The sequence below is a fragment of the Pseudomonas sp. Pseusp15 genome (assembly GCF_059492165.1).
Genome location: NZ_CP168523.1, coordinates 624,439 through 682,109 on the forward strand (window position 1 = coordinate 624,439; position 57,671 = coordinate 682,109).

Here is a 57,671-nt window from a genome sequence, read left to right on the forward strand (position 1 = left end):
AACTGATCCTGATACGCCGCCCGTACTCGGGTGGTGGTTTCGGCGTATTCACGGGCGGTCGGGGTTTGTTTCTTGGCGTTTTGCATGGCGTTCCAGGCCAGGTGGATGTTCTCGTTGAGCTGGCGCAATGCGTTGTTGCGGATGTCCATCGCCTGGTTGATCTGATGCGCATCGGAGGCCAGCCGGGCCTTGTCGCTGCCGCCACGGAACAGGTTGTAGTTCATCACCACGCCCACTCGCCATTCGTTGTCGTGGCCTTGATCGCCCTGCACATTGTTGTTGGCGCCCACTGCCGCTTCGGCGTCGAAGCGTGGGTAGAACGGCGACTTGGCGACTTCGTACTGGCTCTCGGCCGATTGCACGTCAGCCTGGGCGGATTTCAGGTACGGGTTGTTTTCCACCATGCTCTGCTGGGCTTCGGGCAGGGTGGCGGGCAGTTCGCCACGGGTCGACGGCGGCGCTTCGAGTTCATCGGGCATGCGCCCCACGACGCTGTAGAAATTCGCTTCGGCATCGGCCAGATCGACTTCGGCGGTGTCGAGGTTGTTTTGCGCCAGTGCCCGGCGAGCGGTGGACTGGTCGGCGTCGGCGTTGCTGCCGATCCCACGCTGGGTACGCAGGCCGATCTGATCGTTGACCCGCATGTGCGCTTGCAGATTGTTCTTGGCCAGGGTCACCAGTTCGCGGCGCTTGAGCACTTCGAGGTACACCTCAATGGTGCGCAGGGCCAGGTCCTGGGCGGTGCCTTGAGCGTAATAGGCCCGCGAGTTGGACACGCCTTTGGTGCGCGCGACCTCGTTGGCGGTGTTGAAACCATCAAACAGCATTTGCCGCAGGCGCAGTTCCGACTGGGTGTAGGTGAGGATTTCGGTGTTGTGATTGCCTCGCGACCGGGTGGTGGTGTTATCGCTGTAGCCGCGACCATAGGCGGCGTTCAAATCCACCGATGGATAAAAGCCCCCTTTAGCGACTTTAATCTGCTCGTCGGCCGAGAGCCGGGCATCGACCCGAGACGCCAGTTCCGGGTGGGTCGCAATGGTGCTCTGGATCGCCTCGGTCAATGACATCGCCTGAGCCTGAGAAGCGCAGGCCATGGCCAGCAGAATCGCACTGCAAAGGGGGGTTAAAACGCGCATGGGTGCATCTCCCTGATTCCTGATGGTGCTTAGCGGTCGCCATTTTTTTGACGATATTTTTAGATGAAACCGTTTCATGCCTGTAACAACAGAGCTAAGAACATCCTGAAGCGTAGCTAAGAAAAATTTTTCATAAGGGCTATGCCAAAAAAAACTTATGCGGCCTGAAAAATCCAGCACATTGTTCAATGCGAAAGCCTTTGTTTTATTGGCTTTCTGGAGCATCAACAGGGTTTTGGAAAGTTCCATTCACTTTTCGACACAGGGCGAAGAAGTGCTGGAGGGGAGGAGAGCGAGACGGTTTAGAGGCGACATTTTTTTGTCACTCGAGTGATTCAGAACCGTTACGCATGCGTTTGCAGGCCGGTCGTTTTGGAAGTGGGTCCCGATGCCATTGATTGCAGAGGGTTTTATCCCGATCCCAAGACACCCCCCTCGCGAACGACACGCCTGGCGAGAGTGTCGGGAGGCAGCGGTTTACTTCAGGTAAACGCTTTCCGGCACGCGGGTCTCGGGCAACCTGCTTGAACCATGAGCACGTTTCTTCGCGCAAACAGGATGCCGACAGCAGTTGGCAGCGGAGGAATGCACATGGCAACGCTCATCGGTATCGTCAGTAAGGTCATCGGTCAGGTGTATGCAGTGGCGGGTGATGGCACTCGACGGGCACTGATCGAGGGCGATCGGCTGTTTGCCGGCGAGCAGCTGGTCACCGGGGCCGAAGGGGCGGTGGCGGTGCATATGCAAAATGGCCAGGAGCTGACGCTGGGGCGTGACAGCAGCCTGCAAATGAATGCCCAGTTACTGGCGCACCAGGTGCCGCACGTGGAGACCACTGATGCGGTAACGCCGAGCCAGGCGCAACTGACCGATGTCGAGCAACTGCAAAAAGCCATTGCCGCCGGTGCCGACCCGACCCAGACCGCTGAGGCCACCGCCGCCGGACCGGGCGCAACGGGCGCGCCCGGTGGTGCGCTGGGTGGTGGCCACAGTTTTGTGCTGTTGGAGGAAGTGGGCGGGCGGGTCGATCCCACGATTGGTTTCCCCACCGCCGGCTTCAACGGTATTCCCGAATTCCCCCTGGAGCGCCGGGACGCTGCGCCGGACAACGGCGATAAAGGCATCGTTACGCCGTTTGCCGCGAACGTGCCGAATCACCCGGTCATCCTCACCGGCCTGTCGGTGGCGGGCGGTGAACTGACCCTCAATGAAGCCAACCTGGCGGACGGGTCTGCCAGCAACCCGGGGGCACTGACTCAGCACAGCACGTTCACCGTGTCTGCGCCCGACGGGCTGAGCAGCCTGAGCATCGGCGGGATCAGCGTGATCAGTGGCGGGGTGCCCATCGGTTTTCCGCAGTCGATCACCACTCAACTGGGCAACACCCTGACGATCACCGGCTACAACCCGGCCACCGGCGTGGTCAGTTACAGCTACACCCTGGTCGGCAACGAAACCCATTCCGCCGGTGATGGCACCAACAATCTCAGTGAACAATTCACTGTGGTTGCGAACGACAGCAACGGCGATACCGCCACCGGTTCGCTGGATGTCAATATCACCGACGATGTGCCCAAGGCCATCGACGACAGCAACGCCCATACCGCGTCGGAAACCCTGCTGACCCTGACCGGCAGCGTGCTGCCCAACGACGTCCAGGGCGCCGACCGCATTGCCACCGGCCCCGACAGCGGGCCGATCATCGGCGGTACTTTCACCGGGACGTTCGGTACCCTGGTGTTGAACGCCAACGGCACGTACACCTACACCCTGAACACCAGCGACGCCGATTTCAAAGCCCTGCACGGCGGTGGCAACGGCACCGAAAATTTCGTCTACACCCTTACCGATTCCGATGGCGATACCAGCACCGCGACGCTGGTGCTGAACATCCATAACAACGACGACCTGGTGACGCTCAATGGCCTGAATGCCGAAGGTGGCGAGCTGACCGTCAACGAGAAAAACCTCAGCGACGGCAGCAACCCTGATGCATTGGCGCTGACCCAGAGCGGCACCTTCACCATTACTGCGCTGGACGGTGTGCAAACCCTGACGGTGGGCGGCATCGTGGTGGTTTCCGGTGACCTGATCACAGGCTTCCCGCATGCCATCGTCACGCCACTCGGCAACACGCTGACCATCACCGGTTACGACAATGCGACCGGCGTGGTCAGCTACAGCTACACCCTCGTCGACAACGAAATGCATCCGAATGCCAACGGCGCCAACAGTCTCTCCGAGCAGTTTGCGGTCACCGTAGTGGACGACAACGGCACCACCGCGACTGGCAGTCTTGATGTGAATATCGTCGATGACCTGCCTCATGCCGTAGATGACAGCAACGCCAATACGGCATCGGAAACCCTGCTGACCCTGACCGGCAGCGTGCTGCCCAACGACGTCCAGGGCGCCGACCGCATTGCCACCGGCCCCGATAGCGGGCCGATCATCGGCGGCACCTTCACCGGGACGTTCGGCACCCTGGTGTTGAACGCCAACGGCACCTACACCTACACCCTGAACACCAACGATGCCGATTTCAAAGCCTTGCACGGCGGCGGCAACGGCACCGAAAATTTCGTCTACACCCTTACCGATTCCGATGGCGATACCAGCACCGCGACGCTGGTGCTGAACATCCATAACAACGACGACCTGGTGACGCTCGATGGCCTGAACGTCAACGGCGGCGAACTGACCGTCTACGAAAAAAACCTCAGCGACGGCAGCAGCCCCAACACACCGGCGCTGACCCAGAGCGGCACCTTCACCGTCACCGCGCTCGACGGTTTGCAAACCCTGACGGTGGGCGGCATCGCGGTGGTCACCGGTGGCGTGGCCGCAGGCGTCCCGCAGTCGATCGTCACTCCGCTTGGCAGCACGCTGACCGTCACCGGTTACGACAGCGCGACCGGCGTGGTCAGCTACAGCTATACCCTGGTGGATAACGAAACCCACCCGAACGCCAACGGCACCAACAGCATCACCGAGAACCTCAACGTCGTCGCCACTGACGTCGACGGCAGCACGGCGTTGGGCCAGATCAACGTCAACATCGTCGATGACTTGCCCAACGCCAACCCTGATCACGCCTCAGTGGCCGAAGGCGCGACGGTCTCGGGCAACGTGCTGGGCAACGACATCGGCGGCGCCGACGGACCGGCCCTCGGCGGCGCGGTGGTCGGCGTGCGCGCCGGCAGCGACACCTCGACTTCAGCCATCGGTGGCTTGAACAGTCAAATCAACGGCACCTATGGCTACCTGACCCTGGATGCCAACGGCGATGCGGTCTATCACAGCAATCCAAATGCCGTGAACGGCCCTGGCGCGACCGATGTGTTCACTTACACCGTGCGCGATGCCGACGGTGATGAAAGCACCACCACCATTACCATTGACGTGGCCAACTGCACCCTCGTGGCTGCCACCGACACCGATGTGACGGTTAATGAAAAAGCGCTGGACCTGACCAAGGACGGGCAGGACCTGGCGGCGGGCACGGTCATCGGCAGCGAGCCTGGCAACACCGGCGAAACCGCCTCCGGCACGCTGGTGGGTTCAGTCACCGGCACCAGCGACACCATCACGTACAGCCTGGTCGGCAGCGCCAACGGAACCTACGGGCAAATCCTGCTCAATCCGGACGGCAGCTACACCTACACTCTGACCTCGCCTCCCGCGACTACACCTCACGCCAACGACGGGCCGAACACCCTGAGCGAAAGCTTCACCTATCAGGCCACCGATTCTCTGGGCAACAGCGTCACCGGCAGCATCGTGATCAACATCGTCGATGACGTGCCAACCGCTCATGCCGATGTCGTCTCAGTGGCGGAAGGCGGCACGGTTAGTGGCAATGTGTTGGGCAATGATGTGCTCGGTGCTGACGGCCCGGCCTTGGGTGGCGCGGTGGTTGGCGTGCGCGCCGGCGGCGATACCTCGACTTCGGCTATCGGTGGTTTGAATACGCACGTCAACGGCACCTACGGCTATCTCACCCTGGATGCCAACGGCAACGCCGTGTACCACAGCAATCCGAACTCGGTCGGTGAACCGGGCGCCACGGACGTGTTCACCTACACCGTGCGCGATGGCGACGGCGATGAAAGCACCACGACCATCACCATCGACATCTCCAACTGTTCCCTCGTGGTGGCCCCCGATAACGACGTGACCGTTTACGAAAAGGCGTTGGATCTGACCAAGGACGGCCAGGACCTGGCGGCGGGCACTGTCATCGGCAGCGAGCCTGACAACACCGGTGAAACCGCCTCCGGCACATTAGTCGGTTCAATCACTGGCGCCACGGGTGCAATCACTTACGCCCTGGTCGGCAGCGCCACCGGCACCTATGGGCAAATCCTGCTCAACCCGGACGGCTCCTACACCTACACCCTGACCTCGGCACCCACCTCCACGCCGCACGCCAACGACGGACCGAACACCCTGAGCGAGAGCTTCACCTACCAGGCCACCGACTCTGTGGGCAACAGCGTCACCAGTACCATCGTGATCAACATCGTCGATGACGTGCCGACGGCCCATTGCGATTCGGTTTCGGTGGTGGAGGGCGGCACGGTCAGCGGCAATGTGCTGGACAACGATGTGCTCGGCGCTGATGGCCCGGCCTTGGGTGGGGCAGTGGTCGGCGTGCGTGCCGGCAGCGACACCTCGACTTCGGCCATCGGCGGCTTGAACACGCAAATCAACGGCACTTACGGCTACTTGACCCTGGATGCCAGCGGCAATGCGGTGTACCACAGCAACCCGAATTCGGTCGGCGAAGCGGGCGCCACGGACACCTTCACCTACACCGTGCGCGATGCCGACGGCGATGAAAGCACTGCCACGATCACTGTTGACGTCTCCAACAACTGCCTCGTAGCCGCCACCGATACCGATGTGACCGTCTACGAAAAAGCGTTGGATCTGACCAAGGACGGCCAGGACCTGGCGGCGGGCAGCGTCACCGGCAGCGAGCCCGGCAACACCGGTGAAACCGGCTCAGGTACGTTGGCAGGCTCGGTCTCTGGCGCCACGGGTGCGATCACCTACACCCTGGTCGGCAGCGCCACCGGCACCTACGGGCAGATCCTGCTCAATCCCGACGGTTCCTACACGTACACTTTGACCTCGGCGCCGAAAACTTCGCCCAACGCCAACGACGGCGCGAACACCCTGAACGAAAGCTTCACCTACCAAGCCACCGATGCCATCGGCAACAGCACCACCGGCACCCTTGTGGTCAGCATCGTCGATGACGTGCCTCACGCCGTCGCCTCGGACCGTTCGGTGCCGGCGGTGCAGATCGACTCCAACCTGATGCTGGTGATCGATGTATCCGGGAGCATGGACGACCCCTCCGGCGTATCGGGCCTGTCGCGGCTGGACCTGGCCAAGCAGGCGATCAGCGCGCTGCTCGACAAGTACGACAATCTGGGTGACGTGAAGGTACAGATCGTCACCTTCAGCAGCAGCGCCACCGACCAGACGTCGATCTGGGTCGATGTGGCGACGGCCAAGTCGATCATCGCTACGCTGACGGCAGGTGGCGGCACCAACTACGACGCGGCCGTGGCAACCATGGAAACCGCATTCGACACCTCGGGCAAACTCATCGGGGCGCAGAACGTCGGCTACTTCTTCTCCGATGGCAAACCCAACGAAGGCGACATCGGCACTGCGGACGAGATCGCGCTCAAAGCCTTCCTCGACGCCAATGGCATCAAGAACTACGCCATCGGCCTGGGCAGCGGCGTCAATAACGCCAGCCTCGATCCGGTGGCCTATGACGGCAGCACGCACACCGACACCAACGCTGTGGTGGTGACCGACCTCAACCAACTCAACTCGGTACTTTCGGGCACCGTGCAAGGTGCGCCGGTCACCGGTTCGTTGCTGGGCGAGGGTGGTACATTTGGCGCCGATGGCGGTTTCATCAAAACCCTCACGGTCGACGGCACCACCTATACCTACGACCCGAAAGCCAACAGCAATCAGGGTTCGCTGAACTTCAGCGGCGGCGCCAACCACGGCACCTTCAACACCGTCGACAACACCCTGAGCATCGCCACCAACAACAGCGGCACGCTGCTGGTGAACCTCGACACCGGCGAGTACACCTACACCTCGCAGAAAACCACGGCCGTGCAGATCACCGAAAACATCGGCTTCACCGCCAGCGACAACGACGGCGACCTCACCAGTTCGACCCTGACAGTCAACGTGATTCCGAATTCGCCACCGGTGGCAGTCGATGATCACATCATCACCAACGTGCTGTCGGGCAGTATCGTGGTGCCGGGCGAGCTGCTATTGGCCAACGACACCGACCCCAACGGTGATGCGCTCACGGCATCGCCGACTACCTTCAACACGGGTTGGACGGCCAAGGGGGCGGACTTTACCGGCACCAACTCGAGCTTCAGTTTCACCGGCAATAACGTCCAGGCCGTGACTATCGCCCGCAGTGCATTCGTCGCCAACGCTGCCGCCATGACCGCCATGCTGGTGGTCAGCGGGGCCTTGGGGGCGGTCAGCACCAACAATACCAACGATGAGGACCGCATCACCGTCAACCTCAAACAGGGCGAGACCCTCAACCTGGACCACAACCTGGCGGCCGGCCACATCACCATGGAGTACTCGGTCAATGGCGGCGCTTACATGGCTCTCGCCGATGGCCAGACCATCACCGCCACGGCGGACGGCACGTACCAGATCCACATCACCAACATCGACGACGGGGGACCTGGCAACAGCGGGAAGGGGGCGGAAAACTATCAACTGACCATGACCGTCAACTACGCCGGAGCCCAGGACTCCACGCCAGACTTCCACGGCACCTACACCGCCAGCGACAACCACGGCGGCAGCGACAGCGCGGCAGTCGACATCACCTATCAGGCCGGCCATACACTGACCGGCACCTCGGGCGATGACGTGTTGATCGCGGGCACCGGCAACAACATTATCAATGCGGGTGACGGCAACGATGTGCTCACCGCAGGCTCAGGCAATAACGAGATGCATGGCGGCGCCGGCAACGATCTGCTGTTCAGCGGGCCGGGCAACGATTGGCTCGACGGCGGCACCGGTAACGACACCGTGAACTACGCCCATGCCACCGCCGGCGTGACTGTCGACCTCAGCCTGCTCACTGCGCAAAACACCGTTGGCGCAGGCACCGACACCCTGACCGGCATCGAAAACCTCACGGGCTCGAACTTCAACGACAGCCTCACGGGCGACAACAACGGCAACATCATCAACGGCGGTCTGGGTAACGATGTGCTCAACGGCGGAGGCGGCGACGACTTCCTGATCGGCGGCCTGGGCGACAACACCCTCACCGGCGGCAGCGGTGCCGACACCTTCCAGTGGCTCAAAGGCAACAGCGGCCACGACGTCATCACCGACTTCACCCCGGGCACCGACAAACTCGACCTGTCGCAACTGCTGCAAGGCGAGAACGGCACTGCGGCATCGCTGGATGACTACCTGCACTTCAAAGTCACCGGCAGCGGCGCGACCCTGGTCACCAGCATCGACATCAGCGCCATGGCCGGCGCCACGCCGAGCCAGACCATCGACCTGGCCGGTGTGAACCTGGCCAGTCACTACGGCGTCACCCCCGGAGCGAATGGTGTGATTGCCGGCGGTCACGATACCGCGACCATTATCAACGGCATGTTGAACGACCATTCGTTGAAGGTGGATACCGTGTGATCTGAAACGACAAAACCCGCCATTCCCGGTGAAAGGGGATGGCGGGTTTTTTGTTGGTTGAGGATTTATCTACCGGCCCTGTGCCCGGATACACCTCATGTGGCGAGGGGGCTTGGGGTCGGACGGTTTGAGGTAGTAATCGAGGGCGCTCGGCGGCTTCGTTGAGTTTTTTGGAGTCCGGGGTTTCGTAAGGGGAAACGTCGTCGGTTTCGGGTGGGTTGGGTGTGATTTTGAACATGGTGAAACTCCTACAGGAAATGGAGCCACCAAGACCTGTCGCTAAACAGGTAAGGGTGGCGGCTGCACGCAGGTTAGCGAACCGGGTGTAGGCGCCCGGCAGACCCGAAGGTCTCCCGCGCACAGCCGCCATGACATCAATCGCAGACATGAACAATCTGCAAGAGAGTTTGGAGCGCTGTTGCGCCTACAAAGGTTCGGGTCGCTAAACCCGATCGCTGATTTGTCAGCGACCGGGAAACAATAGAACCCGACCCTTAGGCGCACAAGCCGGCGGATTCTGGCGCAGTCGTAGGCAACGACGCAAGGATGTGTAGCCTGAGTGAGTGTCTGGAGATGTCTTTTAAACATCGTTGTTTATTTCTCATTCAGGCTTAGGAGAGGCAGGGCTGATAAATAATGGCGTGCCCTTTCTCCGAGTCCCTCATTTTTCGTCCTCTGTTTATATTGTGCGTACCAGTGGTCGCGAGTTTTTGATATTTATTTGCGACCCATGGTGAAGTGATCAAAGGTAATTAAATCCCAGACGCTTGTAATGATCTCTACATACCAAATGTCATTGTCTGAAGTAGAGAAGAATACACGGTGGGGGCCGGGACTATTGGCAAGGTACTGATAAGATAGTCTTGTTTTGTCCTTTCTTAAGAAATTAACCAGTATTCCGTTGCTTTGGACGAATCTGTAGTAAAACTCGACAGAGGAGTAGCCCCAGTTAAACTCGAGTTGCATGTATTGGCTCGTGCCACTGGCGTTTGTATGCATCTCTAGAACTTGCGCAGCGCTTTGGTTATGCACGGGAGGGTAAGGGCCAGTGAGAATGGTGTTTATTGAGTTTATACCCATAATGCCATTTCCTCCGAGAAAGCGAATGGTCATGCTAGGCAGTGATATGGTCTGGCCAAGTGATATAAAGCGTGAGTAGTGGCTATCGAAATTTTCCGACAAAATAGGCTGGATGTTCTTGACTGTATAGATTAAAGAACGCGGGAAGATAATCGTTATGGGCTTTTGCCCCTTGAAGTTGGCTTTGACTTCTACATGGAGGGTTGAACCATCCTGCAGCAGTAACAGTTGCGCACGTGACAGTGTTCTGGTGAATCCATTTGTCTCTTCCTCAGGTGTCAAGGAACCTCCTGTCACTACGGGAATAACAAGGGGGGTTCCATTGTTTTCGGTTCCGATGACCGTTATGTCAATAAGATAATTTCCACCCTGAAGCGGCCATGGAGTTTTAGTGATGGTGGCATCACCGTCGAATTCATTGATATCCAAGGCCCGTGCACTATCAGCCTGATCGATGATGGGAGCTCCCAATCGAACATCACCGTCGACGATCCGTTCAATCGTCAGTGCCAACGGCGACGATGTCCCTACCGGCTTCCCATCGCGAATCAACTCCCAATACAATTCGACATCGCGCCCCATCCACTCCAATAGAAGCTCGAAAGTTAATCTGAAGTTTGCCCTTTTGTTTTGATTGAATAGCTGCGCAGGAAACGTTTTGTCGCCTGCGATCGGATTCTTGATCATTAGACGCGCTCGATCATTCAACCCCGCTGTCAGGAATTCAATTCGAACCGTTGCTCCATTTGAGTGAGTCAACACATCAATGGGGCTCTTCGCCGGGGCTACCAAAGTTGGTGGGTTCAGATCGAGACGGCCGAGATGTATGTCCAGGCGCTTCTCCGGGGATTTGACCCGGTTGCCCAACTGGTCGACGACATAGAACTCGGCCACAGTACTCGGGTTGTCGCCCGCCTTCTGGAACATGTCGGTGAACAGTGTATGGGTGATCGGCGCCGTGCCGTCGGGGACGTCGAACCGGTCCTGGGTGTCGCCCAACAGAAATTCGATGCGGTCATAGTTGCGCCGATTGGCATAGGTGAACCCGAACTCCACCCCTTGCGCTGCCCGTGCGGCGCTGACGCCGTCCTTGAGCACGTCGGCCGGGATCACCAGATTCAGGTTGTCCGCAGACCGCAGGTGGTACAGCACCAGCAGATCCCGAGAGGGTTCACTGTTCCCGCTGACACGGGTGACCACGTAATGCAACCGATTGACGCCCTGGATCAGGTACCCGTGCGGCAGGTAAAGACGCTGGCGCAGTTGTTCCTCTCCGGGTTTGACGGTCTGGCCTGCTCCTGGGACGAGATTGCCGTTGCAATACAAATCCACGCGATCATCGACCGCCATGATCCAGGAGCGCAGCTGCAACTCCTCCCAGTAATCAACCAGGCATTCAAGGCCTTGGGCCTGGCCGTCATAAAGGGCTTTGGGAATACCGCCGTCAGCGATGCCGGCGGGTCTTATCGGGGATACCCAGCCCGGGATGATTATGGGAAACAGCGTAAACAGCTTCGTTAGCTCGGCGGACTGGATATCCATCAAATTCTCCGGGGGAGGCGACAAGTTTCAAGTCCACTCGGGACGAGTACTCATCACACCGCAGGGAAAACAGATTGGCTACTATCAGATCTGACAGGTATATGTGGATTTAAGACGAACGGTCATATCAGTTACATCGGCATCGGCTGCCTGACCAACCGTTTACGGGCGGGTGGTTGTGGGGGGCCACGATACAGCGACCATCATCAACGGCATGCGTGAGCTGAAACGACAAAACCTGCCATCCCTGTTGAAGGAATGGCAGTTTTTTTTGCCGGTGAGATCGTTTTCGCGAGCAAGCTCGCTCTCATACATTCGATCTTCAGTGAACACAAAACAGGCGAACAACCCGGATCGACTGTGGGAACGAGTCTGCTTGCGAAGAGGCCCGAAAGACCACCATAAAACTTGCAGCCTGAAGGGCTTTTGTGGCGAGGGAGCTTGCTCCCGCTGGGCTGCGAAGCGGCCCCAAAACCATTCGGCCCAATTGCATCAGGTAGACCGCATGTACAGGGTTTACGACTGCTGCGCAGCCGAGCGGGAGCAAGCTCCCTCGCCACAGGGGTCAGCGTTTGACCTCAGGTTACAGGGCCGGGTCAGCCTTCAGTTCCAGACTGTCCAGCGCCCGACTCACCGCCAGTTCACCAAACATGATGAGCTGCGCGACGCCCAATATCGTATTGCGCTGCGGCCCCTCCAGAAAACCGGCACAGTCACTGGCGATCACCTTGGCCGAGGCAAAGGACTCGCAGGCATTGGCCAGTAGCTCTTCGATGTCGATGTCCGGGGCAACGGTGTAAATCGTGCTCGGCTTGCGTGGGGGCTTGGGGGCGGACGGTTTGAGGTAGTAATCGAGGGCGCGCTCGGCGGCTTCGTTGAGTTTTTTGGAGTCCGGGGTTTCGTAGGGGGAAACGTCGTCGGTTTCGGGTGGGTTGGGTGTGATTTTGAACATGTTGAAGCTCCTTGATTAATGGAGCTGTCACTGCTCGCTGCGAAACGAGGGAGGTGGCAGCTGTACGCAGGTTCGCAGACCGGGAATCAAGGAACCCGGCAGACCCGAAGATCTCCCGCGCACAGCCGCCATAACGCAATCCAGTTGACGAAAAGAAGCGCCAACTGAAAGGGAACGGTGGCGCAGTGCGCCTTGATTGACCCGGGCTGCGAAACCCGATCGCTGATTCGTCAGCGACCGCGAAACGATAGAACCCGCCCCCAAAGCGCACAAGCCGGCGGATTCTGGCGCAGTCGTAGGCAACGGCGCAAGGATGTGTAGCCTGAGTGAGTGTCTGGAGATGTCTTTTAAACATCGCTGTTTATTTCTCACTCAGGTGTTGGAGTAGAGGCAGGGCAGATGAACAAATGTCCCCTTTTCCTCGTTTCTCTCTCAATAAGGTCTGGCGCACCACGGGTTCCAGACCACATGCGGGGGCGCATTCCCGGGAACTATTCCGGGACCGTTGCCATTGCCATGTTGGTAGATGAGCGAATAGCCCGGGGGGCACCCTCTGGAGTCGAGCATCCAGTTAACTGAATTGCCCAGAATCCAGGTGTGTGAAGGTCCATAGACCAGCACTATAAGTGACCACAGATCAGACAGTGGCATGGAGCCCGGAACAGAGATCATCCAGTTGACAGAGTTGGTCAACGTCATGGCCACTCCAGCGGATGCCGCGACAAAAACGTTCTTCACGTCCACATAGTAGGTAAGGGTGCTAAATCGATCCTGTGCGGTGATGTACGCGCCGCCGTTACGAAGACCGGTGACCTTTCCATTTGCATCGACCGAGACCTGAGCCGGATTGCTGGAGGTGTAGCGGATCGGGGGGACTCCATAGGATGCGGGACGATTTTCGGTATTGCCCGGGAAATCAGGCCCCACTTTCTGCCACCCCATCTCAATCCTGAGTCCGTGCAGGTTCATAGTGGTTTGGTTAACTTGCAGCGGTCGGCGCTGGGTGAAAGATCGTTCGTGTGATGTCAGGTTATCGCCGTACTTCGCTCGTAACCGGATTGTGTTCAGCGCGTCATACTTGGCAACCTTCACGGGCTCCGAACAATCGCCGTTAGCGTCTGTCGTTACCGTCGCCTCCACCACGCCATTCACCAGAATCTCGACTTGCTCCTGGATGCTTGCATGCCCGTGTACGGTGATAGTGGTGGCAATCGTAGTGTCGCCTTGTGGAATATCACGACCCTGCGGGTCTTTCAGCGCATCGATATGCGGCTGTAGTTCAATCAGCGAATCGACGATATACGCTTGCCCGGGAAATGCTACGGCCGTTTCCCTGTCAGGCTCTCGGTTCACATTCACCTGGAAGAAGATGTGTAAGGTGGTTTCATCTTTCAGATTGCGAAGCCAGTCGAGCGGCAATGCCAGTCTCAGGCCCCTCTCGGTACCCGTCAGTTCGCCTTTAAGGGCTTCATGCCGAACCACTTCACCTTGGGTGTTGGTTCCTTCAAACATCAGGTATTGAGGTTGTCCTGAACGTTGCCCCGGCCACTCATCCACTACCAGTTCATTGGCAGCCGTCAGTTTTTTTACTTCCACAATCCCGGATACTCCGCTGATCCGGGGCGTCGGAAGCCGACTGTCTTCGGGGGCGATCGGGGCGATCACAATTTCCACAGCCGGGGATGAAGCGGCTTTTTTCCCGTTGCGCCTCAAGTTCCAGCGCAGTTGTATCGTCTTTCCCTGGTTGGCAACAAGAAACCGAGGGTCGAGCACCCAGTTGGCGCGTTTGTTTTGGTTCAAAGGAATAAGCGAGAACAGTGGCGAGTCGTTTGGCGCCTTGATGTGTATCAGTCTCGCCCGGTCTTCCTTTATCGCCGCGAGGAATTCGGCCCTTATCGTCCGCTCCCCGTCCAAGGGGTGAATCGGCTGGGGGACTCCTACCAGAAACGGCAGCTCGAGGACGATGTCTTTCTCATCCCCAATCTTTAAACCCAGCAGATCGGAAACCACCTCGACTTTACCCGGGTTGGTGATTTTGCATTGCAGCGTCAATGGGGCACCGGCGTAAGGGGCTATGTATTTGGTTGGCACCTGGAAGATGAGCGGCAGCGTCGGGTCGGTGACGATCAGTTGGAAAATAAACAGGATCGCAATACCGTCCGAGTCAATGGTTTGCCAACATAATTCGGCCTTCGCGCCCGCTTTCATGGGCCAATACGTGGCGAACTCCACCTTCGCCAAGGTCGTATCCGCTGGCAGGGTATCGTTGCTCTCCAGCGGCTCGACCATCGGCAGGCCCAATGGCAGGGACGTACCGGTGATGGTGATACCCGCGTGTTTCGATGGTTGAGGGTTGCCTGTTCTGACCACTTGATAGAACGCTTGCGCCGAGCCTCGGATCAGGTTGCGAACCCACTCATTGGGAACCTCGAAGACCACGGTTCTGGTCGCGGCAGTCAGCGTCCTGCTGAAGGTGTGGGTGGCCAGGTCGCCACCATTCGTGATCCCTTCAAATGTCAGTTCGAGCAGTTCATCTTTTGCAAACACACCGGTGACCAGTATCCGCAGGGTACCGCCCACGAGCCAATCGTGATGAACCACATCGTCGGGATCGGCCTGTTCGAAAATCGGTGCGGTCAGCAGCACTATCCCTGGCTTGAAAACCAGGATCAGCGAGTCCGACCAGCCGCTCGAATTCTCCACGACATCGAACACCTCCCAGCGTACGATCACCGTAGAGGTGAGCGGCAGTTTGGCGAGCATTTCAGGTGTCAATTCAAAGACCACGTCACCCAACGCAGTGACGGTGGACTCGAGGAGCAGCGTTCCAAAGGCAAGGACGACCACATCACCGATTTTCTGGTTGTAATACGCCAGAACGGTCACGAACATACCTTCATTGACCACGGTTTTATCAATGACGGATTCCGAAGCGACGGGCAGCTTGAGGCCCTGGTTGAAGGGTTTTCCGCCGTCTGTGTCCGGTTCACCCGGCGCCGGGTGTTTATAAAACAGTGGCACAGGTGTCGATTGTTCGAGGCCGTTTCCGCTCACGCGCTCAACGTCGAACCAGAATTGCTTGTTCTCCGATAGCAGCGGCGCAAACCTGGCTTCCATGTCTTTGGCGGAAATATAGAAAGGAATGTTTTTCGCGTTGCCTTCGGCATCGAAGTGGGCTTCGGTGACGGAAAATTCAGCGACGGACGCGTTTTTTGTTTCGATGTAAACCTTGATGTAGTCGCCGATGGCCATGTTCAGATAGGCCAGGATGTAAACCAGCAAACCGTCTCGGTCGCCGTGCACCATGTTGATGTTGATCCCCAACGCACCGTCGCTCTGCGGTTTGTAGCCCGGCGGGTAGGGCGGGTCTACGGCCAGCACGCCGATGCCGCGATCGGGCGGGAATACAACGACTTGTCCATTGGAGGCGAGGTCAGCGTTTGTCAGGGGGCTGTTCATGAATGCGTACCTTCCTTAGAGGCGCCCGGCTTCCCGATTGGGCGGCACCGATACGGAAGGATTAGATAATCGGCGTGAGTGTTTGCCTACTGTCAGATCTGACAGGTGCGCACAGGTTTTAGACGAGTGGTCATACCGCTCACATCGGCTCCGGCGGCCCGATCAACCGCCCCATCACCCCAAATAGCCCCAACTCCCGGATCACCTCCAGCTCCCCTTTGGTCTCGACCATTTCCGCAATCAACGGCAGATCAATGCTGTTGGTCGCCCGGTATATCGCATCGATAAACAACCGCTTGTCACTCTGCTGATCGATACCCCGAATGTACGCCCCATCGATTTTCAAGTACGCCAACCCCAGCTGCGTCAGGTTGCCGATCTGGCTGAAGCTGCCGCCGAAATGCTGCAAACCGATGCGGTAACCGGTGTTGAGCAGGCTGTGGCTCAGGCGTTGCAGTTCTTCGGGGGGCGGCAGTTGGCGTTCGTCGATTTCCAGGGTCAGCAGAGGCGCCAGTTCCGGCAATGATTCGAGTATGTCGCAGATCAGTTTCAGCTGGGTCTGGTCGCGCAGGGTGCTGCCGGACAGGCTCAACGCGAGCGGCCAGCGGTTGGCGGCGAGGTATTCGAGGGTGGTTTCGAGCATCGCCAGATCGAACCGCGCCGACCAGCCGAGGCGTTCGATCCACGGCAGGAAATGCCCGGCGGCAACGGCCTCGCCTTGCGGGTCGAGCAAGCGCGCGAGGACTTTGTGGTGCAGAACCTGACTGGTGTCGGCGCATTGCACCACCGGTTGGAAATACAACTGCATCTTGCCTTCGGTCAGCGCATCGTCGATCCAGTTGCGCCAATCGTGCTGAGAATGATTCGGCGCAGTATCGACCTGGGCCTGGTATATCCATGGCCGCTCTGGATGTTGCCGGGCCTGGGTCAGCGCTTGGTCGAGGCGCAGCAGCACATCATTTGCCGGTTCGCCCGGGTGGTAGGCGACGATGCCCAGGTGCGCCACGGGCATGCAGTCGCTGGCGCCGGTCAGGCGCAGGTTTTCCAGGGTGGCGCTGATTTCGGAGGCCAGGCGCGCGGCCCCCCTACTGTCCAGACCCGGCGTCAGCAAGCTGAATTCGCCACCACGATTGCGCGCCGCGAGCCAGGTACGACGTTCTGCAGGTTGCGTCAGGCGCTTGAGCAACTCGCCGACGGCGCTGATCAGGGCATCGGTGCGCTGGCCACCCAGGCGTTGATTGAGGCCGATCAGGTCGTTGATCCGCAGCATCAGCAAATGACCGTCGCGGCTTTGCTCGGAATCCAGTAATTGGTCGGCCAGTTGTTCATCCAGCAAGCGCCGGTTGGCCAGGCCCGTAAGGTTGTCCTGATAGGATTCGGAGCGCAGTTTTTCGCTGCGCGCGGCCTCTTCGGCGAACAGCGCTTTGAGTTTTTCGACCATCTGGTTCATGGCCAGCACCACGCGTTTGAGCTCCGGCGTGCGCGGCAATTTTGGCAAGCTGCGGAACTCGCGTTTACTGATGGCTTCAGCCTGTTTGACCATGTTGTCGAGCGGGCGCAATTGCCGGCGTAATAGCCAGCCTCCGAACACGGCGCTGAGTAATCCGCAAATCAGCAGCCAGATCAGGCTGCCGAGGGAGCTGTCCCAGAGTTTGGCCAGGGCGAACTGCGGGTTGCTCAGCACTTCGACCCGGGCTGCCTGGTCCCAGCCACGCGTGACCAGTGCATCGCCACCTTGTGGGCGCAGGTTCACCAGACTGACGAACCAGCCGGGTACACCCTCGATTTGCGCTGGTACGCTGCGCTCCACCAGCACTTGTTCATTCTCGATGCTGATGACCCGGATGCTGCTGAAATAGCCACTGTCGAAAATCGAGCTGACCATCAATTCGATCATCGCCGGGTCGTCGATCTGCGCGGTCAACGACAGGCCCAGCGCCGTGGCGGCGTCCTGGGCGTGGGAGCGCAACTGACTGAGCATCTGTTCACGGGAGCTTTCCAGGCTGACAAAAAAACTGCCGCTGAAGGCCACCAGCAAGAACAGGCAAATGGCGAGGAACAACTGTTTGCGCAGTGACATGAAAACACTCCTTGCAGTGGCGGCTAGCCTTCGCCCACGGCGAACCCTTCGATTTGCATCTTTTTCAATACGTCTTGCCAGCGCGACAGTTTTTTCGAGTCGCTGCTGCGTTTACCACCATTGGCTCCCGGCAAATACAGGCCTTCGGCGTTGAAGGCGTACACCGGCAGCAAGTCTTTGCGTTGGGAGGCGGGGCGGATCTCGTCGATCAGGTTGTCCAGCACCAGCGGATCGGCCGTGGGGCTGCTGTAGAAGGTCAACACCATGTGCGCCTGGTTCTGGGTCAGGGCCTTGACGTAGGTGATGCGTAGTTTTTCGCTGGGAATCCCGAGGTGACGCAGGCTGAAGTATTTCGCCAGGGCGAAGTCTTCGCAGTCGCCTGCGGCTTTGATCAAGGACTCCACGGGCGTGGCCCAGTAATCGGTCTGATGCCAGATGCGCGTGTCATCCTGAAAACTCAGTTGCTGATTGAAGAAGTGATTGACCGCGTTCAGTTGTTCGCGCTCAGGCTGGTTGCGTTCGCTTTGCAGCATTTGGCTCCAGGCCTCGATCCGTCCCTGTGCCTCGCCAAGGGGGCCGTAGCGTTTTTCGGCCGTTTGCAGAACCTGCGCAAAATCCCAGTCGGCCCAGGCACTGCCCAACCCGGCCAGTAGAAAACTCGCCAGCAGCAGCCATCCGCCGAACCGAAGTCGGAGCGTTGACCATCCTGGACTACGCGGACTGCGGGGCATGTCTGGCTGCTCGGGTGCAGATGTCTGAAGTCTAGGCGGTGTTTACGGGGCGGTCGGGTAGGTCGTCGGACGAAAGGATGTCGGCGGGTTGTTTCCTGTGGCGAGGGAGCTTGCTCCCGTTCGGCTGCGCAGCAGTCGCCAAACCGATCAATGAGGTGTGTCAGGAGAAGGCGGGTTGCAGGTTTTGGGGCTGCTTCGCAACCCAGCGGGAGCAAGCTCCCTCGCCACAAAAGCCTCGAGCCATAGATAGGAATCAGGGTTTATGCAGGGTTTTCTGCTTGAGGATATAAACCGTCACCAGCACCGCACTGGTCAGCATGAACCCGCGCGCCCACGGCAGGGGCACCAGGTAGCAGGAGAACAGGATGCTCGTCCACATCAACCCGATGGTGTAGACCTTGCCCTTGAGCGGAATGCCGTTGCCGTCCAGATAGTCGCGAATCCAGGGTCCAAGCCGTGGATGTTCAACCAGCCAGTGATAGAAACGCGGCGAACTGCGGGCGAAGCAGGCTGCCGCCAACAGCAGGAACGGTGTGGTGGGCAGCACCGGCAGGAAAATCCCGATCACCCCCAGCGCTACGCTCAGCCAGCCGATGGCCAGCAGCACGTAGCGCAACATCAGGGGGCGGTTGCCTATGGGGTTGTCCATAGGCAAAACCTTAGTGGTGACGTGGCTTGAGGATCGCCGGTTTTTCGTCTGGCGCGTTGCACAGCAAGTACAGCGCGGTCAGGGCTTCCGGGATTTGCACGATCATGTCGTCCATCAGGTTGGCGTCGGCCGCGATGTCGGAGAACTCAGGCTGTTCGTCGAACAGACCCGAACCGACCATGATCGGCAGCAGCATTTCACTGACTTCGTCTTCGGCAGTTTCGAACCAGGCGGCTTCGCGCAGGAACACGCCTTCCATGAAACCGATGCACCAGCCACGCAGGTCGGAATCGTCCGGGTCATCGCCCAGGTCGAGGTCGCATGGCAGCTCGAACTCTTCGTCGGACGCCAGTTGGCGGGCGATGTGAGCCTTGAGCAGCACCAGGGTGGATTCGATCGCTTCACGCTCGGTGTCGTCGGCGTAATGCGGCTCTTCGGCGAACAGCGCGTCGATCCACTCACGGTCGGGAACGCTTTCGGAGCAGATCGACAGCGCAGTGAGGTAGCCGTGGGCGGCCACGTAGTCCAGCGCCTCGTCATGCAGCTCGTCGGCGTCGAGGAAGACTTGCAGGCGGGTTAGTTGCTCAGCGAAGGACATTAAAGGGCTACCTTGGGGAATATACGATGCGGGAATTCTAGGCCTTCTTGAGCGCTCAGGCCAGCCGCGCGGCATATTTGCTCCCGCGGTTGGCTTGTGTGCGTCTTATCAGCGGCGCCCTTTGCAAGGGAGGGCTCGGGTATACTCGCGCGTTTTGTGATGCCCTGCTGGCGTCACGGCTGAAATATGCAGCGTCATGCAATGCGCACTTACGATTTGTTTGTGCAGCTTTCGTGGTTCTGAACCAGCCTTGCAGGGATGTTTCGGTGATTTTTGGAGTTTTTATGCTCGAACAGGCTCAACGCGTCCTCAAGGACATCTTCGGCTACGACAGTTTCCGTGGCCGTCAGGGTGCAATCATTGAGCGCGTGGCCAGTGGCGGCGACGCCCTGGTGCTGATGCCTACCGGGGGCGGCAAGTCCTTGTGCTTCCAGGTGCCGGCGCTGCTGCGCGAAGGCCTGGCGGTGGTGGTGTCGCCGCTGATCGCGCTGATGGACGATCAGGTCGCCACCCTCGAAGAGCTGGGCGTCGCCGCGGCGTCGTTGAACTCCACCCTGAGCGCCGAGCAGCAGCGTGATCTTGCTGCACGGATCAAGCGCGGCGAGGTGAAAATGCTCTACCTGGCGCCCGAACGCCTGGTGCAGCCACGGATGCTGGCCTTCCTGCAAAGCCTCGAAATCGCCCTGTTCGCCATCGACGAAGCGCATTGCGTGTCCCAATGGGGCCACGACTTCCGTCGCGAATACCTGCAACTGGGCCAGTTGGCGGAATTGTTCCCCAACGTCCCGCGCATTGCCCTGACCGCCACCGCCGACAAGCGTACCCGGGAAGAAATCGTCGATCGCCTGCATTTGCAGGATGCCGAGCGTTTCCTGTCGAGTTTCGACCGTCCCAACATTTTTTATCGCATCGTGCCCAAGGAACAGCCGCGCAAGCAGTTGCTGGCGTTCCTCGCCGAGCGGCGCAGCGATGCCGGTATCGTCTACTGCCTGTCGCGCAAAAAGGTCGACGAAGTGGCGGTGTTCCTCAGTGAACAAGGCTTCCCGGCGCTGCCGTACCACGCCGGTCTGGCCAACGAAACCCGGGCGCATCACCAAAAACGCTTCCTCAACGAGGAAGGCCTGATCATGGTCGCCACCGTGGCGTTCGGCATGGGCATCGACAAGCCCAACGTGCGTTTTGTGGCTCACCTCGACTTGCCGAAGTCCCTTGAAGCGTATTACCAGGAAACCGGTCGCGGCGGTCGTGATGGTCTGCCGGCGGATGCCTGGATGGCGTACGGCCTGCAAGACGTGGTGATGCTCAAGCAGATGCTGCAAAACTCCGAAGGCGACGAACGCCACAAGCGTCTGGAGCAGCACAAACTCGACGCCATGCTCTCGCTCTGTGAGGAAACCCGCTGCCGCCGCCAGACCCTGCTGGCGTACTTCGACGAAGACATGCCCGAGCCCTGCGGCCACTGCGACAACTGTGTCGACGGCGTGCAGACCTGGGACGCCACCGAGCCGGCCCGCCAGGCGCTGTCGGCGATCTACCGCACCGGTCAGCGTTATGGCGTCGGCCATCTGGTGGACGTGTTGCTGGGCAAGGACAACGAAAAGGTCCGCAGTTTCGGTCATCAGCATTTGTCGGTATACGGCGTAGGCAAAGCGCTGGGCGAAAGTGAATGGCGCTCCTTGTTCCGACAACTTGTTGCTCGCGGTCTGGCGGACATCGACCTCGAAGGCTACGGCGGGCTGCGCCTGAGCGATACCTGCCGGCCGCTGCTCAAGGGCGAAGTGACCCTGGAACTGCGCCGCGACCTCAAGCCGCAAACCACCGCCAAAAGCAGTAAGAGCCAGGCGAGCCAACTGGTCCGCTTCGAGGAGCGCGAACAGTGGGAAGCCCTGCGTGCCTTGCGCCGCAAACTGGCCGAAGAACATGGCGTGCCGCCGTATGTCATCTTCCCCGATTCGACGTTGCTGGAAATGCTCCGCAGCCAGCCGACCTCGCTGGCGGAAATGGCCACGGTCAGCGGTGTCGGCGCGCGCAAACTGGAACGTTACGGCGAGGCTTTCCTCGAAGTGCTCGGCGGTCAGGTCGAGGCGCCGAAAGTGGTGGCCGATGTGCGCCACGAGTTGATCACGCTGGCCCGGGCCGGCATGACACCGCTGCAGATCGCCGGGCAGCTGCAATGCTCGGAAAAGAACGTCTACACGATGCTCGCCGAGGCCATCGGCAAGCAGCAGCTGTCACTGGAACAGGCGCTGGACCTGCCTGAAGAGTTGATGGGCGAAGTTCAGGACGCCTTCCTCGACGGCGAAGGCGAGTTGCCGCCGGTGGCGGAGATCGCCGCGTTGTTCGCAGGGCGGGTGCCGGAAGGCGTTTTGTATTGCGTACGTGCCGCGCTGCAATCGGAATTCGAAATTTGAATGACCTGTCGCGCAGATGTAACGATTCAGTACAGAGCAAACCTTGCCTATAGCCAAAGGTCATGCTTAGCTGACTAATAATTAGTTTTTCTCTATTTCAGTCTAACCATGAGTGTTTTATGCCGTTAACCGATCAACACCGCTTTGGCATGCAACTGGCCCAGATGTCTCGGGGCTGGCGTGCCGAACTGGACCGCCGACTGGCTGGCCTGGGCCTGTCCCAGGCGCGCTGGCTGGTGCTGCTGCACCTGGCGCGTTTCGATGATGCTCCCACCCAGCGTGAACTGGCGCAAAGCGTCGGCGTCGAAGGGCCTACCCTGGCTCGACTGCTCGATAGCCTGGAAAGTCAGGGCCTGGTGCAACGCCAATCGGTGCTGGAAGACCGTCGGGCGAAAAAAATCGTCCTCTGTGCCCCGGCCCGCCCCTTGATCGAACAAATTGAAACCATTGCCACGCAACTGCGCCACGAATTGTTCGAAGGCGTTGATGAGGCGGATTTGAAGGTCTGCATGCGTGTCCACGCGCACATCCTGGGCAACCTGGAAAAATCTTGAGGCACAACCACGCGTCGGACTTTTGAGATACCCCGTTGGGCAGACTATAAAGAACTACTAGGCAATATCGTGTTCGTACCGGATGTGCGAATGCATACAGGTTGGTTCTGGTTATCTAAGGGATGCTCATGCTCGAGAGTTGGCACGTTGTATTGCGGTGTTGCACCCGGCTGCTGCTGGTCGGTGGTGCCGTCACTTACTCGGCATTGGCCCCCGCGCTAGGCTTGGGTGAGATCACCCAGCATTCGGCGTTGAATCAGCCATTCAGCGCCGATATCGCCCTGCTGGATGTCGGTGGTCTGGAGGAGGGCGAGCTGTCGGTCAGCCTGGCGACGGCGGAAGAATTCAGCCGCGCCGGTGTCGAGCGGGTGTTCTTCCTCAATAACCTGAAGTTCACGCCGATCCTGCGGGGCAACCGCAACCTGATCCGGGTGACGTCCAGTAAGCCGGTCAAGGAACCCTTTCTGAATTTTCTGGTGCAGCTCAATCAGCCCAATGGGCGTTTGCTGCGCGAGTACACCGTGCTGATCGATCCGCCGGGTTCACCTGGGATTGTTCCCGTCAACGACGACCCCGCGCCGAGCCCTCAGGATTCCGCGTTCCCGTCTGTTGAACCGGCTGTTGCACCGCCACCTGCGGTGAATAGTTCGGCACCCAAGCCTGATGTCGATAAATCAGCCGCTACGCCGGCGAGTGATCCTGTTGCCGAACAACTGGCCACCAGCGTGCTGCAAAACCAGCAGCTGCAAAAGACCATCGATGAACTCAATGCGAAGCTGCAGGCGCAGGACGAGCAGATCGCCGTTCAGAAAAAACAGGTGTCTGAGCTGCAAACCCAACTGACGGAAGTCAAACAGGCGTCGGCGGCGCCTGCCGCACCCGAGGTGCCGGCGCCGGTTCCGGTGGTTGTCGAGACGTCCGAAGCATCCCATTGGCCGCTGATCATCGGGTTGCTGTTGTTGGTGGCCCTGGTGTCGCTCGCAGTGTTCATTCGCCGTCAACGACAGCAGGTTCAGGCCTTACCCGAGCTGCTACCCGTGCAGCCGTCGCGTCATGAGCCGGTGCTCAGCCGCACGGCAGAACCGGCCAGGCCAGCCACCCAGGCGCGATCGGTGGCCGGCTCGGCGGATGAGACTGTCGCAGGCGACGTGCTGGAGGGGGTTAGTATCTACCTCGCCTATGGCCGTTTGTCCGAGGCAGCCGGATTGTTGCGAGAGGCGTTGGTCAAGGAGCCCCAACGCACCGACCTGGCCGTGCAGCTGCTGGAGGTTCTTGGTAAGCAGGGTGACGTGCAAGCGTATGACGCGCAGGAAAGTAGCCTGCGTGACGCCGGGTTTGACACACAGCAACTTCAGGACATCCGCAGCCGCCATCCGAAACTGATCGATGCCGTGCCGGTGGCCACCGCGGTGGCAGTGGCTCCGTCCACGCCTGCAATCCCAGCGGCACCGAGCGATGAGTTTCAGCTGAACCTCGACGACCTGTCGATGGATGCGAACTGGGACCTGATCAGCCCCTTCGACAACTCACCGCCCAGCGCCAAACCATCGAATGAGCCATCACCGGCAGACGAGCCCGGGTTCACTTCGAATCTGCATGTGTTGCCCGATGTCTTCGAAATACCCGACGAGCCGACGCTGGATGAGCCCGAGCTTGAATGGGTCGCGGAACCTGAGTCGCAATCTCTGGACGAAACTTTTCTCAACGAATTCAGCGATCCCGGCCAGCCGCTGGAGCTTGAACCGCTGAATGCTGAGTTGATGGATCTTGAACCGGTCGAGCCGAGCAGCGCCGGCAAACTCGAACAGGCCCAGACCTGCATTGACGACGGCGACCTGGATAGCGCCATCGAGCTGCTGAACGAGTTGCTCAAGGAAGGCGACGAGCCACTGAAGGAGACGGCCCGAACGCTGTTGGCGGGTATTCGCTGAAGATCAAAAGATCGCAGCCTTTGCGGTTATTATGGCAACCCCTCAGGCAGAGGAGTTTTGCCAATCATGACCGCACGTAAACCGGAAATCGTCATCACCTACTGCACGCAATGCCAGTGGCTGTTGCGCGCCGCCTGGCTGGCCCAGGAACTGCTCAGCACCTTCGGCGACGACCTGGGCAAAGTATCCCTGGTGCCCGGCACCGGCGGGGTGTTCCACATTTTCTGCGACGATGTGCAGCTCTGGGAACGCAAGGCCGACGGCGGTTTCCCCGAGGCCAAGGTGCTCAAGCAGCGGGTCCGCGATCAGATCGATCCGGACCGCGACCTGGGCCACAACGACCGCACTCAGTGAGACGGCGCTTGCGCGGCAACGGTCTTGTGGCTTGAACCGCCGGACAACCGGCTGGAGACCACGATGGCCACGATGATCAACGCGCCGCCGATCAGCATGCGCAGCGTCGGGTTTTCATCGAACAACAACCAGGCCAGGGTGATGCCGTAAACCGGCTCCAGGGCAAACACCACTGACGCGGTCCGGGCCTTGATCACCGCCAGGCTGGCGACGAACAGGCTGTGAGCGACGCCGGTGCAGAACACCCCGAGCAGGCCAATCCACAGCCAGTCGATGGCGCGTACTTCGCTCAACTGCGGCATCGCCACCGGCAGCAGGCAGATCGCAACCACTACGTTCTGACACAGCGCCGCCTGCACCGGCGGGATTCGCCCGGAGCTGGCGCGGTTGGTCAGGGACAGCAGGGAGAACAGCAGGCCGGAGGCCACTGCCCACAACAGGCCGGTGGTGGCGCCGCTGGCCAGATCGAAGTCCGGTGTGACCAGTACCAAACCGATGCTGACCAGCACCACCAGCAAGATTTCATTGGCGCGGATGCGCTCGCGGAAAATCAGCCCTTCGAGGATCACGGTAAACGCCGGGAAACTGGCAAAGCCCAGGGTCGCGATCGCCACCCCGGCCACCTTCACCGCAATGAAGAAACTCACCCAGTGCCCGGTCAGCAGCAAGCCGCTGAGCAACAGGCGGCGCCAGTCCACGGCGTCGAGTGCCTGCCAACGGGTATTACTGGCGAACCGGGCGAAAAACGCCAGGGCGAGGACGGCAAACGCGGCACGACCGAACACGATGATCGCCGGTGAGGCGGCGGCAAGTTTGCCGAACACGCCGGTCAAGCCGAACATCAGTGCACCGATATGCAGAGCGCCAAGGGCAGTACGGGGAGTCATTGCAATCCTTGAATAACGTATCGAATTTGGCCGACGACACCGTCGACCTGTGTAGGAGCAGCCTTCGGCAACTCCTACACAATGAACGATGTGCTTGCGGGTGTCTGTCGCCAGACTCGCGTTATTTGTCGCCAGCCTCGCGGCGCAATTTACCGGGTGAGGCGCCGAATTCACGCAGCACTGCTGCGGCGAATGCGCTCTGGGAGCTGTAGCCGACCCGACACGCGATTTCGCCAATGGGTAGCGCCGAATCGCGTAACAAGCGCACGGCGATGTGCAGCCGGCGACTGCGGATGTAGTCCATCGGCGTTTGCCCGCATTCCGCCACGAACCGCGCGTGCAAGCGAGCGCTGGACAGGCCGGCAATGCGCGCCAGATCGGCGACTTGCAGTGGATAGGCCGCGTATTGATCGATGTGAGCATTGAGCGCCGCATACGGTAGACGCCGACCGCCGACCGTGTCGGGCTTGGCGTTGTTGAGGCTGGCCAGCAGCAACACCGCGCCTTGCTGGGCGATCAGCGGATCGCTGATCGGGCTGCCAGCCAGCCAGCTCACCAATTGGCTTTGTCCGGCGTCCAGCGACAGGCGCCCGGCATTGTCGAGCAAGCGGCGGCTGGCCTCGGCGTGGTCCCCCAGCGACTGAGACACCCACTGATCGCTCGGCACATCCAGCACCAGGCAACGGCTGCCATGGGCACTGTCGCAGGCATGATGCGCCCCGGACGGCACCACCACGAAACTCTGCTGAACCACCTGACTGCCAAGCCCCTCGACCTCGAAATCCAGTGCACCCGACAGCCCGAATACCAGTTGCGCGTGGTCGTGGCTGTGGACGATCAGGTCGTGGGTGTATTGGCGCAGGGTGAGGATCGGTCTCATCGCAGGTCTCGTGGCGATATTGATGAGTGAAGCCGCCAGTCTACACCGAGGCCCTGCGTTCGCGCGTTGTCACAGGACTGACTTGCGATTGTCATGGGCAATTAACCCGACCGGCGCAAGCTTGCCAAAACTTGTCCAGAGGGTTGCCCATGACCAGCGCCGAGCTCGCCAAACCCAGCCGTAAGCAACGTGTGCGGACCTTATGGATTTCCGACGTGCATTTGGGCACACGGGACTGCCAGGCCGAACACCTGTCGCAGTTTCTCAAGGGCTACCATGCCGACAGGATTTATCTGGTCGGTGACATCATCGACGGCTGGAAGCTGCGCAGCGGCATGTATTGGCCTCAGGCGCACACCAACGTGATTCGTCGCCTGTTGACCATGAGCAAGCGCGGCACGGAAGTGATCTACGTCACCGGCAACCATGACGAATTCCTGCGCCGTTATTCGAAACTGATGCTGGGCAATATCCAGCTGGTGGACGAAGCCGTGCACGTGACCGCCGATGGTCGTCATCTGCTGGTGATTCATGGCGATCAGTTCGACGTGATTACTCGCTATCACCGCTGGCTGGCGTTCCTCGGCGACTCGGCCTACGAATTTACCCTGACCCTCAACCGCTGGCTCAACCATTGGCGGGCCCGTTATGGCTACGGCTATTGGTCGTTGTCGGCGTACCTCAAGCACAAGGTCAAGACCGCCGTCAGTTTCATCAGCGATTTTGAGGAAGCCATTGCCCACGAATGCGTCAAACGCGAGTTGCATGGCGTGGTGTGTGGGCACATTCACCATGCCGAAATTCGCAAGGTTGGCGAGGTGGACTACCTCAATTGCGGGGATTGGGTGGAGTCGTGCACGGCGCTGATCGAGCATTGGGACGGCTCGATCGAGTTGTATCGGTTGGCCGATGCCCAAGCGCGGGAGGCAGAGTTGAAGGCAATTAAAGTCGCAGAGCCGGCTTAAACCGGAGGTTTAGCCTTTGTGGCGAGGGGGCTTGCCCCCGTTCGGCTGCGCAGCAGTCGTAAAACCTACACACACGATCTAGGGATAATGGTTTTGGGGCCGCTTCGCGACCCAACGGGGCAAGCCCCCTCGCCACAGTGTGGGGTCAGGCTGGCTCTTGTTCCTCCATCGCCGCCTTGTAGATCGAATGCTTCGGCTGCGCAAACAACCGCTCCATCATCGGTTCGAAAAAGCTCAGCGGCAGCGTGTCGTATGCCGGGTCAAACGCCGCCGCGTCGTACCGGGCGCAAAATTCGATGGTCGCCTGATACTGCGGATGAGCGCTGAATTGCTCGCGCAAATGCCGGTCCATGCCCAGGTGATGGAAGAAGTAATAGCCCTGGAAAATCCCGTGTTTCTCCACCATCCACAGGTTCTCGGCACTGACGAACGGCTTGAGAATCGCCGCGGCGATGTCCGGGTGGTTGTAGGACCCCAGTGTGTCGCCGATGTCATGGAGCAAAGCGCAGACCACGTACTCTTCGTCGCGGCCATCGCGCCAGGCGCGGCTGGCGGTTTGCAGCGAGTGGGTCAGGCGATCCACCGGGAATCCGCCGAAATCACCTTCCAGTAACTTCAAATGCGCCACGATCCTTGTAGGCAATTGCCGGGCATAGGCGCTGAAGTCTGTGGCGATGATCGCCCAGTCTTCCTGCGTGCCGTCCTGCATGTGGGTAAAACGGGCGCGGGCATTCATCGGCTATCCTCTTGTTCTTATCGAAAGGGATGTTTGGAGTGTAGGGCTTGGATCCAGAGCGCTGCACTGGCTGCACAGGACGCTTTTGTGGCCAAAGGAGCCTAGAACGGCACGCGACCTGCAATCATGTCGCGGTACATGACGAAATCGCCGAGCAGGCTGTAAAGAGGATGCTGAAAGGTTGCAGGACGATTCTTCTCGAAGAAGAAATGCCCGACCCAGGCGAAGCTGTAACCGGCCAGCGGCAGGGCCAGCAACAGCCACCATGCGCCTTTGGCGATGGTCAGCGCCAGAATGACAATAACCAGCGTGGTGCCGACAAAGTGCAGTCGTCGACAAGTGCTATTGCGGTGTTCGCTGAGGTAATACGGGTAAAACGCAGCGAAGCTGTTGAAACGTTTGATGTTTTCCACGACTGCGATCTCTGTGGTGTGTGCAGGCAACAAGTTGCGCTGCGGGTAGCCTATTTAAGTCTAGAGTGATCATAGGCATCAGCCAGTGACAATAGGCGCCACTTTAGTATCCTTGGGCATTGGGTCGTGGCATGCGGCCATCACGTAGTAAACGCCATGAGCGAACGAACGACTTCTGCAAGCTGGGCGATGGGGATTGTCAAAGCACTGGAAATGGACGGCCTGGATTGCCGGGTTTTGTTCAAGCAGCTAGGGCTCGACTATGCGGCACTGGATGATCCGGATGCGCGCTTCCCGCAAGATTCCATGACGCGGCTCTGGCAGCGCGCGGTCGAGTTGTCCGGCAACCCGGCGATCGGCCTGAACATGGGCAAGGTGGTGCGACCGGCGTCCCTGCACGTTGCCGGTTATGCCTTGATGTCCAGTCGAACCCTGGCCGAAGGCTTTCAACGTCTGGTGCGTTATCAGCGAATCATCGCCGAAAGTGCCGATCTGAGTTTTCGCATACTGGACGAGGGTTATGCGCTGATTCTGACGGTGCATGGCGACCACTTGCCGCCGACCCGACAAAGCGCTGAAGCATCGATGGCCTGTGCCCTGGCGTTTTGCGGGTGGCTGACCGGGAGCGCGCTGCATCCGCGCAAAGTGCTGCTGCAGGGCGATCAACCCGCCGACCTCGAACCGTATAAGCAAGCCTTCCACGCGCCGATGATGTTCAATGCGCCCTATGACGCCTTGATTTTCGAGCGCGCTGACCTGGAGGCACCGTTGCCCACCGCCAACGAGGCCATGGCGTTGCTGCACGATCGCTTTGCCGGTGAATACCTGGCGCGGTTTGCCGAGAGCCGCGTGACCCACAATGCGCGGCAGGTGTTGTGCCGCTTGCTGCCCCAGGGCGAACCCAAGCGCGATGCGGTAGCGCAGGCGCTGCACCTGTCGCAACGCACCTTGCAGCGACGCTTGCAGGAAGAGGGCACGAGTTTTCAGACGTTGCTGGATGACACGCGGCGTGAACTGGCCGAGCAATACCTGGCGCGACCGAGCATGACGCTGCTGGAAATTGCCTACCTGCTGGGGTTTGCCGATCCGAGCAACTTCTTCCGCGCTTTCCGACGCTGGTTCGACACCACCCCCGGCGAATACCGGGCGCGGCTGACGGAAGCGCTCAAGCCGGTCAGTGACGCCAGAACGCAGGGATACACAGAACAAACACCGTAATGATCTCCAGCCGACCCAACAGCATGCCGAACGAGAGAATCCACTTCGCGGCATCCGGCAGGCTGGCGAAGTTACCCGCCGGGCCAATGGTTTCGCCCAACCCCGGGCCGACGCCGGACACCGTGCTGGCCGCACCGGTAAGGGCGGTCATCCAGTCCACGCCGAGCAGCGACAGCAGTAGAGCGATCACGCAAATGGTGATGGCGAAAAAGAACGAAAAGGTCAGGATCGAACGTACGATTTCTTCGTCGAGACGGTGGCCGTTGTACTTCTGCTTGATCACCGCGCGTGGGTGAATCAACTGGTTAAGGTTGGCCTTGAGCAGAATGTAGGCCACCTGGAAGCGGAAAATCTTGATCCCGCCAGCGGTCGAACCCGAGCAGCCGCCAACAAACCCCAGGTAAAAGAACAGCATCAGCGAGAAGTTGCCCCAGAGGCTGTAGTCCCCCAGTGCAAAACCTGTCGTCGTCACCACCGAAGTGACGTTCAGCGCCACATGCCGCAAGGCGTCCAGCCAGTGCAACTGGGTGGTCCACCAGTACCAGGTGCCGAGCACCAGCCAGGTCACCAGCAACATGCCGAGCAAGCCTTGCACCTGTTCATCCTTGATCAGCGCCCGACGGTTACCGCGTAACGTGGCGACATACAAGGTGAACGGCAAGGCGCCGAGAATCATGATGACGATCGCGACCCAATGCACCGCAGGCTCCGGCCATTTGGCCAAAGACTGGTCGGAGGTGGAAAACCCGCCGGTGGAAATCGCCGACATCGCGTGGTTGATCGCATCGAACGGGCTCATCCCGGCCCACCAGAACGCCAGGCTGCCGAAAATGGTGATGCCGACGTAGGTCGCAACGATCAAGCGCGCCACCATGTGCGAACGGGGCATGACCTTTTCGGAACGGTCTGACGACTCGGTCTGAAACAGCCGCATGCCACCGATGCGCAGCAATGGCAGAATCGCGACCGCCATGCCGATAAAGCCGATCCCGCCGATCCAGTGCAGCAAGGAGCGCCATATCAGGATGCCGGGGGACATGGTGTCCAGGCCCGTGAGCACCGTCGAGCCGGTGGCGGTGATGCCGGACATGCTTTCGAAGAATGAGTCGGTGTAGCTGATGTTCTGGGTCAGCAGGAACGGCAGGGCGGCGAAGATGCACACCACCAGCCAGCTGCTGACGGTCAGCAGGTACATGTCTCGCGGGCGCAGATGGATGTGTTCGGGACGCCCTGGAATGACCAGGGCCAGGCCGGCGACAAAGGTAATCATGCTGGCCCAGAGGAATGACGGCAGGTCGCTGGTGCGCTCGAAGATCACCAGGGTAGCCATGGGCACGGCCATGGAAATGGCCAGCGTGATCAGGAAGATGCCGATGATGAAACCAATGATCCGTAAGGTCGGCAACGCCATGAAGTCCGCTCGGGCTGAAGTAGGGAGGGCGCCATTCTACCTGCGGGGCAGGGCATGTAAACCGACAGCCCTGTGCCGGATACCGCTAGAATAGGCAGACATTTTTTTCAGGAGGTGGCCGATGCAGGCTCTCGACGCTTTGCTCAACCGTGTTTCTGTTCCACGACTGCTCGATCCGGCGCCCACTGCCGAGCAACGCGAAGTGCTGTTTGCCGCCGCGATGCGTGCGCCAGACCACGGCCATTTGCAGCCTTGGCGCTTCCTGACAGTCGAAGGCGCGGCGCGCGAGCAAATGGGCGAGTTGCTGGCCGAAGCGGCGAAACTGCAAGACAGCGAGGTGTCAGAAGCCGCGCTGGACAAGGCCCGTAACGGCCCGCTGCGTGCACCGCTGGTGGTTGTGGTGATCGCGCGTTTGCAGGATCACGTCAAATACCCGAAATCCGAACAATTGTTGGCGGCAGGCTGCGCGGCTCACGGGATTTTGCTGGCCGCTTACGCGCAAGGTATTGGCGCGGTATGGCGCACCGGTGAGCTGGCCTATTCGCCGCATGTAGCCAAGGGGTTGGGTTTGGCCGAAGGGGAAGAGGTGATTGCGTTCCTTTATCTCGGTACGCCGCAGAAAGAACCGCGTGTGGCGGAGAAGGTTGATCTGGCCGAGTTTGTCAGCGCCTGGTCCGGTAAGGCCTGAAGATATAGGTCCATGTGGGAACGGGCAAGCCCGCTCCCACAGGGTTCAGGGTTGGACGACAGCCCCCGGCACCAACGGCAATTCCAGGCTGGCAATAAACCCGCCTCCAGGATGATTGGCCAGCACCAGACTGCCGCCATGCCGTTCCGCCGCACGACGTGCGATGGCCAGCCCCAAGCCATGCCCGGACGTTGTCTGCCCCGGTGCCCGATAGAACGGTTCACCCAGCTGATTCAAATGTTCGGCCTCTACGCCAGGGCCATGATCGCGCACGCTGACCACAATCCTGTCGCCCTGACGCGCCGCCTGCATTTCGATCGGTTGCCCGACCGGGTTAAAGCGTTGGGCATTGCGCAGCAGGTTGTCCACGGCCCGCTCGATCATGGTCGGCCAACCTCTGAGGTTCAGTTGCGGCTCGGCCTCAAGGCGCACGTTCTGCTCCGGCGAACTTAGCTGAGCATCCTTTTGCAGGGTATTGAGCAGCGCATTGAGATCCACCTCTTCGGCACTGGCGTTGTCGGCATCGACCCGCGCCAACACCAGGATTTCGCTGATCAGTGCTTCCAGTCGATCACATTCACGGGTCAGGCGCGGCCAGAGTTTTTCCCGCTCCTGGGGATTGGCCCGCTCGGCCAGTGCCAGCGCAATGCGCAGTCGGGCCAAGGGCGAACGCAACTCGTGGGACACATCGCGCAGCAATTGCCGCTGACTGCCGATCAGGCTTTGCAGACGCGCGCCCATGCGATTGAAGTCGTTGGCCAGCACACCGAATTCATCGCGGCGGTTAGCCAGTTGCGCCAGGCTGTTTTGCTGATACGTCGTCTGCCCCAACTCATGCACTGCGCCACGTAAACGGCTCAGCGGTCGGGTGATGGAAAAGGTCACCAACAGGCTGAACAGGGTCAGTACCACCAGGGCGATACCCAGCGCACTCAACGGCCAGAGCAGGCTCTCACGGTGCCAGGCGTCCAGTTCCGGGTGGGGAATGCGATAGATCAGCAGGTAGGTGTCGCCCGTCTTGGCGCTGGTGTATTCATCGGTCAGGCGTCGCCACGGCAGGCGCCGATCATCGTTTTGCTGCCGTGCTTCGAAGGCGGCTGCACGCCGAGGGAAGGTGCCGCGTACCACCGGGTCTCCTGCCTCGTTGAGCACCTGAACGTCGATGTGATATTGGCGCTTGCGCTGCTCCAGGATGTCCTGGGCGGCTTCCTCGCCTTGGCTTTCGTAGGTTTGCGTCCACTGTTCGGCCAGGGTATTGAGGCCCGGGTGGCGACTGAGAATCCACGCGTCCTGGTTGAGCATGTGTCCCAGCAAAATGGAAAGCCCTGCAACCAGAGCGATGGCCAGCCAGAAGCTGGCCAGGATACGCCAGAACAATGAGCGCACAGAAAATCCTCGAACAAGCTCAAATCAATGTGTGGCGAGGGGGCTTGTCGGAACGCCGCATCGCCCCGTTCGGCTGCGAAACAGTCGTAAACCCGTTACATACGGTTTAACTTTGAAATACCGGGGCCGCTTCGCGCCCCAACGGGAGCAAGCTCCCTCGCCACAAAGGCTCGCTCCCACAACGAACTGAGAGGCATCAGACCCAACGGTGATTAGCCGTTGGGTCCGGGGTTAACGCATTATTGCGCCTTTTGCGCTTGCTGCGCTTTCCAGGCCTTGAACTCGGCCCATTCGGCGCGACGCTCAGCTTGTTTCTTCTGGATCTCGTCGAATTGCTTCTGTTGATCCGGTTTCAGCAGGGCGCGAACGTCGGCTTCGGCTTTCTTGTGCTTGGCCTCCATCTCGTCTTTCAGGGCTTTCTGGTCGGCTGGCGAGAGTTTTTCCAGGTACTTGTCGACCAGTTGCTGACGCTCGTGCATTTGCTCGCCCATGATTTTGCGGATCTGCTCGCGCTGTTCGCGGCTCAGGTCCAGTTGGCTGTAAGGGCCTCTGCCGTGCATGCCGTGCATCTGACCGCCGTGGCGTGAGCCGTCCATGTGATCACCCATCGGGCCTGTGCCTTCAGGCATGGCCATGGCAACGGTCGGCAGGGCGGCAGCAAACATCAGAGCGATAAGAGTCTTGCGCATGGTGTATCTCCTTGTCTCGTTCCCGGTACGTTCCGGATGTGTGCAGATTACGCAGATCAAGGTCAACGGCGGTCAGCGGAGCGTAAAGCTTGGGTAAAGACGGTTTTCTGCCTTCCTGACAAAATTCCAGATGCAGGCACCAGACTGTGGCGAGGGAGCTTGCTCCCGCTGGACTGCACAGCAGTCCCCTTCTTTTTAGGTAAAGAGTGGGGCCGCTTCGCAGCCCAGCGGGAGCAAGCTCCCTCGCCACAGGTTGCTGTTATTCGGTTCTTTCTCGGTTCTTACAGGCTGTAGTAGTAACCGCGACTGCGCAGGGCCACGATGCGTGGGCGGCCGTCGGGGTGTGGGCCGATTTTTTTGCGCAGGTTGCTGACGTGCATGTCCAGGCTGCGGTCGTACAGGGTCAGTTTGCGACCGAGGGCGATTTGCGCCAGTTCCTGTTTATCCAGCGGTTCGCCGGGCTGCTTGAGCAGGGCTTCGAGCAGTCGGCTTTCGGAAACGGTGAGGGTGAATTCCTGTTCATCGATGCTGACCACCCCGCGCACCGGGCTGAAGCACAGGTCGCCCAGCTCGAGCTGGCTGGAGACCGCCGTCGGATGACTGCGGCGCAACACCGCGCGCAGGCGGGCGGTCAGTTCCCGTGGGTCGCATGGCTTGGCCAGGTAATCGTCGGCACCCAGTTCCAGGCCGAGGATGCGGTCCAGCGGTTCGCCACGGGCCGACAACATCAGCACCGGCAAATCCGGATGGTCGCTGCGCAGTTGCTTTAGCAGTTCCAGGCCGCTGCCGTCCGGCAGCATCACGTCCAGCACCACGGCCGCCGGAGACGTTTCGGCCAACGCGTGACGGGCGCTCTGGCCATCGTGGCAGGCGCGAACCTGAAAGCCTTCCTGGCTCAGCCAACTGCTCAGGAGCTCACACAGCTCCTGGTCATCATCAATTAGTAACAGCTCGCTCATGACTCACTCAATTTAGCCATTGCCTACGTTTTCTGGTGGCACCACTGGCGAAGATACCGCAGAGCAGGGCCAATAGCGCTACTGCCGCCCCAATAACGAACCACTGCTGCTGATCGGTCAGCAGGCGCGGTAGCGGGCTGCTGGCCAGGGTTTCCTTGAGTTGCAGCTTCAGGCGCTGATTCTCCTGGCGCAACCGGCTCAGCTGGGCGCTTTCGCGCTCGCCATCGGTGGTTTGCAATTGTTTGCTCAGTGTTTCTCGTTGCTGCTCGCTCTCTTTCAAGCGCTGCTGCAACTCGGTGATCTGGCTACCGGCGCTCAAGGACAGCGGCGTCGAATTACCGCCATTGGCGCTTTCTTCACCATGGGCTGGCGCCATGATCGACAACGTCACCAACATCAGACACAACGGACCTTTGCGCATCGCAACTCCTGATTCCAATACGAGTATTGGGCAGGTTGTCGGCCGGTAAACGAGAATAATGAGCGATTGAACGTGCGATGAATCGATAAGATTCACCGCACGCGAGAACTTTACGGCAGGACTTGCTTGAACGGCTTGACCAGAACATTGGCGTAGACGCCTGCGGCAACGTACGGATCGGCGTCGGCCCAGGCCTTGGCGGCGCTCAGGGACTCGAATTCGGCGACGATCAGGCTGCCAGTGAAACCGGCTGCGCCCGGATCATTGCTGTCGACCGCCGGGTGTGGACCGGCCAATACGATACGACCTTCGCCCTTGAGCACTTGCAGACGCTCAAGGTGTGCAGGCCGTGCGGCCAGTCGGGCTTCCAGGGAGTTGGCGACGTCTGTGGCAATGATTGCGTAAAGCATGTCAGTCCTCGGTTTTTGGCGTTGTGGTGTCGGCGTCGTGCAGGTGGCGGGACAGGTAGATGCCCTGGCCGACCAGGAACAGCAAAGTCATGCCCAGGCTGCCGAAGACCTTGAAGTCTACCCAGTAGCTCTGGAACGTGAACGCGACGAACAGGTTGGCGGCACCGCAAAACAGGAAAAAACCGATCCAGGCGATGTTCAGGCGGGTCCAGATTGGCTCCGGCAGGGTCAGCGCGTGGCCCATGATGCGTTTGATCAGCAGTTGGTCACCGACGAAATGGCTGCCGATGAACGCGAGGGCGAACAGCCAGTTGACCACCGGGGCTTTCCATTTCAGGAAGGTTTCGCTGTGGAACGCCAGGGTCAGGCTGCCGAAGACCAGGCAGGCAATGAGGGTCAGCCACTGGCTCTTCTCCAGCTTGCGCTGCTTGATGTACAGCGTGCCGTAGACCACCAGGGAGCTGATGATCAGCATCGCGGTGGCGCTGTAAATACCACCGACAGACAGTTGATGACCGCCAATGTCGACGACCCGCGGGTCGATTTTGAAGACGATGAAAAACAGCAGAAGCGGGATGAAGTCGATGAATTGTTTCACAGTGGCAGCCAGAAGCAGGATGTGGCGGCATAATAACAAACATATTGACGCGCGATAGCGTCAGCTGATTTGAGGTTACATAGTCCTGTGAATGTTGATTTGCACTGCCATAGCACGGCCTCCGATGGCGCCCTGGCGCCTGCGGCACTGGTTGCGCGTGCGTTCGAGAAAGGCGTGCGAGTCCTGGCCTTGACTGATCACGACACCCTTGAAGGCCTCGACGAGGCCCGTAGCGCCGCGACGGCGCTGGGGATGCAACTGGTCAACGGCGTCGAGTTGTCCTGCACCTGGGGCGGGGCGACCATTCATGTGCTGGGCTACGGTTTCGACGTCAATGCCGCGCCATTGGTCGAGGCCATCGCCAAATTGCACGATGGCCGCTGGCTACGGTCCGAAGAAATAAGCCGCAAGTTGGCGTTAAAAGGTATGCCGGGGGCGCTTGACGGCGCCCGCGCCATTCAGCAGGAACTGGGCGACAGCGGCAACGCGCCGGCCCGTCCGCACTTCGCCGACTGGATGGTGCGCGAAGGTTTCGTCAAGGATCGCGCCGAAGCGTTCCGCAAATGGCTGGGCGCCGGCAAGCTGGGAGACGTCAAGCTGCACTGGCCGACCCTCGAAGACACCGTCGAGACCCTGCGCGCCGCGGGTGCCTGGGTTAGCCTGGCGCACCCCTGGCACTACGATTTCACTCGTAGCAAGCGTCGCCGCCTGATTTCTGACTATATTCAAGCCGGGGGCCACGCGATTGAAGTGGTCAATGGCCATCAGCCCGCCGAGCAAGTGGGCAGCCTGGCGATTCTTGCCCGTGAGTTTGGTCTGCTGGTCAGCGCCGGCAGTGATTTTCATGGCCCTGGAGGCTGGTCCGAGATCGGTGAATACCGCCCGCTCCCGGAGGATCTGCCACCACTGTGGTGTCGATTCAAACATGACCCAATTATTGCCGCCGTCTGAACAGGTAGAAAATGTGAGTCAATTTTTCCAGATTCATCCGGAAAACCCGCAAGCGCGCCTGATCAAACAGGCTGTCGAGATCATCCGCAACGGCGGGGTGGTGATTTATCCCACAGACTCTTCCTACGCCATTGGTTGCCAGATCGGTGACAAGACCGCCGTGGAGCGTGTGCGTCGGTTGCGTCAGCTGGATGAGAAGCACAACTTCGCACTGATCTGCAGCGACCTGTCGCAGCTGGGGCTGTTCGCCAAGATCGACACCGGTACTTTCCGTCTGCTCAAGGCCCACTTGCCGGGGCCTTACACCTTCATCCTCAACGCCACCCGCGAAGTTCCGCGGCTGTTGCTGCACCCGAAAAAACGCACCATCGGCCTGCGCGTACCAAGCCACCCGATTGCGTTGGCGCTGCTGGAAGAGCTCGGCGAACCGCTGATGAGTGTGACCCTGATCATGCCCGGCGACACCGACCCGCTGACCGATCCCTACGAAATGCGCCAGTTGCTGGAGCATCAGGTGGACCTGATCATCGACGGCGGTTTCGGCGGAATCAAGGCGTCCACCGTGATCAACCTCGCTGACGGCGAGCCGGAAGTCATCCGCGTCGGTTGCGGCGACCCTACGCCATTCATGGCCGAGGCGTAGATGTCTGCAGTAGAACCAGAACCCGTCGACAGCCAGGCCGGCGCCCAGCAAGAACTGCCTTTCGCCATGGTCTATGGCCAGGCGGTCATGGAAATGCCGCTGGACCTGTACATCCCGCCGGATGCGCTCGAGGTCTTTCTGGAAGCCTTCGAAGGCCCGCTCGACCTGCTCCTGTACCTGATCCGCAAACAGAACATCAATATCCTCGACATACCGGTGGCGGAAATCACCCGCCAGTACATGGGCTATGTCGAGTTGATGCAGTCGGTGCGCCTGGAACTGGCCGCCGAGTACCTGGTGATGGCCGCGATGCTCGCCGAGATCAAGTCGCGGATGTTGCTGCCGCGGGCCGAAACCATTGAAGACGAGGAAGACGACCCTCGCGCCGAACTGATCCGCCGCTTGCAGGAATACGAGCGCTTCAAGGCCGCCGCCGAAGGCATCGATGGGCTGAGCCGCGTCGGCCGCGATGTCGTGGTGCCCAAGCTCGACGCGCCGGAAGCCCGGGCGCGCAAGCTGCTGCCGGACGTGAGCCTGGAAGAGTTGCTGATGTCCATGGCCGAGGTCTTGCGCCGGGGCGACATGTTCGAAAGCCACCAGGTCAGCCGCGAGGCACTGTCCACCCGCGAACGCATGAGCGATGTACTGGAGCGGCTCAAGGGCGGCGGTTTCGTGCCCTTTGTCGAGCTGTTCACCGCTGAAGAGGGGCGCTTGGGGGTGGTGGTGACCTTTATGGCGATCCTCGAACTGGTCAAGGAATCCTTGGTCGAGCTGGTGCAGAATGAGCCGTTCGCGGCGATACATGTGCGAGCCCGAGCCGAATAACGAGTTGAATCATGAACCTGACTGAACCCCGCGAGCTGGCGCCACTGCTTGAAGCCTTTCTGTTGGCCTCGGGAAAACCGCAATCGCTTGAGCGCCTGTTCGAACTCTTCGAAGAAGGCGAGCGGCCTGAACCAGCGGTTTTCAAGAAAGCGCTGACGATTCTGGGCAAATCCTGCGACGGCCGAGCCTTCGAACTGAAGGAAGTCGCCTCCGGGTATCGCCTGCAGATCCGCGAAAAGTTTGCGCCGTGGGTCGGGCGCCTGTGGGAAGAACGGCCACAGCGTTACTCGCGCGCCATGCTCGAAACCATGGCCCTGATTGCCTATCGCCAACCGATCACCCGGGGCGAGATCGAAGACGTGCGCGGCGTGGCGGTCAACAGCCACATCGTCAAAACCCTGCTGGAGCGTGAGTGGATCCGCATCGTCGGTTACCGCGACGTGCCCGGCAAACCGGCGATGTTTGCCACCACCAAAGCGTTTCTCGATCACTTCAACCTGAAGAACCTCGACGACCTGCCGCCGCTGGCGGAGCTGCGCGAGCTGGAGCCCGAACCGATGCTCGAGTTCGACGACGCACCGGTGCCGGCCGGGTTGCAAGAATTGGCGGATGCCAGCGCCGAGCCGGAAGAGCCCAAGGAAGAAACCAGCTTCCACACGCTGTTGCTGGAGCTGGACACCATGGAGGAGGGGCTCAAGACCGATTTCGACGATTTGTTGCGCGATGGCGAGTTGACCGAGACTGAAGAGGTATCGGAGCAGCCGGAGCCGGAGCCGGAGCCGGAGCCGGAGGCGGAGCCGGAAGTCGAGGTAGAGCTTCAGGTTGAGGCATCAGTTGCTGACGAAGAAGAGCAGGAACCAGAACCTGAGGATGACATTCTTGGCGTTGCCGAGGCTCGCGAGAAACTGCTGGCCGCGGTTGCCGCGCTTGAACAACCCAAGCCCGAACCTGAACTGAGCGATGAAGAAGCCGAAGCCCGGGCCCTGGCCGAAGCGATCGAGGCCGAACGCCGCCAGTTCGAGGATTGAACTCCGTCAGAAGATCGCAGCCACCACCGGCCGGCGGAAAAACCAATAACCGACGGTCGATCAGCTAGTCTCTGATGCGCGAACGCTTCCATGAGCGTATGATTCGCGACCCTTTGGCGATCCCTTCGTCAAACGACCAGATTTCACATCTTCAGGCCAAGGCCTGAACTTGATCACACCGGGAGGTGCCCAGATGAGTATCAACGACCAGAAAGACGACCAGGAAATCGGCCCAGCAGGCGAAAAACTGCAGAAAGTCCTCGCCCGTATCGGCGTCGGCTCGCGCCGTGACGTAGAAGCCTGGATCAGCCACGGCCGCATCAAGGTCAATGGCAAAGACGCCACCCTCGGCCTGCGCGTCGACCTGCATGACGCCATCACCATCGATGGCAAGGTGATCAAGCGCGAAGAAGCTGCCGAGTCGGTACGCCGCGTGATCATGTACAACAAACCCGACGGTGAAATCTGCACCCGTGACGACCCGGAAGGCCGTCCGACCGTGTTCGACAAGATGCCGCGCCCGAAAGAAGGTCGCTGGATCAACATCGGTCGCCTGGACATCAACACCACAGGTCTGCTGATGTTCACCACCGACGGTGAGCTGGCCAACCGCCTGATGCACCCGTCCTACGAAATGGACCGTGAATACGCCGTCCGTGTACGTGGTGAAGTCGACGACGAGATGATCGAGCGTCTGAAGGCAGGCGTGGTGCTCGAAGACGGCCCGGCCAAATTCACCGACATCAAGCAGGCACCAGGTGGCGAAGGTTTCAACCACTGGTACCACTGCGTGGTGATGGAAGGTCGTAACCGCGAAGTTCGTCGTCTGTGGGAATCCCAGGGCCTGGTGGTCAGCCGTCTGAAGCGCGTGCGTTTCGGTCCGGTGTTCCTCAACTCCGACCTGCCGATGGGTCGCTGGCGCGAAATGAGCCAGCAGGAAGTCGACATTCTGAGTGCTGAAGTCGGCCTGACGCCGGTGGCGATGCCGCAAATGAACGCCAAGAGCAAAGACAAGCTCGAGCGTATGCAGCGCAAATCGTCCCGCCCGGTGGGCAAGACCGAACGCGTACGGACCTTGCGTCCAGCCGCTGGCGCTCCAGCTGCCGGCCCGCGTCCATCTCGTGAGCCACAGATCGAAGGCGAGCGCCCGGCCCGCAAGCCAGCGCCACGCCAGGACGGCGAGCGCGGTCCACGCACGCCGCGTCCGGCCAACGGTCGTACTGAGCGTGGCGAAGGCCGTGGCGCTCCGTCCGGTGGTCGTAGCGATCGCGGTGCGCCTGCCGGCCGTGGTACGCCGGTGGCAGACCGCCCGGCCGACACCAAACGCCCGGCCAAGCCGGCGCCGAAGAAACGCCCAGGCATCGTGCTGGTCGACAAGGACGCGCCATCGGGCAAGCGCCGCGGTGCGCCAGCCGGCTCCGGCCAGCGTCCGGGCTTCGGTCGTCGCAAGCCTGAGTAATCGGTAAGCGCAGCATAAAAAACGCCATCCCTCGGGATGGCGTTTTTTTGTGTCTGGCAGAACCGGTTTTCAATATGCAGGTGGCGTTGTGGCGAGGGAGCTTGCTCCTCGCCACAGGGGGCGGTGTTGTTCAGAAGACAAACCGCCTATCAAACACCGGCTCATCATCCAGCGCCAACACGCCGCCAGAGAAGATCAGGTCCAGATGATGGCTGCCCTTGGCGCCTCCGCCCAACCCCAAGTGCAAACCGCAATGGCGCTCTTCGAAGCCGGCATTGCGCGCATACAACTCTTTCACACCTTCGTTGGTACCGATCCCCAGCTCCTCGATGCGTCGATTGGACGGATTGGCGTCCAGGTACTTGTTGAAGTCATGTTCCAGTCCCGGCACATCGGTGGCGATTTTGCTGATGGTCGAGTTCTCGATCCACAACTCCAGTGGTGACGCGAGTACGCCGTACTTGCGGGCAAACGGAATCGTGCTGAGGAACGTCCCCATGAACTTCACTCGGCCATTAATCGACTCGCTATGGGTGGCAATCTCGCCGGGCGCCAGGTCGAAGTTGCCGACACCGTTGATGTCGGTCCACTTCTTGATACTGCTCAACGGTGTTTCGAACCACGAGCCATGCTCATCTTTGAAACTTAAAGTGGTGGCCTGGGACATGCGCTGGATCAAGTGGCTGTTCAACCCGGCAATCCGCTGCGGGGTGACACTGAACGTGTCGTAGAAGTAATCGCCGTAATCCTTGAACAGCAGCGACTTCTTCCAGTTTTCCGCCATCACGCCTTGCAGCGCGCGGACAAAGTCCGGGCCGTCGGGACGCGGGTTGGGCAGGGTGGAAGAGTCGTAGAAGAAGATGTACAGATCGCTGTCGACAATCGCCTTGGCCAGCAATGCGGTGGGTTCGAGGTCCAGACGCATCGCGCTGAAGGCGAACCTTGGGCTGTTGCCGGCCTGTTCGACGATGGCGCCGGTCAGCGCCTCGTAATCAGCGGTATGGCCGAGCAAGACCTTCGCCGGGTTGATGCCGGCAACGGCTGGGTGATGTTCGAGGTAGTAAAGGAAATGCGAGATGGCACGCTGCTTATCCATGGAGTCCTCCCTGACAAACCTGGTAAGTGGCGGGCACGACCGGCCGGATCATGCCCGCCGGGATGTCTTACAGAGGCCACATCGCCGTGCCGAACGGAACAACCGCGTCGGCTTGCATCATTTCAACGGCGGCTTCATGGGTCGGTGCTTCAAACCAATCGTCGAGTTGCAGTTCAGTGTCCAAGTCTTTGTCCAGTGCTTGCATGTTGAATCTCCTAGATGACTTTTACGGTAAGAACAGCTTCGGTAAAAACAGTGGCGCGTTTTTCATTCATTGAAGAGCGCGTCGACTTGCCGGTCGATGCGGCTCGGCAAGTCGCTGAAAACCTAGTTCACAGGTTTTTGAATTGCAAAAAAATAATTAAACAATTTTCATTTGAACTAATTATTCCATTTTAAAAAAAGTAAATTTCCTAATAAAAAACAGAAAACTAAGTCGGAAAACTCCTTAGGAAGCTTCCTATCGTCAATTTACAGTCGACGGCTCTCTGGATCTGATTTGGAAAGCATGCGTTACGCGCTGTAAATAAATCCTTACGAAAAGCGTGCTCAAACCCCATGGAATGCCGCTGTGGAAAGGGCTGTAAGGAAAACCTGCCGTCCGCCGCCACGATGATGCTGTTCAAGGGCTCTGGCGCGCTTGTCTCGGCCTCGATTGAAAGGTGAGATGCGCCCCATGCCTGTCGTGCAGGTGCATAACAAGAAGGAGGCGCAATGAACGCCGTGACTCATCTCCATCTCTCTCCGTGGGGCGATTTTTCCGCTGCCCCCGTCGAAGACCTGCAAAGGTCTGACTCAATTTTTGCAGCCGCCCGAGACCTTCGAGGCGGACACAGGCAATCCCGGCAACCGACGCGCTGATCCAGCCGTGTCTGGCAGCAGGGGGTTACAGGTGTACAATGCGCCGCGTTTTAACTGTGACCCTCTGCGCAACAGCGCAAACCTCAAGGCTATCCGCCTTGTTCACTCCGCCGCGTCACGAGCGTGTCGGGTTCGATTTCGTCACAGATAAAAACAAACAGGTGACGCATGACTGTCGTAAAAACGCTGAACTCCTGGTGCCTGCGCTGGGGTTTGATCGGCGCTGCTTGAAATCGCAACCTTGCAGCAACGTCTACCGAACATCATCAAACCTTGCGTGAGACCCTTTTCATGAGTGGACAAAACTCGCATTCAGGCGAGCTTAAACGCGGCCTGAAAAATCGCCATATTCAACTGATCGCCCTCGGTGGCGCGATCGGTACCGGGTTGTTCCTCGGCTCGGCCGGCGTGCTCAAATCCGCCGGCCCGTCGATGATTCTCGGCTACGCCATTTGCGGCTTCATCGCCTTCATGATCATGCGCCAGCTGGGCGAAATGATCGTCGAAGAGCCGGTGGCCGGCTCCTTCAGCCACTTCGCGCACAAGTACTGGGGCGGTTTTGCCGGTTTTCTGTCGGGCTGGAACTGCTGGATTCTGTACATCCTGGTGGGGATGTCGGAGCTGACCGCTGTCGGCAAATACATCCACTATTGGGCGCCGGATATCCCGACCTGGGTCTCCGCCGCCGCGTTCTTCGTGCTGATCAACGCGATCAACCTGGCCAACGTCAAAGTCTTCGGTGAGGCCGAGTTCTGGTTCGCGATCATCAAGGTCGTGGCGATCGTCGGTATGATTGCCCTGGGCAGCTATTTGCTGGTCAGCGGTAACGGCGGCCCGCAAGCCTCGGTAACCAACCTGTGGTCCCACGGCGGCTTCTTCCCGAACGGTGTCAGCGGTCTGGTGATGGCCATGGCGATCATCATGTTCTCCTTCGGTGGCCTGGAAATGCTCGGTTTCACCGCCGCTGAAGCCGACAAGCCGAAAACCGTGATCCCGAAAGCCATCAACCAGGTGATCTACCGGATCCTGATTTTCTACATCGGTGCGCTGGTGGTCCTGTTGTCGCTGACCCCTTGGGACAGCCTGCTGACAACCCTGAATGCTTCCGGCGATGCCTATAGCGGCAGCCCGTTCGTGCAGGTGTTCTCGATGCTCGGCAGCAACACCGCCGCGCATATCCTCAACTTCGTGGTCCTGACCGCGGCGCTGTCGGTGTACAACAGCGGTACTTACTGCAACAGCCGCATGCTGCTGGGCATGGCCGAGCAGGGCGATGCGCCGAAAGCCTTGTCGAAGATCGACAAGCGTGGCGTGCCGGTACGTTCGATCCTGGCGTCGGCCGCTGTGACGTTGATCGCGGTGTTGCTGAACTACCTGATCCCGCAAAACGCGCTGGAACTGTTGATGTCGTTGGTGGTTGCGACCCTGGTGATCAACTGGGCGATGATCAGCTTCTCGCACTTCAAGTTCCGCCAGCACATGAACAAGACCCGGCAGACGCCGCTGTTCAAGGCCCTGTGGTACCCGTACGGCAACTACATCTGCCTGGCGTTCGTGGTGTTCATCCTGGGCGTGATGTTGCTGATCCCGGGCATCCAGGTCTCGGTGTATGCGATTCCGGTATGGGTCGCGTTCATGTGGATCTGCTACGGCATCAAGAACAAGCGCAGCGCCCAGCAGGCGTTGCAGGTCGCGGTGAAATAACGCAACGCGCAGAAACAACAAACCCGGCCAATGTGCCGGGTTTTTTGTGGAGGATGCGAAAGCCGGGGTATTCTGGCGGTCCTGATACCGGACCTTTTTCCATGCTGGTGATTTCCAACAACGTGCATCTGCCGGATGCCGAGATCGAGCTGACGGCCATTCGCGCCCAGGGCGCCGGTGGGCAGAACGTCAACAAGGTCTCCAGTGCGGTGCACCTGCGCTTCGACATTCCGGCCTCGTCCCTGCCCGAGTTCTACAAGGAACGGCTGCTGGCGTTGCGCGACAGTCGCATCACCAGCGAAGGGGTGTTGATCATCAAGGCCCAGCAATACCGCACGCAGGAGCAGAACCGCGCCGATGCGCTGGAGCGTCTGACCGAGTTGATCCTCAGCGCTACCAAAGTGGAAAAGAAACGCCGTCCGACCAAGCCGACGCTGGGCTCGAAAAAGCGTCGGCTCGAATCCAAGACCAAGCGCGGCAGCATCAAGGCCGGGCGGGGCAAGGTCGATTTTTAGCGTGCTTCACGCTCTTCCCGATACTTGGGCGCCTGTCGGTACAAGTAAACGCTCAACATCAATCCGCTCAAGGCGGCGAGGGCGGCGAACAGGAAGATCGAGGCAAACCCGAATCCTGCAGCAATCGCACCCGCCAGCGGTCCGGTAATCCCCAGTGACAAATCGATAAACAGCGAATAGGCCCCAACTGCTGCGCCACGGCTGGAGGCCGGCACCAGATTGACCGCTTCCACACCCAAGGCCGGGAACACCAGCGAAAAGCCGAAACCGCTCAGCGCCGCACCGGCCAGTGCCCAATGAGCATCCGGCGCCAGCCACAGCAGCAACAGCCCGAGGGTTTCCACCGAGAGGCAGGCAATCGCCACGCGAAAGCCGCCGAGGCGGTTGATCAGGTTGCCGAACAGTAGTCGCGCGCCAATGAAACTGGCGCCGAACAAACTCAGGGACAGCACCGCGTTGGACCAATGCTGAGTGGCGTAATACAGGGTGATGAAGGTCGCGATGGTGCCAAAGCCGATGGAGCCCAGTGCCAGGCCGCAGCCATGAGGGAACACCCGTCCCAGCACATGCATGAACGGCAAACGTTCGCCGGCGACAATCGGCGCCGCGGTTTTCGGCCAGGCCAGCGCCACGCCCAGCACCGCCAGCAGCATGATGCTCACGCCCATGCTCCACAAACCCAATTGACTCACCAGCAGCACCCCCAGTGGTGCGCCGACCGCCAACGCGCCGTAACTGGCGATGCCGTTCCAGGAGATGACCTTGGCGGTGTTCGCCGCGCCGACCCGGCCGATGCCCCAGCCGATCGACCCGGAGCCGACGAGGCTTTCCGCGCTGCCGAGTATCAGGCGGCCAATCAACAGGCTGATCAAACTCAGCATCGGCAGGCTTTGCGTCCAGGCTGAAATCAGCATGAACACGCCGCTCAAACCACAGCCGGCGAGGCCATACATCACCGCCAGTTTGCTGCCCTTGTTATCGATGATGCGCCCGGCATAAGGCCGGCTGAGCAGGGTGGCCAGGTATTGCACGCTGATCACCAGCCCGGCGATCACCGCGCCGAAGCCGAGGTCGCTGTGGACGTAGCCCGGCAATACGGCCAGGGGAATACCGATATTGAGGTAACCGATGAAAGTGAACAGGACGATGGAAACGACTTGCAGCGTGACCGCCAGGGGGCGCTGGGTTTCAGACATGGGTAAAAGGTCCACGGGGCAGCAGGATAGATAGGCTGCTTATGATAGCGGCGTGGACGGTCGCAGGGCGTGAAAAAGTAAAACTAATTGCCGAACGGGATGAATCAGGATTTTGCGGGGGCGACCAGTTGCGTCGTGACCAAGGCGGCCAGGGCATTTTCTTCGCTGCCGAAGCGGGCCAGCAGGGCGGCTTGTTTCTCGGGGGAAAGGCGATTCCAGATATCGATCATCTTCTCGGCGGTGCCGATCAGGACGCTGGCCTGGGCTTCAGTGAAATCATCGCTCATGGTGCGGGCTCGCGGTTCAGGCAGTGTGGAAAGCGCATGTTAGCGCTTTCCACACGGTCTGGCATTGCAGGTGTATCAGTCTTCTCTGTCGGCCTGGCGGCGTTCAGGTGCTTCTTTCGGCTCGGGCTGTTGGGCACCGGCTTGTTGCGTGGTTGTCTGCTCAGTTTCGTGCAGGCTTGGGAAGGGGAGATTAGGGATCTCGTGCATGTTTCGCGCTCCTCGCTAAGTCTGTTGATAGATCTGGTAGATCCGCGCTTTTAAAAAAGCCTGGGCAGGATACAGCAGGAAAAATGACAAATAGACTTTATATCCAATTGTTACGACGGATGGGATTGTCTAGACTGGTCAGCAGGAGGCGAAGACCCACTGTGGCGAGGGAGCAAGCTCCCTCGCCACAGGGAGCTCGCCATTGCATCGTGTTACTTGCAGACGTCAGCGATGGCCTCGGCCAGCAGGTCCAGGCGTGTCGCATCGATCCCCGCCACGTTCGCCCGGCCCGAGCTGACCATGTACACACTGTGATGTTCGCGCAGTTGCTTGACCTGCTCCGGCGACAAACCGGTGTAGGAAAACATCCCGCGTTGCACGCCAATGTGCGCAAACCGCTCGCGCAAGCCGTGGGGTTCAAGCGCTTCGACCAGGCCACTGCGCAGCTGGGCGATGCGCAAACGCATGGCTTCCACTTCGTCGGCCCAGCGGCTTTTCAGCTCTGGATCGCCAAGGATGGTCGCGACGACGGCGGCGCCGTGATCCGGCGGTGTCGACCACAGGTTGCGGGCGATGTTGGCCAGTTGGCTGCGGATGTCCACCAGCTTGCCGGCGGTTTGCGCGCAGACAATCAGCGCGCCGGTGCGGTCGCGGTACAGGCCGAAGTTCTTCGAGCAGGAACTGGTGATCAGCACTTCCGGCAACTCGGCGGCGAACAGCCGGGTCGACCAGGCATCTTGCTCCAGGCCGTCGCCGAAGCCCTGATAGGCGAAGTCGATCAGAGGCAGCAAGTCGCGACTGCGCACCACGTCCAGCACCCGGCGCCAATCGTCATGGGACAGGTCGAAACCGGTCGGGTTGTGGCAGCAGGCGTGCAGCAGCACCACATCGCCCTTCGGTGCTTGATTGAGCACTTCGAGCATCGCTTCGACGTCGAGACGGTTATCGCTGCCCACGTACGGGTAGTGACTGACCTTGACCCCGGCCGTCGCGAAAATCGTTTCGTGGATCGGCCAGGTCGGGCTGCTCAGCCACACGCCACGGCCCGGCAGGCATTGGGCGATGAAGTCGGCGCTCAAGCGCAGCGCACCGGTGCCGCCCGGCGTTTGCGTGACGCCGGCCCGTTGCTCGGCGATCAGCGCCGAATCAGCACCCAGCACAAGCTCGTTGATGACTTTGCCGAACGCCGCATCGCCGTGGCCGCCGATGTAAGTCTTGGTGGCCTGGCGATCCACCAGGCGCTGCTCGGCAAGCTTCACCGCTTCAAGGATCGGCGTCAGGCCCTGGGCGTCTTTGTAGACCCCCACGCCAAGGTCGAACTTGCGCGGATTGGGGTCCTGCGCATAGGCCTCCATCAGGCCGAGAATCGGGTCGCCGGGTACTCGGCCGATGGCGTCGAAATGCATTATTTGCGGCCCTCGGCGTCTTTGGCCACTTCGTCAGTGCGCGCGGCCATGATGAAGTCGTTGCGGTGCAGGCCCTTGATGGAGTGGCTCCACCAGGTCACGGTGACTTTGCCCCACTCGGTCAGCAGGCCCGGGTGGTGACCTTCGGCCTCGGAGATTTCGCCAACGGCGTTGGTGAACGCCAGCGCGTGCTTGAAGTTCTTGAACAGGAAAACTTTTTCCAACTGCATCACACCGTCGCGCACTTCGATGTTCCAGTCAGGGATCTGCTTGATCAGGATCGGCAGTTCTTCGTCGCTGACCTGAGGGGCGTCGGCGCGGCAGGCTTCGCAATGGGCTTGGTTCAATGTGGACATGATGTGTTCCTGAAATCGAGTGTTTTGAAAAACGGTCGTCAGTGGGACCACGCTAAAGCAAAGCGGCGATCCGTAACAGACTCACTTGATGCCAAAAGTCGCGGGTCACGCAGCTTTTGGCGGAAATTTCGGTGCGTGCAACCCAAGCTGCATGCCTTGTTTGACCATGCCCATGATGTCTTCGTGGGCCAGATCGAACAGGCGCTTGAGGTTCGGCAGGACAAAGTACAGCGGCTGCAGAATGTCGATGCGATACGGCGTACGCATGCATTCCAGTGGGTCGAAGGCCTGATGCTCAGGCGCATCCGACAGGGCGTAAACAGTTTCTTTCGGCGAGGACAGAATGCCGCCGCCATAGATGCGCAGGCCTTGCGGTGTGTCGACCAGGCCGAACTCAATGGTCATCCAGTACAGGCGCGCCAGGTACACGCGCTCTTCCTTGGAGGCCTGTAGGCCGAGTTTGCCGTAGGTGTGGGTGAATTCGGCGAACCAGGGGTTGGTCAGCAACGGGCAGTGGCCGAAGATCTCGTGGAAAATGTCCGGCTCTTGCAGGTAATCCAGTTCTTCGCGGGTACGAATAAAGGTCGCCACCGGAAACTGCTTGTTCGCCAGCAATTCGAAAAAGGTCTGGAAGGGAATCAGCGCGGGCACCCGGGCAACTTGCCAGCCGGTGGTTTCACCGAGGACTTTGTTGATTTCGCCGAGTTGCGGAATGCGGTCGTGGGGCAGACCGAGTTTTTCGATACCGTCCAGGTATTCCTGGCATGCACGACCCTCGACCACTTTCAGTTGGCGAGTGATCAGCGTATTCCACACCGCGTGTTCTTCAGCGGGGTAGTCGATAAAACCTTGCGCATCGGGCTCGCGAGCCACGTATTGCGTCTGCTTCATGCTGCTCTCCTGCTAGGGGAATCGTTCTTGTTGTGTGTACAGCTATGGACCTAGAAATACCCCAAGGTGTTCGGTGTTGCAGCAGGTGATCCGCGTCTTGCGTAGGAAAAATCCGCGCTCTTCGTAAAGTTTTCGTTACGTATTGGCTGCTGTGGCGCAAGTATTGATATTTACGGGTTTGAAATGGCCTACAGGTGTCACATAATCTTGACGACTAACTTGGTGCTCGCGCAGAAAATTCCTTGCGCCGGGCCTCGATCACCGCTGTTACGGGCCTTCATATGCGTATCAAAGTCCACTGCCAGAACCGCATCGGTATCCTGCGCGACATTCTCAACCTGTTGGTCGAGTACGGGATCAACGTCGCTCGCGGCGAGGTGGGGGGTGAGCATGGCAATGCGATCTATCTGCACTGCCCGAACCTGATCAACATTCAGTTCCAGGCGTTGCGGCCGAAGTTCGAGGCGATTGGTGGGGTATTCGGCGTCAAGCGTGTAGGGCTGATGCCCAGCGAGCGTCGGCACATGGAGCTCAATGCCTTGCTCGGTGCCCTGGAGTTTCCGGTGCTGTCGATCGACATGGGCGGTTCCATCGTCGCGGCCAACCGTGCGGCGGCGCAATTGCTCGGGGTGCGGGTGGATGAGGTGCCGGGGATTCCGCTGTCTCGGTACGCCGAAGACTTCGATTTGCCGGAACTGGTGCGCGCCAACAAGTCGCGGATCAACGGCTTGCGGGTGAAGGTCAAGGGTGACGTGTTTCTCGCCGACATCGCGCCGCTGCAATCGGAGCATGACGAAAGCGAGGCCATGGCCGGTGCGGTGTTGACGCTGCACCGGGCGGACCGGGTGGGCGAGCGCATCTATAACGTGCGCAAACAGGAGTTGCGCGGCTTCGACAGCATTTTCCAAAGCTCGAAAGTGATGGCGGCGGTGGTTCGCGAAGCGCGGCGCATGGCACCGCTGGATGCGCCGCTATTGATCGAAGGCGAAACCGGCACCGGCAAAGAGTTGTTGGCGCGGGCCTGTCACCTGGCGAGCCCGCGCGGGCAATCACCGCTGATGGCGCTCAACTGCGCCGGCCTGCCAGAGTCCATGGCCGAGACCGAATTGTTCGGCTACGGCCCCGGCGCCTTCGAAGGGGCGCGGGCCGAAGGCAAGCTCGGGCTCCTGGAGCTGACGGCGGGCGGTACGTTGTTTCTCGATGGCGTCGGCGAAATGAGCCCGCGCTTGCAGGTGAAATTACTGCGCTTTCTGCAGGACGGTTGCTTCCGTCGTGTCGGCAGCGATGAAGAGGTCTATCTGGATGTGCGGGTGATCTGCGCGACTCAGGTGGACTTGTCCGAGCTGTGTGCTCGCGGTGAATTTCGCCAGGACTTGTACCACCGCTTGAACGTGCTCTCGTTGCACATCCCGCCACTGCGCGAATGCCTCGACGGACTGGCGCCGCTGGTGGAGCACTTCCTCGATCAGGCCAGCCGACAGATCGGTTGCCCACTGCCGAAGCTGGCGCCGGCGGCGATGGAACGACTCAGTCACTATCACTGGCCGGGTAACGTGCGGCAGTTGGAGAACGTGCTGTTTCAGGCGGTTTCCCTGTGCGAAGGCGGCACCGTCAAAGCCGAGCACATTCGTCTGCCGGACTACGGCGTGCGTCAGCCGCTTGGCGATTTCTCCCTCGAGGGTGGGCTGGACGAGATTGTCGGGCGCTTCGAGAAAGCCGTGCTGGAGCGCTTGTATTCCGAGTATCCGAGCAGTCGGCAACTGGGCAAGCGACTGGGGGTTTCCCATACCACCATTGCCAATAAGTTGCGCGAGTATGAGGTGGGCAAGGAGCCGGGCTAAGCGGCTTCTGTGGCGAGGGAGCTTGCTCCCGCTGGGCTGCGCAGCAGCCCAAAAAATGACAACCGAATTATTGCAGGCAGATCGCGCAGGTAGGTTTTGCGGCCGCTTCGCGCCCGAGCGGGAGCAAGCTCCCTCGCCACAGGGGAACGATCAGCGTCCAGGCTGATCCTTGCCTCTTGGCGGCATGACACCGCCGGTTTTTCGTCTTCGATACATTCCCTCAATCCCCTCTAAATCCCTCAAGTCCTTTGTTTGCCGGGCCCGGCGCCGCCAGAAAAAAGTTGGTCTGCAAATTGCTTATGGCTCAGCAGTACAGCGGTGGGCGGCAAACGTCCGGCATGCAGAGGAAAGAGTGTGGACAAGTACCTTTATGTGGCAATGACCGGCGCCAGCCAGAATGCACTGGCGCAGAAGGCTCATGCCAACAACCTGGCGAACATCTCTACCAACGGTTTTCAGAAGGACCTGGAGCAGGCCCGTTCGATGCCGGTGTTTGGTGACAGCTTTCCGGCGCGTGCGTTTGCCATGAGCGAACGTCCGGCCACCGACTTCTCCCCGGGCGCCCTGGTGGAAACCGGCCGTGACCTCGATGTCGCGGTGCAAGGCAACGGCTGGATCGCCGTGCAGAACCCCGATGGCGGTGAGAGCTACGTGCGCACCGGCAGCCTGAACGTTGATGCGCTGGGCGTGCTGCGCGCCGGCAACGGCATGCCGGTGATGGGCAATGGCGGGCCGATTGCCGTGCCGCCCGAGCAGCAGATCGAAGTCGGCGAAGACGGCACCGTCAGCATCCGTGCGATGGGCGAAGGCCCGCGTGTGATGGCTGAAGTCGACCGCATCAAACTGGTCAACCCGGACTTCAAGAACATGACCAAAGGCCTGGACGGTTCGATCCACACCAAGGACGGCAAGCCGGCGCAAGCCGATGCCGGCGTCAAACTGGTGTCTGGGTTCCTCGAGTCGAGCAACGTCAATGCCGTGGAAGAAATGACTTCGGTACTGGCGCTGGCCAAGCAGTTCGAGCTGCACATCAAGATGATGAACACCGCCAAAGACGATGACCAGGCCATGGCTCGGGTCTTGCAGATCAGCTAATTATCAGAACGTCGCGCCGTAAAACAGGCGCACGAGGAGAAACGAATGCTTCCGGCTCTATGGGTTGCCAAAACAGGTCTGTCCGCCCAGGACACCAACCTCACCACCATTTCCAACAACCTGGCGAACGTATCGACCACGGGTTTCAAACGTGACCGCGCCGAGTTCCAGGACTTGCTGTATCAGATCAAACGCCAGCCAGGCGCCCAGTCGACCCAGGACAGCGAACTGCCGTCGGGTCTGCAAGTGGGTACCGGTGTGCGCATCGTCGGCACCCAGAAAAACTTCACCGCCGGCAGCCTGCAAACCACCGAGCAGCCATTGGATATGGCCATCGACGGTCGCGGTTTCTTCCAGATCCTGCAGCCCGATGGCACCACGTCCTACACCCGTGACGGTACCTTCCACCTGGATTCCAACGGTCAGATCGTCAACGCCAGCGGCTTTGCCCTGGAGCCGGCCATTGTCATTCCGAACAACGCCCAGACGTTCACCGTTGGTCGTGACGGCACCGTGTCCATCACCGTTGCCGGCAACCCCGCCTCCCAAGTGATCGGCAACCTGCAAACCGCCGACTTCATCAACCCGGCCGGTCTGCAAGCGGTGGGTAACAACCTGTTCCTGGAAACCGCTGCCAGTGGCGCGCCGCAAGTCGGCACCCCGGGCCTGGCCGGTTTTGGCACCACGCTGCAGAACACTCTGGAAACGTCCAACGTCAGCACCGTTGAAGAGATGGTCAACATGATCACCACTCAGCGCGCCTACGAGATGAACTCCAAAGTGATCTCCACCGCCGACCAGATGCTCTCGTTCGTAACGCAGAATCTGTAATCAAGTCTATGAGGCGGCCATGAGGTCGCCTGCAACACCGTGAGGTAGGGTCATGAATCGCTTCGTATCTGTTCTGGCACTGAGTGGGGTCGCCGCGCTGGCGGGGTGCGTCGGTCCGACGCCAAAGCCCAATGACCCTTACTACGCCCCGGTGTTGCCGCGCACGCCGCTGCCGGCTGCCGCCAATAACGGCTCGATCTACCAGGCCGGTTTCGAACAGAACCTGTACAGCGACCGCAAGGCATTCCGGGTCGGTGACATCATCACCATCACCCTGAACGAGCGCACCCAGGCGAGCAAGAACGCCAACTCGCAGATCGACAAGACCAGCGACACCAGCGTCGGCCTGACCTCGTTGTTCGGCTCCAGCCTGACCACCAACAACCCGATCGGTGGCAACGACTTGAGCCTGAACGCCGGCTACAAGGCTGATCGCGCAAGCAAAGGCGACAGCAAGACTGGCCAAAGCAACAGCTTGACCGGCTCGATCACTGTGACCGTTGCTGACGTGTTGCCCAACGGCATCATCGCTGTGCGCGGCGAGAAGTGGCTGACTCTCAACACCGGTGACGAATTGGTACGGATTGCCGGCCTCGTTCGTGCCGATGACATCGCCACCGATAACACCGTGTCGTCGACCCGTGTCGCCGATGCACGCATCACCTATTCGGGCACCGGTGCGTTTGCCGATGCGAGTCAGCCAGGCTGGTTCGACCGTTTCTTCCTCAGCCCGCTGTTCCCTTTCTAGGTGGCTATGTTGAATCTTAAACACCTGATGGTGGGCGCTCTTTTGCTGTGCGCAGCCTTCGATGCTCAAGCCGAACGGCTGAAGGACATCGCCAGTATTTCCGGCGTGCGTTCCAACCAATTGATCGGCTATGGCCTGGTGGTAGGGCTTAACGGCACCGGTGACCAGACGACCCAGACCCCGTTCACCCTGCAGACCTTCAACAACATGCTCTCGCAGTTCGGCATCAAGGTGCCGCCAGGTTCCGGCAACGTGCAATTGAAGAACGTCGCGGCCGTGTCGATCAGCGCCGATTTGCCAGCGTTCGCCAAGCCGGGTCAGCAGATAGACATCACCGTAGCGTCCATCGGTAACTCCAAGAGCCTGCGCGGCGGCACCTTGCTGTTGACGCCGCTCAAAGGTATCGATGGCAACGTCTATGCCGTGGCTCAGGGCAACCTGGTGGTCGGCGGCTTCGATGCCGAAGGTCGTGACGGTTCCAAGATCACCGTCAACGTTCCGTCGGCCGGTCGCATCCCCGGCGGTGCGTCGGTCGAGCGGGCAGTGCCGAGCGGCTTCAATCAGGGCAACAGCCTGACCCTGAACCTCAACCGTTCGGACTTCACCACGGCCAAGCGCATCGTCGACAAGATCAACGACATGCTTGGCCCTGGCGTCGCTCAGGCCATCGATGGCGGCTCGATCCGCGTGACTGCGCCACTCGATCCAAGCCAGCGGGTCGACTATTTGTCGATCCTGGAAAACCTCGAAGTCGATCCGGGTCAGGCGGTGGCGAAAGTCATCATCAACTCGCGCACCGGCACCATCGTGATCGGCCAGAACGTCAAGGTTTCCCCGGCCGCCGTGACCCACGGCAGCCTGACCGTGACCATCACCGAAGACCCGATCGTCAGCCAGCCCGGCCCTCTGTCCAACGGGCAGACGGCGGTCGTGCCGCGCTCGCGGGTCAACGCTCAGCAAGAAGCCAAGCCGATGTTCAAGTTCGGCCCGGGCACCACCCTCGACGAGATCGTTCGTGCGGTGAACCAGGTCGGCGCAGCACCGGGTGACTTGATGGCGATCCTCGAAGCGTTGAAACAGGCCGGCGCGTTGCAAGCCGACCTGATCGTGATCTGAGGACGGCGATCATGGATATGCGCAAAAGCGGTCTGGTCAGCAGCAGCGATTCGGGTTCCTACTCGGACCTGAATCGTTTGAATCAGCTCAAGGTCGGCGACAAGAACAGCGATGCGAACATGCGCAAAGTGGCGCAGGAATTCGAGTCGCTGTTCCTCGGCGAAATGCTCAAGTCCATGCGCTCGGCCACCGAAGCGCTGGGCAAGGATAATCCGCTCAACACGCCGGCAGCCAAGCAATACCAGGAAATGTACGACCAGCAGTTGGCCGTTTCCCTGTCTCGCGAAGGCGGCGGTATCGGCCTGGCTGACGTGCTGATGCGCCAGATGTCGAAGAACAAACCGTTGGCACCGGGTGAGGCTGCTGCAGCGTCTGCCGCCAAGCAAGCCGCCGCGAAGGCCGCCGTGGAAACACCGATTGCCGCCGGTACGGTCGCCACCAATGGGCCGCTGTCGCGCCTCAACGGCGAGCGCCCGTTGTGGGCTTCACGCGCGGTGAGGGCACCGGCAGGTGCGGGCGAGGGCGCACACCGCAACGACATGGCGCTGATCAATCAGCGGCGTCTGGCGCTGCCACCGAAACTGGCCGACCGTTTGCTCGCCGGGCTGGTGCCATCGGCATCGACCACGGCAACGACCGCCTCCGCAACGCAAAACAAAATCCAGGTGCCGCCGAGCACCGCGACCGGTTCCGGCCCGCTGTACAACGGCGATTGGCTGGCTTCGCAAACGGATACGACCTCCAGCGGGCGCCTGCAGATTTATGGTCGTGCCATGGCTCAAATCCCCTTGGCGCCGGCGAAAAAAGCCTTCAGTTCCGCCGACGAATTCGTCAACACCATGCTGCCGATGGCCAAAGAAGCCGCCGACCGTATCGGTGTCGATCCGCGTTACCTGGTGGCTCAGGCCGCCCTGGAAACCGGTTGGGGCAAATCAGTCATGCGCGCCCAGGATGGCAGCAGTAGCCACAACCTGTTCGGGATCAAGGCCAGTGGTAACTGGAAGGGCGATTCGGCGCGGGCGATCACCAGCGAATTCAGAAATGGCCAGATGGTCAAGGAGACGGCCGAGTTCCGTTCCTATGCCTCTTACAAGGACAGTTTCCATGACCTTGTGACGCTGCTGCAAAGCAACAATCGCTATCAAGATGTGCTGAAGTCGGCCGATAACCCAGAACAGTTTGTACGCGAGTTGCAAAAAGCCGGGTATGCAACCGACCCGGATTACGCAAGCAAGATCTCGCAGATAGCCAAGCAGATGACGAGTTACCAAAACTACGCTGCAGCGGGCGCTTCCACTACGCCTTTATAGGCACAAGGCATAAGGTTTGAATCATGAGTTTGCTCAACATCGGGATGTCGGGTTTATCCGCTGGCCAAAGCGCGTTGATGGTGACCGGTAACAACATTGCCAACGTCGACACCGCAGGCTACTCGCGTCAGCAAACCGTGCAGGGCAGCAAGGCCTCGAATCAGTTCGGCAATGTCTACATCGGCACCGGTACGACCCTGGCCGATGTGCGTCGGGTGTACAACAGCTACCTCGATGCGCAACTGCAAACCACCACCTCGCTCAACAGCGACTCGGCTGCCTATGCCGGGCAGATCAGCCCGCTCGATAAGTTGCTGTCGGACAGCGGCACCGGCCTCAACGGCGCCCTGACCAAGTTCTTCGCCTCGGTACAGAACGTCAACGCCAAACCGGGCGACGATGCTTCCCGCCAACTGCTGCTCAGCGATGCGCAAGC

The 57,671-nt window shown here is 60.0% G+C and carries 49 protein-coding genes and 1 pseudogene (2 of these 50 only partly in view); 22 read left to right on the forward strand and 28 right to left on the reverse strand.

Annotated features, from left to right (window positions below; all coding sequences use genetic code 11):
* A protein-coding gene (locus ACEN8R_RS02995) for a TolC family outer membrane protein (RefSeq protein WP_019648053.1) crosses the window boundary here: on the reverse strand, positions 1–1,136 show its 5' portion. The gene continues 223 nt to the left of window position 1, outside the view; only the first 1,136 of its 1,359 coding nucleotides appear in the window; it begins with the start codon at positions 1,134–1,136; its stop codon lies beyond the left edge, outside the window.
* Between the two features lie 591 nt (positions 1,137–1,727).
* On the opposite strand from ACEN8R_RS02995, the gene ACEN8R_RS03000 reads away from it, so the two are divergent.
* Entirely contained in the window at positions 1,728–8,867 is a 7,140-nt protein-coding gene (locus tag ACEN8R_RS03000) for a retention module-containing protein (RefSeq protein WP_495624569.1), read from the forward strand.
* Between the two features lie 111 nt (positions 8,868–8,978).
* On the opposite strand, the pseudogene ACEN8R_RS03005 reads toward ACEN8R_RS03000, so the two are convergent.
* The 8 genes and pseudogenes from ACEN8R_RS03005 to ACEN8R_RS03040 form a co-directional block, all read right to left on the reverse strand.
* Positions 8,979–9,105 (reverse strand): annotated as a pseudogene (locus tag ACEN8R_RS03005) (DUF6124 family protein); the annotation flags it as partial.
* A 479-nt stretch (positions 9,106–9,584) separates the two neighbouring features.
* On the reverse strand, positions 9,585–11,489 hold the full coding sequence (locus ACEN8R_RS03010) for a hypothetical protein (protein WP_018929913.1): 1,905 nt from the start codon (positions 11,487–11,489) through the stop codon (positions 9,585–9,587).
* A gap of 583 nt (positions 11,490–12,072) precedes the next feature.
* Positions 12,073–12,441: a DUF6124 family protein gene (locus ACEN8R_RS03015; RefSeq protein ID WP_018929914.1), complete on the reverse strand. Its 369-nt coding sequence runs from the start codon at positions 12,439–12,441 to the stop codon at positions 12,073–12,075.
* A 432-nt stretch (positions 12,442–12,873) separates the two neighbouring features.
* A complete protein-coding gene (locus tag ACEN8R_RS03020; RefSeq protein WP_495624570.1) occupies positions 12,874–15,900 on the reverse strand; it encodes an Ig-like domain-containing protein in 3,027 nt (1,008 codons plus the stop codon).
* 139 nt (positions 15,901–16,039) lie between these two features.
* The gene (gene lapD / locus ACEN8R_RS03025) at positions 16,040–17,980 is read right to left on the reverse strand and encodes a cyclic di-GMP receptor LapD (RefSeq protein ID WP_018929916.1); all 1,941 of its coding nucleotides are present in this window, start codon (positions 17,978–17,980) and stop codon (positions 16,040–16,042) included.
* Positions 17,981–18,003: 23 nt separating this feature from the next.
* Complete coding sequence (gene lapG, locus ACEN8R_RS03030; protein WP_026286704.1) at positions 18,004–18,711, reverse strand: cysteine protease LapG; 708 nt, start codon at positions 18,709–18,711, stop codon at positions 18,004–18,006.
* Between the two features lie 253 nt (positions 18,712–18,964).
* The gene (locus ACEN8R_RS03035) at positions 18,965–19,360 is read right to left on the reverse strand and encodes a YbaN family protein (protein ID WP_018929918.1); all 396 of its coding nucleotides are present in this window, start codon (positions 19,358–19,360) and stop codon (positions 18,965–18,967) included.
* Between the two features lie 10 nt (positions 19,361–19,370).
* Positions 19,371–19,958, reverse strand: coding sequence for a UPF0149 family protein (locus ACEN8R_RS03040; protein WP_007938492.1), 588 nt, complete (start codon positions 19,956–19,958; stop codon positions 19,371–19,373).
* A gap of 284 nt (positions 19,959–20,242) precedes the next feature.
* On the opposite strand from ACEN8R_RS03040, the gene recQ reads away from it, so the two are divergent.
* The 4 genes from recQ (at position 20,243) to ACEN8R_RS03060 (ending at position 25,208) form a co-directional block, all read left to right on the forward strand.
* The gene (recQ, locus tag ACEN8R_RS03045) at positions 20,243–22,369 is read left to right on the forward strand and encodes a DNA helicase RecQ (protein WP_028939960.1); all 2,127 of its coding nucleotides are present in this window, start codon (positions 20,243–20,245) and stop codon (positions 22,367–22,369) included.
* Positions 22,370–22,488: 119 nt separating this feature from the next.
* Positions 22,489–22,923 (forward strand): MarR family transcriptional regulator, encoded by a 435-nt coding sequence (locus ACEN8R_RS03050; RefSeq protein WP_018929920.1) that lies wholly within the window; start codon positions 22,489–22,491, stop codon positions 22,921–22,923.
* A gap of 128 nt (positions 22,924–23,051) precedes the next feature.
* Positions 23,052–24,854, forward strand: a complete 1,803-nt coding sequence (locus tag ACEN8R_RS03055) for a motility hub landmark protein FimV (protein WP_018929921.1) — start codon at positions 23,052–23,054, stop codon at positions 24,852–24,854.
* Between the two features lie 66 nt (positions 24,855–24,920).
* The gene (locus ACEN8R_RS03060) at positions 24,921–25,208 is read left to right on the forward strand and encodes an Rdx family protein (protein WP_007895010.1); all 288 of its coding nucleotides are present in this window, start codon (positions 24,921–24,923) and stop codon (positions 25,206–25,208) included.
* Here the strand turns inward: ACEN8R_RS03060 and ACEN8R_RS03065 are convergent.
* The gene (locus ACEN8R_RS03065; protein WP_018929922.1) at positions 25,202–26,095 is read right to left on the reverse strand and encodes a DMT family transporter; all 894 of its coding nucleotides are present in this window, start codon (positions 26,093–26,095) and stop codon (positions 25,202–25,204) included. The two genes, ACEN8R_RS03060 and ACEN8R_RS03065, sit on opposite strands and share 7 nt — an antisense overlap.
* Positions 26,096–26,216: 121 nt before the next feature.
* Positions 26,217–26,975, reverse strand: a complete 759-nt coding sequence (locus tag ACEN8R_RS03070; RefSeq protein WP_018929923.1) for a helix-turn-helix transcriptional regulator — start codon at positions 26,973–26,975, stop codon at positions 26,217–26,219.
* Positions 26,976–27,124: 149 nt separating this feature from the next.
* On the opposite strand from ACEN8R_RS03070, the gene ACEN8R_RS03075 reads away from it, so the two are divergent.
* Positions 27,125–27,940: a UDP-2,3-diacylglucosamine diphosphatase gene (locus tag ACEN8R_RS03075; protein WP_018929924.1), complete on the forward strand. Its 816-nt coding sequence runs from the start codon at positions 27,125–27,127 to the stop codon at positions 27,938–27,940.
* Between the two features lie 145 nt (positions 27,941–28,085).
* On the opposite strand, the gene ACEN8R_RS03080 is transcribed toward ACEN8R_RS03075, so the two are convergent.
* Positions 28,086–28,676, reverse strand: a complete 591-nt coding sequence (locus ACEN8R_RS03080; protein WP_018929925.1) for an HD domain-containing protein — start codon at positions 28,674–28,676, stop codon at positions 28,086–28,088.
* A 101-nt stretch (positions 28,677–28,777) separates the two neighbouring features.
* Positions 28,778–29,089: an Mpo1-like protein gene (locus ACEN8R_RS03085; protein ID WP_018929926.1), complete on the reverse strand. Its 312-nt coding sequence runs from the start codon at positions 29,087–29,089 to the stop codon at positions 28,778–28,780.
* Positions 29,090–29,245: 156 nt separating this feature from the next.
* Between ACEN8R_RS03085 and ACEN8R_RS03090 the strand changes: the two genes are divergently transcribed.
* On the forward strand, positions 29,246–30,307 hold the full coding sequence (locus tag ACEN8R_RS03090) for an AraC family transcriptional regulator (RefSeq protein WP_207238835.1): 1,062 nt from the start codon (positions 29,246–29,248) through the stop codon (positions 30,305–30,307).
* On the opposite strand, the gene ACEN8R_RS03095 is transcribed toward ACEN8R_RS03090, so the two are convergent.
* A complete protein-coding gene (locus ACEN8R_RS03095; protein WP_018929928.1) occupies positions 30,264–31,718 on the reverse strand; it encodes a TrkH family potassium uptake protein in 1,455 nt (484 codons plus the stop codon). The two genes, ACEN8R_RS03090 and ACEN8R_RS03095, sit on opposite strands and share 44 nt — an antisense overlap.
* Before the next feature lie 121 nt (positions 31,719–31,839).
* Here ACEN8R_RS03095 and ACEN8R_RS03100 point away from each other — a divergent pair, with 121 nt between their 5' ends.
* Complete coding sequence (locus ACEN8R_RS03100) at positions 31,840–32,406, forward strand: NAD(P)H nitroreductase (RefSeq protein WP_086946375.1); 567 nt, start codon at positions 31,840–31,842, stop codon at positions 32,404–32,406.
* A 45-nt stretch (positions 32,407–32,451) separates the two neighbouring features.
* Here the strand turns inward: ACEN8R_RS03100 and ACEN8R_RS03105 are convergent, their stop codons facing one another.
* The 6 genes from ACEN8R_RS03105 to ACEN8R_RS03130 all read right to left on the reverse strand — a co-directional run bounded on the left by ACEN8R_RS03105 (position 32,452) and on the right by ACEN8R_RS03130 (position 36,869).
* A complete protein-coding gene (locus ACEN8R_RS03105) occupies positions 32,452–33,792 on the reverse strand; it encodes a sensor histidine kinase (RefSeq protein WP_495624571.1) in 1,341 nt (446 codons plus the stop codon).
* A gap of 239 nt (positions 33,793–34,031) precedes the next feature.
* Entirely contained in the window at positions 34,032–34,481 is a 450-nt protein-coding gene (locus ACEN8R_RS03110) for a Spy/CpxP family protein refolding chaperone (RefSeq protein WP_111454417.1), read from the reverse strand.
* Positions 34,482–34,762: 281 nt separating this feature from the next.
* Positions 34,763–35,440, reverse strand: a complete 678-nt coding sequence (locus ACEN8R_RS03115) for a response regulator transcription factor (protein ID WP_086946374.1) — start codon at positions 35,438–35,440, stop codon at positions 34,763–34,765.
* A 7-nt stretch (positions 35,441–35,447) separates the two neighbouring features.
* A complete protein-coding gene (locus ACEN8R_RS03120) occupies positions 35,448–35,861 on the reverse strand; it encodes a hypothetical protein (protein WP_064619574.1) in 414 nt (137 codons plus the stop codon).
* A 110-nt stretch (positions 35,862–35,971) separates the two neighbouring features.
* Complete coding sequence (locus ACEN8R_RS03125) at positions 35,972–36,271, reverse strand: YciI family protein (protein ID WP_019579534.1); 300 nt, start codon at positions 36,269–36,271, stop codon at positions 35,972–35,974.
* A 1-nt stretch (position 36,272) separates the two neighbouring features.
* Positions 36,273–36,869 (reverse strand): septation protein A, encoded by a 597-nt coding sequence (locus ACEN8R_RS03130; protein WP_064619571.1) that lies wholly within the window; start codon positions 36,867–36,869, stop codon positions 36,273–36,275.
* A gap of 87 nt (positions 36,870–36,956) precedes the next feature.
* On the opposite strand from ACEN8R_RS03130, the gene ACEN8R_RS03135 reads away from it, so the two are divergent.
* From ACEN8R_RS03135 to rluB, 5 genes are all read left to right on the forward strand, one after another.
* Positions 36,957–37,820: a PHP domain-containing protein gene (locus ACEN8R_RS03135; RefSeq protein WP_018929935.1), complete on the forward strand. Its 864-nt coding sequence runs from the start codon at positions 36,957–36,959 to the stop codon at positions 37,818–37,820.
* Positions 37,821–37,833: 13 nt separating this feature from the next.
* Positions 37,834–38,463, forward strand: a complete 630-nt coding sequence (locus ACEN8R_RS03140) for an L-threonylcarbamoyladenylate synthase (RefSeq protein WP_007938530.1) — start codon at positions 37,834–37,836, stop codon at positions 38,461–38,463.
* Positions 38,464–39,288, forward strand: coding sequence for a segregation and condensation protein A (locus tag ACEN8R_RS03145; RefSeq protein ID WP_007938531.1), 825 nt, complete (start codon positions 38,464–38,466; stop codon positions 39,286–39,288). It abuts the gene before it with no gap.
* Between the two features lie 11 nt (positions 39,289–39,299).
* Entirely contained in the window at positions 39,300–40,316 is a 1,017-nt protein-coding gene (gene scpB, locus ACEN8R_RS03150) for an SMC-Scp complex subunit ScpB (protein WP_495624572.1), read from the forward strand.
* A gap of 193 nt (positions 40,317–40,509) precedes the next feature.
* Positions 40,510–41,775, forward strand: a complete 1,266-nt coding sequence (rluB, locus tag ACEN8R_RS03155; RefSeq protein WP_018929938.1) for a 23S rRNA pseudouridine(2605) synthase RluB — start codon at positions 40,510–40,512, stop codon at positions 41,773–41,775.
* A gap of 130 nt (positions 41,776–41,905) precedes the next feature.
* Here the strand turns inward: rluB and ACEN8R_RS03160 are convergent, their stop codons facing one another.
* Positions 41,906–42,871: a M29 family metallopeptidase gene (locus tag ACEN8R_RS03160; protein WP_495624573.1), complete on the reverse strand. Its 966-nt coding sequence runs from the start codon at positions 42,869–42,871 to the stop codon at positions 41,906–41,908.
* 67 nt (positions 42,872–42,938) lie between these two features.
* Positions 42,939–43,076 (reverse strand): hypothetical protein, encoded by a 138-nt coding sequence (locus ACEN8R_RS03165; protein WP_007938535.1) that lies wholly within the window; start codon positions 43,074–43,076, stop codon positions 42,939–42,941.
* 947 nt (positions 43,077–44,023) lie between these two features.
* Here ACEN8R_RS03165 and ACEN8R_RS03170 point away from each other — a divergent pair.
* Both ACEN8R_RS03170 and arfB read left to right on the forward strand, forming a co-directional pair.
* Positions 44,024–45,436: an amino acid permease gene (locus ACEN8R_RS03170; protein WP_064619561.1), complete on the forward strand. Its 1,413-nt coding sequence runs from the start codon at positions 44,024–44,026 to the stop codon at positions 45,434–45,436.
* A gap of 101 nt (positions 45,437–45,537) precedes the next feature.
* Positions 45,538–45,951 carry an alternative ribosome rescue aminoacyl-tRNA hydrolase ArfB gene (arfB, locus tag ACEN8R_RS03175; protein ID WP_007938537.1) on the forward strand — a complete coding sequence of 138 codons (414 nt, stop codon included), beginning with the start codon at positions 45,538–45,540 and terminating at the stop codon, positions 45,949–45,951.
* Here arfB and ACEN8R_RS03180 read toward each other — a convergent pair.
* The 6 genes from ACEN8R_RS03180 to phhA all read right to left on the reverse strand — a co-directional run bounded on the left by ACEN8R_RS03180 (position 45,948) and on the right by phhA (position 50,294).
* Complete coding sequence (locus ACEN8R_RS03180; protein ID WP_018929942.1) at positions 45,948–47,147, reverse strand: MFS transporter; 1,200 nt, start codon at positions 47,145–47,147, stop codon at positions 45,948–45,950. The genes arfB and ACEN8R_RS03180 overlap by 4 nt on opposite strands.
* 104 nt (positions 47,148–47,251) lie before the next feature.
* A complete protein-coding gene (locus ACEN8R_RS03185) occupies positions 47,252–47,434 on the reverse strand; it encodes a hypothetical protein (protein ID WP_019579540.1) in 183 nt (60 codons plus the stop codon).
* Positions 47,435–47,509: 75 nt separating this feature from the next.
* Positions 47,510–47,641 (reverse strand): hypothetical protein, encoded by a 132-nt coding sequence (locus ACEN8R_RS03190; protein ID WP_007938543.1) that lies wholly within the window; start codon positions 47,639–47,641, stop codon positions 47,510–47,512.
* Between the two features lie 212 nt (positions 47,642–47,853).
* Positions 47,854–49,047 carry an amino acid aminotransferase gene (locus tag ACEN8R_RS03195; RefSeq protein ID WP_018929943.1) on the reverse strand — a complete coding sequence of 398 codons (1,194 nt, stop codon included), beginning with the start codon at positions 49,045–49,047 and terminating at the stop codon, positions 47,854–47,856.
* Positions 49,047–49,403 carry a 4a-hydroxytetrahydrobiopterin dehydratase gene (locus ACEN8R_RS03200; protein ID WP_018929944.1) on the reverse strand — a complete coding sequence of 119 codons (357 nt, stop codon included), beginning with the start codon at positions 49,401–49,403 and terminating at the stop codon, positions 49,047–49,049. Before ACEN8R_RS03200 ends, ACEN8R_RS03195 begins: the two co-directional genes overlap by 1 nt.
* A gap of 105 nt (positions 49,404–49,508) precedes the next feature.
* Entirely contained in the window at positions 49,509–50,294 is a 786-nt protein-coding gene (gene phhA, locus ACEN8R_RS03205; protein WP_018929945.1) for a phenylalanine 4-monooxygenase, read from the reverse strand.
* Between the two features lie 281 nt (positions 50,295–50,575).
* Here phhA and ACEN8R_RS03210 point away from each other — a divergent pair, with 281 nt between their 5' ends.
* From ACEN8R_RS03210 to flgK, 7 genes are all read left to right on the forward strand, one after another.
* Entirely contained in the window at positions 50,576–52,135 is a 1,560-nt protein-coding gene (locus ACEN8R_RS03210; protein ID WP_007938551.1) for a sigma-54-dependent phenylalanine hydroxylase transcriptional regulator PhhR, read from the forward strand.
* Positions 52,136–52,489: 354 nt separating this feature from the next.
* Positions 52,490–53,230, forward strand: coding sequence for a flagellar basal body rod protein FlgF (locus tag ACEN8R_RS03215; protein ID WP_026286705.1), 741 nt, complete (start codon positions 52,490–52,492; stop codon positions 53,228–53,230).
* A 45-nt stretch (positions 53,231–53,275) separates the two neighbouring features.
* Positions 53,276–54,061 (forward strand): flagellar basal-body rod protein FlgG, encoded by a 786-nt coding sequence (gene flgG, locus ACEN8R_RS03220; protein ID WP_018929947.1) that lies wholly within the window; start codon positions 53,276–53,278, stop codon positions 54,059–54,061.
* A 52-nt stretch (positions 54,062–54,113) separates the two neighbouring features.
* On the forward strand, positions 54,114–54,809 hold the full coding sequence (flgH, locus tag ACEN8R_RS03225; RefSeq protein ID WP_007938561.1) for a flagellar basal body L-ring protein FlgH: 696 nt from the start codon (positions 54,114–54,116) through the stop codon (positions 54,807–54,809).
* 6 nt (positions 54,810–54,815) lie between these two features.
* Positions 54,816–55,925, forward strand: coding sequence for a flagellar basal body P-ring protein FlgI (locus tag ACEN8R_RS03230; protein ID WP_018929948.1), 1,110 nt, complete (start codon positions 54,816–54,818; stop codon positions 55,923–55,925).
* An 11-nt stretch (positions 55,926–55,936) separates the two neighbouring features.
* Positions 55,937–57,235 (forward strand): flagellar assembly peptidoglycan hydrolase FlgJ, encoded by a 1,299-nt coding sequence (gene flgJ, locus ACEN8R_RS03235; RefSeq protein WP_018929949.1) that lies wholly within the window; start codon positions 55,937–55,939, stop codon positions 57,233–57,235.
* 23 nt (positions 57,236–57,258) lie between these two features.
* Positions 57,259–57,671, forward strand: the 5' end (the start) of a protein-coding gene (flgK, locus tag ACEN8R_RS03240; protein WP_495624574.1) for a flagellar hook-associated protein FlgK. It continues 1,648 nt past the right edge of the window; only the first 413 of its 2,061 coding nucleotides appear in the window; it begins with the start codon at positions 57,259–57,261; the stop codon falls past the right edge of the window.

Coding starts and splice junctions, on each gene's coding strand:
- ACEN8R_RS03145 (WP_007938531.1), top strand. CDS start 38,464: ATGTCTGCAGTAGAACCAGAACCCGTCGACAGCCAGGCCGGCGCCCAG.
- ACEN8R_RS03210 (WP_007938551.1), top strand. CDS start 50,576: ATGCGTATCAAAGTCCACTGCCAGAACCGCATCGGTATCCTGCGCGAC.
- ACEN8R_RS03165 (WP_007938535.1), bottom strand. CDS start 43,076: ATGCAAGCACTGGACAAAGACTTGGACACTGAACTGCAACTCGACGAT.
- ACEN8R_RS03195 (WP_018929943.1), bottom strand. CDS start 49,047: ATGCATTTCGACGCCATCGGCCGAGTACCCGGCGACCCGATTCTCGGC.
- ACEN8R_RS03125 (WP_019579534.1), bottom strand. CDS start 36,271: ATGCTTTACGCAATCATTGCCACAGACGTCGCCAACTCCCTGGAAGCC.
- ACEN8R_RS03095 (WP_018929928.1), bottom strand. CDS start 31,718: ATGGCGTTGCCGACCTTACGGATCATTGGTTTCATCATCGGCATCTTC.
- ACEN8R_RS03110 (WP_111454417.1), bottom strand. CDS start 34,481: ATGCGCAAGACTCTTATCGCTCTGATGTTTGCTGCCGCCCTGCCGACC.
- scpB (WP_495624572.1), top strand. CDS start 39,300: ATGAACCTGACTGAACCCCGCGAGCTGGCGCCACTGCTTGAAGCCTTT.
- ACEN8R_RS03100 (WP_086946375.1), top strand. CDS start 31,840: ATGCAGGCTCTCGACGCTTTGCTCAACCGTGTTTCTGTTCCACGACTG.
- ACEN8R_RS03075 (WP_018929924.1), top strand. CDS start 27,125: ATGACCAGCGCCGAGCTCGCCAAACCCAGCCGTAAGCAACGTGTGCGG.
- phhA (WP_018929945.1), bottom strand. CDS start 50,294: ATGAAGCAGACGCAATACGTGGCTCGCGAGCCCGATGCGCAAGGTTTT.
- lapD (WP_018929916.1), bottom strand. CDS start 17,980: ATGTCACTGCGCAAACAGTTGTTCCTCGCCATTTGCCTGTTCTTGCTG.
- ACEN8R_RS03040 (WP_007938492.1), bottom strand. CDS start 19,958: ATGTCCTTCGCTGAGCAACTAACCCGCCTGCAAGTCTTCCTCGACGCC.
- ACEN8R_RS03015 (WP_018929914.1), bottom strand. CDS start 12,441: ATGTTCAAAATCACACCCAACCCACCCGAAACCGACGACGTTTCCCCC.
- arfB (WP_007938537.1), top strand. CDS start 45,538: ATGCTGGTGATTTCCAACAACGTGCATCTGCCGGATGCCGAGATCGAG.
- flgJ (WP_018929949.1), top strand. CDS start 55,937: ATGGATATGCGCAAAAGCGGTCTGGTCAGCAGCAGCGATTCGGGTTCC.
- ACEN8R_RS03190 (WP_007938543.1), bottom strand. CDS start 47,641: ATGCACGAGATCCCTAATCTCCCCTTCCCAAGCCTGCACGAAACTGAG.
- ACEN8R_RS03050 (WP_018929920.1), top strand. CDS start 22,489: ATGCCGTTAACCGATCAACACCGCTTTGGCATGCAACTGGCCCAGATG.
- ACEN8R_RS03000 (WP_495624569.1), top strand. CDS start 1,728: ATGGCAACGCTCATCGGTATCGTCAGTAAGGTCATCGGTCAGGTGTAT.
- ACEN8R_RS03010 (WP_018929913.1), bottom strand. CDS start 11,489: ATGGATATCCAGTCCGCCGAGCTAACGAAGCTGTTTACGCTGTTTCCC.
- ACEN8R_RS03065 (WP_018929922.1), bottom strand. CDS start 26,095: ATGACTCCCCGTACTGCCCTTGGCGCTCTGCATATCGGTGCACTGATG.
- ACEN8R_RS03080 (WP_018929925.1), bottom strand. CDS start 28,676: ATGAATGCCCGCGCCCGTTTTACCCACATGCAGGACGGCACGCAGGAA.
- ACEN8R_RS03090 (WP_207238835.1), top strand. CDS start 29,246: ATGAGCGAACGAACGACTTCTGCAAGCTGGGCGATGGGGATTGTCAAA.
- flgH (WP_007938561.1), top strand. CDS start 54,114: ATGAATCGCTTCGTATCTGTTCTGGCACTGAGTGGGGTCGCCGCGCTG.
- ACEN8R_RS03070 (WP_018929923.1), bottom strand. CDS start 26,975: ATGAGACCGATCCTCACCCTGCGCCAATACACCCACGACCTGATCGTC.
- ACEN8R_RS03055 (WP_018929921.1), top strand. CDS start 23,052: ATGCTCGAGAGTTGGCACGTTGTATTGCGGTGTTGCACCCGGCTGCTG.
- ACEN8R_RS03115 (WP_086946374.1), bottom strand. CDS start 35,440: ATGAGCGAGCTGTTACTAATTGATGATGACCAGGAGCTGTGTGAGCTC.
- ACEN8R_RS03035 (WP_018929918.1), bottom strand. CDS start 19,360: ATGGACAACCCCATAGGCAACCGCCCCCTGATGTTGCGCTACGTGCTG.
- ACEN8R_RS03170 (WP_064619561.1), top strand. CDS start 44,024: ATGAGTGGACAAAACTCGCATTCAGGCGAGCTTAAACGCGGCCTGAAA.
- ACEN8R_RS03185 (WP_019579540.1), bottom strand. CDS start 47,434: ATGAGCGATGATTTCACTGAAGCCCAGGCCAGCGTCCTGATCGGCACC.
- lapG (WP_026286704.1), bottom strand. CDS start 18,711: ATGCCCCGCAGTCCGCGTAGTCCAGGATGGTCAACGCTCCGACTTCGG.
- ACEN8R_RS03060 (WP_007895010.1), top strand. CDS start 24,921: ATGACCGCACGTAAACCGGAAATCGTCATCACCTACTGCACGCAATGC.
- ACEN8R_RS03160 (WP_495624573.1), bottom strand. CDS start 42,871: ATGGATAAGCAGCGTGCCATCTCGCATTTCCTTTACTACCTCGAACAT.
- ACEN8R_RS03180 (WP_018929942.1), bottom strand. CDS start 47,147: ATGTCTGAAACCCAGCGCCCCCTGGCGGTCACGCTGCAAGTCGTTTCC.
- ACEN8R_RS03230 (WP_018929948.1), top strand. CDS start 54,816: ATGTTGAATCTTAAACACCTGATGGTGGGCGCTCTTTTGCTGTGCGCA.
- ACEN8R_RS03120 (WP_064619574.1), bottom strand. CDS start 35,861: ATGCGCAAAGGTCCGTTGTGTCTGATGTTGGTGACGTTGTCGATCATG.
- ACEN8R_RS03200 (WP_018929944.1), bottom strand. CDS start 49,403: ATGTCCACATTGAACCAAGCCCATTGCGAAGCCTGCCGCGCCGACGCC.
- rluB (WP_018929938.1), top strand. CDS start 40,510: ATGAGTATCAACGACCAGAAAGACGACCAGGAAATCGGCCCAGCAGGC.
- ACEN8R_RS03020 (WP_495624570.1), bottom strand. CDS start 15,900: ATGAACAGCCCCCTGACAAACGCTGACCTCGCCTCCAATGGACAAGTC.
- recQ (WP_028939960.1), top strand. CDS start 20,243: ATGCTCGAACAGGCTCAACGCGTCCTCAAGGACATCTTCGGCTACGAC.
- flgG (WP_018929947.1), top strand. CDS start 53,276: ATGCTTCCGGCTCTATGGGTTGCCAAAACAGGTCTGTCCGCCCAGGAC.